34 protein-coding genes and 2 rRNA genes (2 of these 36 only partly in view) are annotated in these 47,991 nt (G+C 59.6%); 23 read left to right on the top strand and 13 right to left on the bottom strand.

What is annotated here, in order from left to right; genetic code table 11:
- The 3 genes from J2Y90_RS23505 to mrdA form a co-directional block, all read left to right on the top strand.
- Positions 1-507, top strand: a 23S ribosomal RNA gene (locus tag J2Y90_RS23505); it begins 2,387 nt to the left of the window's first position.
- 154 nt (positions 508-661) lie between these two features.
- Positions 662-777 (top strand): 5S ribosomal RNA (gene rrf, locus J2Y90_RS23500).
- Positions 778-969: 192 nt separating this feature from the next.
- Positions 970-2,862, top strand: a complete 1,893-nt coding sequence (gene mrdA / locus J2Y90_RS23495) for a penicillin-binding protein 2 (RefSeq protein ID WP_253503875.1) — start codon at positions 970-972, stop codon at positions 2,860-2,862.
- Between the two features lie 46 nt (positions 2,863-2,908).
- Here the strand turns inward: mrdA and J2Y90_RS23490 are convergent, their stop codons facing one another.
- Together J2Y90_RS23490 and J2Y90_RS23485 are read right to left on the bottom strand one after the other, a co-directional pair.
- Positions 2,909-3,313, bottom strand: a complete 405-nt coding sequence (locus tag J2Y90_RS23490; protein ID WP_253503872.1) for a lysozyme inhibitor LprI family protein — start codon at positions 3,311-3,313, stop codon at positions 2,909-2,911.
- Positions 3,314-3,361: 48 nt separating this feature from the next.
- Positions 3,362-4,276, bottom strand: a complete 915-nt coding sequence (locus J2Y90_RS23485; protein ID WP_253503869.1) for an ADP-ribosylglycohydrolase family protein — start codon at positions 4,274-4,276, stop codon at positions 3,362-3,364.
- Positions 4,277-4,452: 176 nt separating this feature from the next.
- Here J2Y90_RS23485 and J2Y90_RS23480 point away from each other — a divergent pair, with 176 nt between their 5' ends.
- A complete protein-coding gene (locus tag J2Y90_RS23480; RefSeq protein ID WP_253503866.1) occupies positions 4,453-4,941 on the top strand; it encodes an SRPBCC family protein in 489 nt (162 codons plus the stop codon).
- A gap of 323 nt (positions 4,942-5,264) precedes the next feature.
- Here the strand turns inward: J2Y90_RS23480 and acnA are convergent, their stop codons facing one another.
- On the bottom strand, positions 5,265-8,006 hold the full coding sequence (acnA, locus tag J2Y90_RS23475; protein WP_253503863.1) for an aconitate hydratase AcnA: 2,742 nt from the start codon (positions 8,004-8,006) through the stop codon (positions 5,265-5,267).
- Positions 8,007-8,228: 222 nt separating this feature from the next.
- Between acnA and rlmM the strand changes: the two genes are divergently transcribed.
- Entirely contained in the window at positions 8,229-9,302 is a 1,074-nt protein-coding gene (gene rlmM, locus J2Y90_RS23470) for a 23S rRNA (cytidine(2498)-2'-O)-methyltransferase RlmM (RefSeq protein ID WP_253503859.1), read from the top strand.
- Positions 9,303-9,477: 175 nt separating this feature from the next.
- Positions 9,478-9,726: a sulfurtransferase TusA gene (gene tusA, locus J2Y90_RS23465; protein ID WP_016775503.1), complete on the top strand. Its 249-nt coding sequence runs from the start codon at positions 9,478-9,480 to the stop codon at positions 9,724-9,726.
- A gap of 47 nt (positions 9,727-9,773) precedes the next feature.
- Here the strand turns inward: tusA and J2Y90_RS23460 are convergent, their stop codons facing one another.
- The gene (locus J2Y90_RS23460; RefSeq protein ID WP_367399446.1) at positions 9,774-11,183 is read right to left on the bottom strand and encodes an MATE family efflux transporter; all 1,410 of its coding nucleotides are present in this window, start codon (positions 11,181-11,183) and stop codon (positions 9,774-9,776) included.
- A 160-nt stretch (positions 11,184-11,343) separates the two neighbouring features.
- On the opposite strand from J2Y90_RS23460, the gene pdxB reads away from it, so the two are divergent.
- Positions 11,344-12,489: a 4-phosphoerythronate dehydrogenase PdxB gene (gene pdxB / locus J2Y90_RS23455; protein ID WP_253503855.1), complete on the top strand. Its 1,146-nt coding sequence runs from the start codon at positions 11,344-11,346 to the stop codon at positions 12,487-12,489.
- 169 nt (positions 12,490-12,658) lie between these two features.
- Here pdxB and J2Y90_RS23450 read toward each other — a convergent pair whose 3' ends face one another.
- On the bottom strand, positions 12,659-12,838 hold the full coding sequence (locus tag J2Y90_RS23450; RefSeq protein ID WP_253503851.1) for a PA1571 family protein: 180 nt from the start codon (positions 12,836-12,838) through the stop codon (positions 12,659-12,661).
- A gap of 258 nt (positions 12,839-13,096) precedes the next feature.
- On the opposite strand from J2Y90_RS23450, the gene J2Y90_RS23445 reads away from it, so the two are divergent.
- Entirely contained in the window at positions 13,097-14,875 is a 1,779-nt protein-coding gene (locus J2Y90_RS23445; RefSeq protein ID WP_253503848.1) for an ABC transporter transmembrane domain-containing protein, read from the top strand.
- Between the two features lie 119 nt (positions 14,876-14,994).
- Here the strand turns inward: J2Y90_RS23445 and J2Y90_RS23440 are convergent, their stop codons facing one another.
- A complete protein-coding gene (locus J2Y90_RS23440; RefSeq protein WP_253503845.1) occupies positions 14,995-16,923 on the bottom strand; it encodes a transglycosylase SLT domain-containing protein in 1,929 nt (642 codons plus the stop codon).
- A 214-nt stretch (positions 16,924-17,137) separates the two neighbouring features.
- Here J2Y90_RS23440 and J2Y90_RS23435 point away from each other — a divergent pair, with 214 nt between their 5' ends.
- Complete coding sequence (locus tag J2Y90_RS23435; RefSeq protein WP_253503842.1) at positions 17,138-19,060, top strand: ATP-binding cassette domain-containing protein; 1,923 nt, start codon at positions 17,138-17,140, stop codon at positions 19,058-19,060.
- Between the two features lie 174 nt (positions 19,061-19,234).
- On the opposite strand, the gene J2Y90_RS23430 is transcribed toward J2Y90_RS23435, so the two are convergent.
- Complete coding sequence (locus tag J2Y90_RS23430) at positions 19,235-19,672, bottom strand: universal stress protein (RefSeq protein WP_122612722.1); 438 nt, start codon at positions 19,670-19,672, stop codon at positions 19,235-19,237.
- A gap of 103 nt (positions 19,673-19,775) precedes the next feature.
- Between J2Y90_RS23430 and J2Y90_RS23425 the strand changes: the two genes are divergently transcribed.
- From J2Y90_RS23425 to J2Y90_RS23395, 7 genes are all read left to right on the top strand, one after another.
- Positions 19,776-20,213 (top strand): hypothetical protein, encoded by a 438-nt coding sequence (locus J2Y90_RS23425; RefSeq protein ID WP_071173062.1) that lies wholly within the window; start codon positions 19,776-19,778, stop codon positions 20,211-20,213.
- Positions 20,214-20,738: 525 nt separating this feature from the next.
- On the top strand, positions 20,739-22,886 hold the full coding sequence (fadB, locus tag J2Y90_RS23420) for a fatty acid oxidation complex subunit alpha FadB (RefSeq protein WP_253503838.1): 2,148 nt from the start codon (positions 20,739-20,741) through the stop codon (positions 22,884-22,886).
- A 29-nt stretch (positions 22,887-22,915) separates the two neighbouring features.
- Positions 22,916-24,091, top strand: a complete 1,176-nt coding sequence (gene fadA / locus J2Y90_RS23415; RefSeq protein WP_016775495.1) for an acetyl-CoA C-acyltransferase FadA — start codon at positions 22,916-22,918, stop codon at positions 24,089-24,091.
- A 93-nt stretch (positions 24,092-24,184) separates the two neighbouring features.
- Positions 24,185-24,421: a DUF1653 domain-containing protein gene (locus tag J2Y90_RS23410; RefSeq protein WP_129999685.1), complete on the top strand. Its 237-nt coding sequence runs from the start codon at positions 24,185-24,187 to the stop codon at positions 24,419-24,421.
- Between the two features lie 114 nt (positions 24,422-24,535).
- Positions 24,536-27,169 (top strand): type I DNA topoisomerase, encoded by a 2,634-nt coding sequence (topA, locus tag J2Y90_RS23405; protein ID WP_253503835.1) that lies wholly within the window; start codon positions 24,536-24,538, stop codon positions 27,167-27,169.
- 144 nt (positions 27,170-27,313) lie between these two features.
- Positions 27,314-27,838 carry a DUF6586 family protein gene (locus tag J2Y90_RS23400; protein WP_253503832.1) on the top strand — a complete coding sequence of 175 codons (525 nt, stop codon included), beginning with the start codon at positions 27,314-27,316 and terminating at the stop codon, positions 27,836-27,838.
- Between the two features lie 106 nt (positions 27,839-27,944).
- Positions 27,945-28,178 carry a hypothetical protein gene (locus J2Y90_RS23395; protein WP_003226592.1) on the top strand — a complete coding sequence of 78 codons (234 nt, stop codon included), beginning with the start codon at positions 27,945-27,947 and terminating at the stop codon, positions 28,176-28,178.
- 97 nt (positions 28,179-28,275) lie between these two features.
- Here the strand turns inward: J2Y90_RS23395 and sulA are convergent, their stop codons facing one another.
- Both sulA and lexA read right to left on the bottom strand, forming a co-directional pair.
- The gene (gene sulA, locus J2Y90_RS23390) at positions 28,276-28,749 is read right to left on the bottom strand and encodes an SOS-induced cell division inhibitor SulA (RefSeq protein ID WP_064365362.1); all 474 of its coding nucleotides are present in this window, start codon (positions 28,747-28,749) and stop codon (positions 28,276-28,278) included.
- Positions 28,750-28,759: 10 nt separating this feature from the next.
- Complete coding sequence (gene lexA, locus J2Y90_RS23385) at positions 28,760-29,368, bottom strand: transcriptional repressor LexA (RefSeq protein WP_016775490.1); 609 nt, start codon at positions 29,366-29,368, stop codon at positions 28,760-28,762.
- Positions 29,369-29,597: 229 nt separating this feature from the next.
- On the opposite strand from lexA, the gene J2Y90_RS23380 reads away from it, so the two are divergent.
- The 4 genes from J2Y90_RS23380 (at position 29,598) to J2Y90_RS23365 (ending at position 35,534) form a co-directional block, all read left to right on the top strand.
- Positions 29,598-30,305: a TetR/AcrR family transcriptional regulator gene (locus tag J2Y90_RS23380; RefSeq protein WP_253503829.1), complete on the top strand. Its 708-nt coding sequence runs from the start codon at positions 29,598-29,600 to the stop codon at positions 30,303-30,305.
- Between the two features lie 170 nt (positions 30,306-30,475).
- Positions 30,476-31,474: a beta-N-acetylhexosaminidase gene (gene nagZ, locus J2Y90_RS23375; RefSeq protein ID WP_253505314.1), complete on the top strand. Its 999-nt coding sequence runs from the start codon at positions 30,476-30,478 to the stop codon at positions 31,472-31,474.
- Positions 31,475-31,487: 13 nt separating this feature from the next.
- Positions 31,488-32,225 (top strand): S-methyl-5'-thioinosine phosphorylase, encoded by a 738-nt coding sequence (locus J2Y90_RS23370; RefSeq protein WP_253503826.1) that lies wholly within the window; start codon positions 31,488-31,490, stop codon positions 32,223-32,225.
- Between the two features lie 9 nt (positions 32,226-32,234).
- A complete protein-coding gene (locus J2Y90_RS23365; RefSeq protein WP_253503823.1) occupies positions 32,235-35,534 on the top strand; it encodes a DEAD/DEAH box helicase in 3,300 nt (1,099 codons plus the stop codon).
- A gap of 123 nt (positions 35,535-35,657) precedes the next feature.
- Here the strand turns inward: J2Y90_RS23365 and J2Y90_RS23360 are convergent, their stop codons facing one another.
- The 3 genes from J2Y90_RS23360 to mfd are packed head-to-tail and all read right to left on the bottom strand — an operon-like array spanning position 35,658 to position 42,401.
- Positions 35,658-38,348, bottom strand: coding sequence for a DEAD/DEAH box helicase (locus tag J2Y90_RS23360; RefSeq protein ID WP_253503820.1), 2,691 nt, complete (start codon positions 38,346-38,348; stop codon positions 35,658-35,660).
- An 11-nt stretch (positions 38,349-38,359) separates the two neighbouring features.
- Positions 38,360-38,941 (bottom strand): CsiV family protein, encoded by a 582-nt coding sequence (locus tag J2Y90_RS23355; protein ID WP_253503818.1) that lies wholly within the window; start codon positions 38,939-38,941, stop codon positions 38,360-38,362.
- Between the two features lie 10 nt (positions 38,942-38,951).
- Positions 38,952-42,401, bottom strand: coding sequence for a transcription-repair coupling factor (mfd, locus tag J2Y90_RS23350; RefSeq protein ID WP_024013632.1), 3,450 nt, complete (start codon positions 42,399-42,401; stop codon positions 38,952-38,954).
- Positions 42,402-42,755: 354 nt separating this feature from the next.
- On the opposite strand from mfd, the gene J2Y90_RS23345 reads away from it, so the two are divergent.
- Positions 42,756-44,219, top strand: a complete 1,464-nt coding sequence (locus J2Y90_RS23345) for a glyceraldehyde-3-phosphate dehydrogenase (RefSeq protein WP_253503815.1) — start codon at positions 42,756-42,758, stop codon at positions 44,217-44,219.
- A gap of 173 nt (positions 44,220-44,392) precedes the next feature.
- On the opposite strand, the gene J2Y90_RS23340 is transcribed toward J2Y90_RS23345, so the two are convergent.
- Entirely contained in the window at positions 44,393-45,691 is a 1,299-nt protein-coding gene (locus J2Y90_RS23340) for an MFS transporter (RefSeq protein WP_253503812.1), read from the bottom strand.
- Positions 45,692-45,766: 75 nt separating this feature from the next.
- On the opposite strand from J2Y90_RS23340, the gene J2Y90_RS23335 reads away from it, so the two are divergent.
- Together J2Y90_RS23335 and sthA are read left to right on the top strand one after the other, a co-directional pair.
- Positions 45,767-46,816 carry an FAD:protein FMN transferase gene (locus J2Y90_RS23335; RefSeq protein WP_253503809.1) on the top strand — a complete coding sequence of 350 codons (1,050 nt, stop codon included), beginning with the start codon at positions 45,767-45,769 and terminating at the stop codon, positions 46,814-46,816.
- A gap of 197 nt (positions 46,817-47,013) precedes the next feature.
- A protein-coding gene (gene sthA / locus J2Y90_RS23330) for a Si-specific NAD(P)(+) transhydrogenase (protein WP_253503806.1) crosses the window boundary here: on the top strand, positions 47,014-47,991 show its 5' portion. The gene runs 417 nt beyond the window's last position; the window shows 978 of its 1,395 coding nt (coding positions 1-978); the start codon lies at positions 47,014-47,016; its stop codon lies off the right edge, out of view.

The following is a 47,991-nucleotide window of genomic DNA, read 5'->3' as shown; positions in this document are numbered from 1 at the left end:
TGGTTCTGTATGGAAGGGCCATCGCTCAACGGATAAAAGGTACTCCGGGGATAACAGGCTGATACCGCCCAAGAGTTCATATCGACGGCGGTGTTTGGCACCTCGATGTCGGCTCATCACATCCTGGGGCTGAAGCCGGTCCCAAGGGTATGGCTGTTCGCCATTTAAAGTGGTACGCGAGCTGGGTTTAGAACGTCGTGAGACAGTTCGGTCCCTATCTGCCGTGGACGTTTGAGATTTGAGAGGGGCTGCTCCTAGTACGAGAGGACCGGAGTGGACGAACCTCTGGTGTTCCGGTTGTCACGCCAGTGGCATTGCCGGGTAGCTATGTTCGGGAAAGATAACCGCTGAAAGCATCTAAGCGGGAAACTTGCCTCAAGATGAGATCTCACTGGAACCTTGAGTTCCCTGAAGGGCCGTCGAAGACTACGACGTTGATAGGTTGGGTGTGTAAGCGCTGTGAGGCGTTGAGCTAACCAATACTAATTGCCCGTGAGGCTTGACCATATAACACCCAAGCAATTTGCTGACCTGAAAAGGCACCAGATTGCGGTGTGTGAAGACGAAACGAACCGAAAGTTCGAAGTTCACAAACACCTAGCTGTCACATACCCAATTTGCTGAAGCGAGGCCATCTGGTCACGAGTCAGTACCCGAATTTCTTGACGACCATAGAGCGTTGGAACCACCTGATCCCATCCCGAACTCAGCAGTGAAACGATGCATCGCCGATGGTAGTGTGGGGTTTCCCCATGTGAGAGTAGGTCATCGTCAAGATTAAATTCCGAAACCCCAATTGCGAAAGCAGTTGGGGTTTTGTTTTGCCTGCGAGAAAGTTTTCAGAGGACGATCGGGGTAAATTCATCCTGAAGTGGACAGCCAGTTTTGGTATGGTGCAGCTCGTTTTTTAACGGACTGATGTCCTGCCCACGGATCGGCACTCATTTATGTCAAAGAGTTGCTGTAGAAATGCCTGAACCAATCCCGATCAAGGACCATGAAAAAGAGACGCGGCTGGTCAACAAACGCTTGATCGCCTGTGCTCTGTTCGTCTTCGCCATCAGCTGTGCTCTGGTTGTGCGCCTGTACATCCTCCAAGTAGTGGAATTCGACTACCACTCGACCATCTCCGAAAACAACCGTGTCCACGTCCTGCCGATACCGCCGACGCGCGGATTGATCTACGACCGCAACGGTGTACTTCTCGCCGACAACCGTCCCAGCTATAACCTGACCATCACCCGTGAGCGTGCAACCGACGTCAATCAGGAGCTGGACGATGTCATCAACTTGCTGCACCTGCCTGCTGAAGATCGCACGGTATTCGACAAGGCGATGAAACAATCCCGGCATCCGTTCACACCGGTCACCCTGTTTTATGAGCTGACGGAAGAGCAGATCGCCGTCCTGGCGGTCAATGAATTCCGTCTGCCGGGCCTTGATGTCGAACCGCAGTTTGTCCGGCACTATCCCCTCGGCGCACATTTCGCCCATTCGATCGGTTATGTCGGTCGGATCAATGAAAAAGAATCGAAAACCCTCGACTCCGTTGAATACCGTGGTACGCAGTCCATCGGTAAAACCGGTATCGAGCGCTTTTATGAAGCGCAGCTGCACGGCCATGTTGGTTACGAAGAGGTCGAAACCAATGCTCAAGGCCGAGTCCTGCGTGTGCTCAAGCACACCGATCCGGTGCCAGGCAAAAACATCGTCCTCAGCCTCGATGTGAAACTGCAGGAAGCCGCCGAAGCCGCGTTGGGCGACCGTCGTGGATCCGTGGTTGCTCTTGATCCGTCCACGGGAGAAGTGCTGGCCATGGTCAGCAACCCTAGCTTCGATCCGAATCTGTTCGTCACTGGCATCAGCTCCAAGGAATATTCGGCGCTGCGCGATTCCATCGACCGTCCGCTGTTCAACCGCGTATTGCGCGGCCTGTACGCCCCGGGTTCGACGATCAAGCCGGAAGTCGCCATCGCCGGTCTGGACGCCGGTGTCGTCACCCCGCAGACCCGCGTATTTGATCCCGGCTATTACCAACTCCCGGACTTCGATCACAAGTATCGCAACTGGAACCACAGCGGTGACGGCTGGGTGGACATGGATGCGGCGATAATGCGCTCCAACGATACCTACTTCTACGACCTGGCTCACAAGCTTGGCATCGATCGTCTGCACGACTATATGGCGATGTTCGGCCTTGGTGAAAAGGTCTCGCTGGACATGTTTGAAGAGTCGCCCGGTCTGATGCCGTCGCAAGCCTGGAAACGCGCGACGCGGCGACAGGCTTGGTATCCCGGTGAAACCGTCATTCTCGGCATCGGCCAGGGCTACATGCAGGTCACGCCGCTGCAATTGGCCCAGGCCACTGCACTGATTGCCAACAAGGGGATATGGAATCGGCCGCATCTGGCCAAGTCGGTCGACGGCGTAGCGCCGGTTGACGAGCACCCGATGCCGAACATCCTGCTCAAGGATCCGCGTGATTGGGAACAGGTCAACCACGGTATGCAGATGGTCATGCACGATGCTCGAGGTATTGCCCGAGCGGCCGCGGCGGGCGCGCAATACCGCATCGCCGGCAAGAGTGGTACGGCGCAAGTGGTGGCGATCAAGCAGGGTGAGCGCTACAACCGCGAGAAAACCCTCGAACGTCACCGCGACAACGCTTTATTCGTTGGATTTGCACCGGCAGAGCATCCAAAGATCGCCATCTCGGTAATGATCGAGAACGGCGAGGCTGGGGGGCGAGTCGCAGGACCAGTCGTCCGGCAGATCATGGACGCCTGGTTGCTCGATCAGGATGGCCACCTCAAGCCGCAATACGCTGCGCCGAGCAAAGCACCGGGTGACCCCCACGTTTGAGGCTTAACGGCTTCAGAACACAGGCTCCCGCGAGCGGAGCCTGTGATTACGTACTAGGTACCGGGCAACTCATGTCGCCTTCCTCACATTTCAGATATTGCTTGAGCGCCTCGACACGCGTCTTGGTCATGTCCGTCAGGCAATCGCTGTAAATCAATGGATAAACACTCCCACCCGCCACCGCGGATGCCGAAAACTTGCACTCGGCATCCCGAAAGCTGATCCACGCCCGTTGCGCGTTGACCAGCAGCTTCTTGCCGTCCGGGTTGTCCTTCAGGCGTCCGGTAATCTGCTGATAGAGCGTATTCAGTTCCTTGTCTGCCGCTTTGAAGGTTTGCCCCGCGCATTGATTCATCGTCGCCTGATCGTTGGCGTTGGAGCAATCAACGGCGGCGTGGGCGAATGGGGAAAATAAAAAAGGCGCAAGGGCCAGGAGCAGGCGCACTGACATTAGGTTCTCGCTGTATCGAGTGGAAAGAGCAAAACAGTGTAGCGATTGTTACGCACGTAACCTGGAGGCCTCAAGCAGGCGATCCGCAGTGGCTGCGATTTCTTCGCCTTCATGCAGCTGCTCCAGCCAGTGCTCAGGAATCGCCCGAGCGCCGTAGTAAGCGCCGGCCAACTGACCCACGATAGCAGCCGTAGTATCCGCATCATCACCGAGATTGGCTGCTTTGAGTACGGCGTCAGCGTAGCTCTGCGTGTGATGAAAGCACCACAAAGCGGCTTCCAGTGATTGGACGCTATAGCCGCTGCCTTTGATTTCAGTTTCCGCTTTATCGAGGTACTCACCCCGTGCGATCGCAACCACCTTGGGCTGGGAAAGCTCTGACAGTGGTGACCGGCGAAGCTGTGTTTTCTCCGCACCCTCCAGCGCTCTCGCGATCAGATCAGCCAGCAATTGGCAGCACTCGATTGCCTCCGGCGCCGCATGGGTTGTGCGCGAACTATCGGCAGCAAAGGTCTGGATCTGTCGAATGTCGGGAAAATAGAACAGCACGACGGGCGCCAATCGCATCAGCGAACCGTTGCCAGCGGTAAGAGGGTCAGTGGAACCCGCAAAAGGGTCCCCGGTTGTCTGGTACTGTTCCAGCGCCTGGCTCACGGTCATGCCGATATCGAAACATGTACCGGTGGAACTCAGGTATCCCCATTTCCACCAATTGAGATAACGCCCCATCTGATCAGCCGCATCGAAGCCGTTTTTGCTCAGCAGGCTCTCGGCCAGGCAGAGTGCCATGGAGGTGTCATCGGTCCATTGCCCCGGTTTGAGCTGGAACGGACCACCGCCGACCATATCACTCAGCGGTCGGAATGATCCTCGCGGTTGAAACTCGACCGTTGTGCCGACCGCATCGCCGCAGGCCAGGCCGAGGAGGGCGCCGCGATAACGATCGGCAAGAGAAGGCTGCATGATTCGTCCTTGTTTCTGCGGATTCGCTGAAAAGATAACAGGTCGGGCAGCGCTGATCACAGAGCGAAAACTACGGCAGGATGTGTCCGCAGGATTGCGTGGTTGCAGCGCTTCGATACAACTTCGCATTGGACACGTGGTCATACAAGCCTAGTGTTCAGAACATGAGGTGACGTATGAAACCAGTACCCAACAGTTTCGAACGCAAAATCACGCTCAAGGCGTCGCGCTCCCATGTCTGGCGTGCACTTGTCGATGCCGAGGCCTTTGGCCAGTGGTTCGGCGTGGCGCTGGAGGGCCGGCGGTTCATCGCCGGCGAATGGACACAGGGCCAGGTCACGTACCCCGGTTATGAACACGTATTGTGGAATGTGCTGATCGAGCGGGTCGAGCCGCAGCAGTTGTTTTCTTTCCGCTGGCATCCGTACGCAGTCAACCCGAAGATCGACTACTCCCAAGAGCCCACCACCCTGGTCAAATTCGAGCTGCAGGATTTTGAAGACGGCACGTTGCTCAAGGTCTCGGAATCCGGCTTCGCGCACATTCCGGATATTCGCCAGAAAGAGGCGTATTACATGGACAGTCGCGGCTGGGAGGAACAATTGAGCAGGCTTGAACAATTCCTCGCCGAAAGCGCCAAGGCCCGTGAAAGCGGTAGTGCCTGACAGGTCTAAGGGTTTTCGGAAGTGTTTGTATGGCGAATGTCTTACACGCGTTGGTAGCTTTTACGACTATTGCTGATTGGATCCACTGGGTAATCTACACACATCAACTGAGACACAGGGAGTGTTTCAGGATCATGGATGATCGACCATTTGCAAGGATCGCTGCCGACAGGGAGTCGATAATGGTCTTGGGAAAAACCCGCTTCGGCGGGTTTTTTTTCGTCTGTACGTAGGAGCTGCCGAAGGCTGCGATCTTTTGATCTTGCTCTTGAAAGCCAAAGTCAAAAAATCGCAGCCAAGGGCAGCTTCACAAATGTTGCTCCTTACGAAGCAATCAACTGCCGCAACACATAATGCAGAATCCCCCCCGATTTGAAGTACTCGACCTCGTTCAACGTATCAATCCGGCACAAGACTTCAATCTTCTCCTGACGCCCATCCTCGCGAGTAATCACCAGAGGCAGATTCATCCGCGGCGTCAACTCGACACCGCTCAGCCCCTGAATCTCGAATGTTTCCTTGCCAGTCAGATTGAGACTCTTGCGATTCTGGTCAAGCTTGAACTGTAACGGCAGCACACCCATGCCGACCAGATTGGAGCGGTGAATACGCTCGAAACTCTCCGCAATCACCGCTTTGACCCCCAGCAGATTGGTACCTTTTGCGGCCCAGTCACGGCTTGACCCGGTGCCATATTCCTGGCCGGCAATCACCACCAGTGGCGTGCCCGAAGCCTGATACTTCATGGCCGCATCATAGATGGCCAGTTTTTCCCCGCTGGGTATGTAGATCGTGTTGCCGCCTTCCTCGCCCCCGAGCATTTCGTTGCGGATACGAATATTGGCGAAGGTCCCGCGCATCATCACTTCGTGATTACCGCGACGTGAGCCATAGGAGTTGAAATCACGCGGCTCGACGCCTTTTTCCTGCAGATAACGCCCGGCCGGGCTGTCGATCTTGATATTGCCGGCGGGGGAGATGTGGTCGGTGGTTACCGAATCACCGAGCAAGGCCAGTACCCGCGCACCTTTGACGTCTTTGACTTCCGGCAAAGGGCCGGAAATATCGTCAAAGAAAGGTGGATGCTGAATGTAGGTCGAATCGTCCTGCCACACGTAAGTCGCCGCTTGCGGCACCTCGATGGCTTGCCATTGCTCATCACCGGCGAACACTTCGGCATATTCCTTGTGGAACATCGCCGTGTTGACCTGATTCACCGCCTCGGCGATTTCCCGGCTGCTTGGCCATATATCGCGCAGATACACCGGATTGCCTTGCTGATCCTCGCCCAGCGGTTCGCTGCTGATATCCGTGCGCACGCTGCCAGCCAATGCATAGGCGACGACCAGCGGCGGCGAGGCCAGCCAGTTGGTTTTAACCAGCGGGTGCACCCGGCCTTCGAAATTGCGATTACCGGACAGTACTGACGCGACGGTCAGATCGGCTTTCTGAATGGCCTTCTCGATCGGGTCCGGCAGCGGCCCGGAGTTGCCGATGCAGGTGGTGCAGCCATAGCCGACCAAAGAAAACCCGAGCTGATCAAGGTACTGAGTCAGCCCGGCAGCCTTGTAATAGTCGGTGACGACTTTCGAACCGGGGGCCAGTGAGCTTTTCACCCACGGCTTGCGCGTCAGGCCTTTCTCGACAGCTTTTTTCGCCAGCAGCCCGGCCGCCATCATCACGCTCGGGTTGGAAGTGTTGGTGCACGAGGTGATCGCGGCGATGACCACGGCACCGTTTTTCAGGCGATAGGTTTTGCCGTCATATTCGTAATCCGCTTCGCCCACCAGATCGGCATTGCCCACGGCGACGCCGCCACCGCCCTCGCTTTCCAGGCGTCCTTCTTCCTTGCTGGTGGGTTTGAATTGCAGGTCGATGAAGTCACTGAAGGCCTGCGCCACATTCGGCAGCGAGACGCGATCCTGCGGGCGTTTCGGCCCGGCGAGACTGGCCTCGACGCTGCCCATGTCCAAGGCCAGGCTGTCGGTGAACACCGGTTCCTGACCCGGCAGACGCCACAGGCCTTGAGCCTTGGTGTACGCCTCGACGAGTTTCACCACTTCTGGCGGCCGGCCGGACAGGCGCAGGTATTCCAGGGTGACATCGTCGACCGGGAAGAAGCCGCAAGTCGCACCGTATTCCGGGGCCATGTTGGCGATGGTCGCGCGGTCGGCCAACGGCAGGTCGGCGAGGCCATCGCCATAGAATTCGACGAATTTGCCAACCACGCCTTTCTTGCGCAGCATCTGCGTGACGGTCAGCACCAGGTCGGTCGCGGTGATGCCTTCCTTGAGCTTGCCGGTGAGTTTGAAGCCGATCACCTCCGGAATCAGCATCGACACCGGTTGCCCGAGCATCGCCGCTTCCGCTTCGATCCCGCCAACGCCCCAGCCGAGCACGCCGAGGCCATTGATCATAGTGGTGTGAGAGTCGGTGCCGACCAGCGTATCGGGGAAGGCGTAGGTGCGGCCATCCTCTTCTTTGGTCCACACGGTGCGGCCGAGATATTCGAGGTTGACCTGGTGGCAGATGCCGGTGCCCGGCGGTACCACACTGAAGTTATCGAACGCACTCTGGCCCCAGCGCAGGAAGGCATAGCGCTCGCCATTGCGTTGCATTTCAATGTCGACGTTCTGTTCGAATGCACTGGCGCTGCCAAACTTGTCGACCATTACCGAGTGGTCGATCACCAGATCCACCGGCGACAACGGATTGATCCGTTGCGGGTCGCCACCGGCCTTGGCCATCGCCGCACGCATCGCAGCGAGGTCGACTACGGCAGGGACGCCGGTAAAATCCTGCATCAACACGCGAGCCGGGCGGTACTGGATTTCCCGATCGGAGCGGCGCTCCTTGAGCCAGGCGGCAATGGCCTTGAGGTCGGCACCGGTCACGGTTTTTTCGTCTTCCCAGCGCAGCAGGTTTTCCAGCAAGACCTTCAACGACATCGGCAACTTGTCGAGGTCGCCCAGGCTTTTGGCGGCTTCCGGCAGGCTGAAATAATGGTAGGTCGTGGCGTCGATTTGTAGGGTTTTCAGTGACTTCAGACTATCGAGGGACGGCATTACGATCACTCCTTTGAGTCCGCACGGCTACGGACTGAGGGGACGGACAGAGCATTAAACCTAGCCCTGTTTTGAGTAGCTGGCTAATAACTGGACTCTATGGGCGGAACCAAGGTTCCGACTTCGGCTATCATGCGCCGGTTTTCGTGACAGGCATTGCGGCAGCGCAAGGCTTGAGCATCGCGCAGCAGCCGAATCATCGACTGCTGCCCAGGAGTAAGAATGAACACCCTATTCATGCATTGCCGGCCCGGCTTCGAAGGCGAAGTCTGTTCGGAGATTTCCGACCTCGCCGCCCGTCTCGATGTCGCCGGTTACGCCAAAGCCAAAACGGCTGCGGCCTGCGCCGAGTTTGTCTGCACCGAAGCCGACGGCGCCGAACGCCTGATGCGCGGTCAGCGTTTCGCCGAACTGATCTTCCCGCGGCAGTGGGCGCGCGGCTTTTTCATCGATCTGCCGGAAAACGACCGGATCAGCGTGATCCTCGCGCACATGGCCGATTTCCCGGTGTTTGGCAGTCTGTGGCTGGAAGTGGTCGATACCAATGACGGCAAGGAACTGTCGAACTTCTGCAAGAAGTTCGAAGGCCCGCTGCGCAAGGCTCTGACAGCCGCTGGCAAACTGGTCGAAGACGCCAGCAAGCCGCGTTTGTTACTGACCTTCAAAAGCGGACGCGAAGTATTTCTCGGCATGGCCGACGCCGGCAATTCGGCCATGTGGCCGATGGGCATTCCACGCCTGAAATTTCCCCGCGAAGCGCCTAGCCGTTCGACCTTGAAGCTGGAAGAGGCGTGGCACCACTTCATTCCGCGTGATCAGTGGGAAGATCGTCTGCACAGCGACATGACTGGCGTCGACCTCGGTGCCGCGCCGGGCGGCTGGACCTGGCAACTGGTCAACCGTGGCATGCTGGTCACCGCCATCGACAACGGCCCGATGGCTGAAAGCCTGATGGAAACCGGCCTGGTCCAGCATCTGATGGCTGACGGGTTCACCTTCAAGCCGAAGCAGCCGGTTGACTGGATGGTCTGCGACATCGTCGAGAAACCGGCGCGCAACGCTGCGATGCTGGAAGAGTGGATTGGCGAGGGACATTGCCGCGAGGCGGTGGTCAACCTGAAGCTGCCGATGAAACAGCGTTATGCCGAAGTGAAGCGCCTGCTGGAGCGGATTGCCGATGGCTTCAAGGCTCGCGGGATCAAGGTTGATATCGGCTGCAAGCAGCTGTATCACGACCGCGAAGAAGTGACCTGCCACTTGCGCCGGCACGATACCAAGAAAGCCAGATCCCGCTGAAATAGCGATAGCCCTGTGTAGGAGCTGCCGAAGGCTGCGATCTTTTGACTTTGTTTTTGAAGATCAGGATCAAAGATCGCAGCCTTCGGCAGCTCCTACAGGGGGCGGTGTAAAGCCACAGATGACCGAATACCCGGCAATGCGCGACAATGCCGGCCAGTTTCTGGAGTGAACCATGAGTGAAATGATCGATACCCCGGTCGATGGCACCCTCGACGCCACCGGCCTCAATTGCCCGGAGCCGGTAATGATGTTGCACCAGCACATCCGCGATCTGGTACCCGGCGGCCTGCTCAAGGTGATCGCCACCGATCCCTCGACCAAACGCGACATCCCCAAGTTCTGTGTGTTCCTCGACCATGAACTGGTTAGCCAGCATGAAGAGGCCGGCACTTATCTGTACTGGATTCGCAAGAAGTCCTGACTCTGGGCAAAAAAAGACCTGCAAATGCAGGTCTTTTTTATGGGTGATCAACCCGCCGAACGACTGATCCGAATCCGCTTGCGCGCACTGCGTGTCAGACGGATCGACAGCATCAGCGCCGCGCAGCTCAAACCGACAATCAGACCCTGCCACAAGCCGCTCGGGCCACGTGGCTCGCCGAGCCAGTCGCTCAGGCCCAGCGCGTAACCGACTGGCAGACCAATACCCCAATAGGCGAACAGGGTCAGGATCATCGTCACCCGAGTGTCCTGATAGCCACGCAGCGCGCCAGCCGCAGTGACCTGAATTGCATCGGAAAACTGGAACAGCGCCGAATAGACAATCAGCATCGCCGCAATGTGAATCACCGTTGGGTCAGCGGTATAAATCGCCGCAATTGGCTCGCGCAGCAACAGCATCAGGCTCGCCGACAGGCAGGCGTAGGCCAGTGCGGTGCCCATGCCGACACCGGCGGCAAAACGCGCCTCACGCGGTTCCTCGCGGCCCAGCGCCTGGCCGACGCGCACGGTGACCGCCATGCCCAGCGAATAGGGGATCATGAACACCAGCGAACTGACGTTGAGCGCGATCTGATGGCCGGCCACCACCGTCGCGCCGAGGCTGCCAATCAGCAGGGCGATCACGGCGAAGATGCTCGATTCGGCAAACACCGCGATGCCGATTGGCAAACCGATCGACAGCAGACGTTTGATCACCGCCCACTGCGGCCAGTCGAAGCGGCCGAACAGTTCGCTCGAGCGATAGGCCGGCGCCCAGCGTTCGTAACCGGCCAGCCCCACCGCCATCACCCACATCACGATCGCCGTGGCCCAGCCGCAGCCGACGCCGCCCATCGCCGGCACGCCGAAGTGGCCATAGATGAAGATGTAATTCAGCGGGATGTTCAATGCCAGACCGCACAGGCCCAGCACCATGGCCGGGCGGGTGCGGCCGATGCCGTCACTGGTGCAACGCAACACGTGATAGAAGGCCACCGCCGGCAAGCCGCTGGCGATGCCGTGCAGGTATTGCATGCAAGGGCCGATCAGCTCTGGGTCGACCTTCATCAGGTGCAACACCGGTTCAGCGGCGACCAGCATCGAGGTGGCGATCAATCCCACCACCAATGCCAGCCACAGCGCCTGACGCACGATCGGGCCGATCTCGCTGTGCTTGCCGGCGCCGAAACGTTGCGCCACTTTCGGCGTGGTGGCGAGCAGGGTGCCGGTCATCAACAGAAACACCGGCACCCAGATCGAGTTGCCCAGTGCCACTGCCGCCAGATCCTTTGGCCCGACCCGCCCGGCCATCACTGCGTCGACGAAGCCCATGGCCGTGGTCGCCAGTTGCGCGATGATGATCGGCAGCGCCAGGGCGAGCAGGTTTTTCAACTCCAGACGAATCCGCGCAGGGCGGGTCAGGGAGACAGCGACAGGTTGGTCAATTACAGGGTTCACAGGCAAAGCGTCCAGAAAATATTGATGCACGGGGCGGGGCATTCTACGCCGCTGACACCCCGGTCAGGAAAAATCCTCTGTTGCGCATTTGTAAGCGCAAAGGCTGCTGGCTGATCGACGCGTCTGCACCTAAACTGCCGATCCGCCCAAGGAGCCCGCCATGCTGATTGTTGCCGACGAAAATATCCCGCTGCTCGACGCTTTTTTTGCCGGTTTCGGCGAGATCCGCCGGGTGCCGGGCCGCTCCATTGACCGTGCGACGGTCGAGCAGGCCGATGTGTTGCTGGTGCGTTCGGTGACCAACGTCAATCGTGCGCTGCTCGAGGGCAGCAAGGTGCGCTTTGTCGGCACCTGCACCATCGGCACCGATCATCTGGATCTGGATTACTTCAACGAGGCCGGCATCTGCTGGTCTAGCGCGCCGGGGTGCAATGCCCGGGGTGTGGTCGATTACGTACTGGGCAGTCTGATGACGCTGGCCGAAATCGAAGGCGTTGATCTGACTCAGCGCACCTACGGCGTCGTCGGCGCTGGTGAAGTCGGTGGTCGCTTGGTCAAGGTCCTGAAGGGCCTGGGCTGGAACGTAAAGGTTTGTGATCCGCCGCGTCAGGCTGCCGAGGGCGGCGATTATGTCAGCGTTGAGCAGATCATCGAACAGTGCGACGTGATCAGTCTGCATACACCTTTGACTCGTAGTGGCGACGACGCGACCTGGCATTTGTTTGATCGACAGCGTCTGCAGCAACTCAAGCAAGGTGCATGGCTTATCAACGCGGCGCGCGGCCCTGTGGTGGACAATGCTGTACTGCGTGAGGTGCTGCTCGAGCGAGAAGACCTGCAGGCAGTGCTCGACGTCTGGGAAAAAGAGCCTGAAGTCGATGTTGCGCTGGCCGATCTTTGTGTATTGGCGACGCCGCATATTGCCGGGTACAGCCTCGACGGCAAGCAACGTGGGACCGCGCAGATCTATCAGGCCTTCTGCGCTTTCATGAGCCAGCCTGCGGTTATCCAGTTGAGTGATCTGTTGCCCGCACCGTGGCTGTCGGAAGTTTCCCTGCACGGCGACAGTGATCCGGCATGGGCGCTGGCGATGTTGTGCCGCGGCGTGTACGACCCGCGCCGCGATGATGCGGATTTCCGCCGTAGTCTCGTTGGAAATGTCGCTGAGCAGCGTGCGGCGTTTGATGTGTTGCGCAAGCAGTATCCGGTGCGACGCGAGATCGAAGGGCTGAAGGTGCGGATTGAAGGGGATGCGCCGGAGTTGCGGCAGATTGTCGAGGCGCTTGGGGCAATCCGTGTCCCATAAGGGCATTGGCTGTAGGAGCTGTCGAGTGAAACGAGGCTGCGATCTTTTGATCTTGCTTTTTGAAGATCAAAAGATCGCAGCCTTCGGCAGCTCCTACACGATTTGCAGCTAAATCAGGCGCATAAAAAACCCGGCCAATCAGGGCCGGGTCAGGAAGACGGTGGCTATATCACTCTTGTTCGGCAGGCTTGACCAATCGCTTCTCCAGTTCGCGGCAAGCGTCCTGGATCATGTTTTCAGTGATCGGTACTTCGCGCCCGTCCTTATCGATAATCGAGCAACCCAGAGACTGGTCGGGTTGGGTGCGGATCACTTCAATCTTGTCTTCGCTGCTGTGTTGCAAGGACATGGCCTGTCTCCTCATCAGGTTGTGAGCCTAAGTTAAAACCGCCACGTGACCAGGCTGTGACAACTCCCTGCGGTCTGTCGGCGGGCGGCATCTCTACTCAAACAGAAATGACCGCTCGTCTCAACCGCAACCTTAGACCAATCGTTTCTAGCATCCGGACATCCCGGGCATATTTAACCTGACTCATTGTGATTTACAGAGTTCCACCCCATCTGAGTCTGTAGGCTGGCCCGATCCATCTGCACAGACGTGAATTCCATGATCTCCATGCTTTCTTCCCGACACCGGCGCGCCCTGCGCCTGACCAGTCATTTTCTCCTGCCGTATCGCTGGCATGCCTTCGGCGCTTTGCTCGCGCTGATCGTCACCGCCGGCATTACCCTGTCGATGGGGCAGGGCATCAAGTTGTTGGTAGACCAGGGTTTCATGACCCGATCGCCGCATCTGCTCAATCAGTCCATCGGCATTTTCATGCTGCTGGTGCTCGGGCTGGCGCTCGGCACTTTCGCTCGTTTCTATCTGGTGTCGTGGATCGGCGAGCGCGTGGTCGCCGATATTCGTCGTCAGGTGTTCAATCACCTGGTGTATCTGCATCCGGGCTTTTATGAGGACAACCGCAGCTCGGAAATCCAGTCGCGCCTGACCGCCGATACCACGCTGCTGCAATCGGTGATCGGCTCGTCCCTCTCGCTGTTCCTGCGCAATCTGCTGATGGTGATCGGCGGTGTGGTGCTGCTGTTCATTACCAATCCGAAGTTGACCAGTATTGTCGTGATTGCACTGCCGCTGGTGATCGCGCCGATCCTCATATTTGGCCGCCGCGTGCGCAATTTGTCGCGCCAGAGCCAGGATCGGATCGCCGATATCGGCAGTTACGTGTCGGAAACCCTCGGTCAGATCAAAACCGTGCAGGCCTACAACCACCAGGTCCAGGACGAGCAGCGTTTCGCCTCGACCGTCGAGCAGGCTTTCGAAACTGCGCGTAAACGCATTTTCCAGCGGGCGTGGTTGATCACGCTGGTGATCGTGCTGGTGTTGGGCGCGGTGGCGGTGATGTTGTGGGTCGGCGGTATGGACGTGATGGCGGGTCGGATCTCTGCCGGGGAGCTGGCGGCATTCGTGTTCTATAGCCTGATCGTCGGCAGTGCGTTCGGTACGTTGGGCGAAGTGATCGGTGAGCTGCAGCGCGCTGCGGGCGCCGCCGAACGGATCGCGGAATTGCTGCGCTCGGAAAACATCATTCAGCCACCGACGAGCGGATTGGTGACGCTGCCCGCGCGGATCAGAGGTGAGCTTGAGCTCAGGGAAGTGCGCTTTTCCTACCCGTCGCGTCCAGAAAGCTACGCCGTCGACGGCTTGGATCTGACGGTGAGGGCGGGCGAAACCCTTGCACTGGTAGGGCCGTCTGGTGCGGGCAAGTCCACGATCTACGACCTGTTGCTGCGCTTCTACGATCCGTGCGAGGGCCAGATTCTGCTCGATGGCGTGCCGCTCACCAGCCTTGATCCGCTGGACCTGCGCCGCTGTTTCGCACTGGTCTCGCAAACCCCTGCGCTGTTCTTCGGCAGTGTGGAGGAAAACATTCGCTATGGCTGCCCTACCGCCACGCTTGCGCAGGTCAAGGAAGCTGCGCGAATCGCCCACGCCCACGACTTCATCGAACAGATGCCGGACGGCTATCAGACTCATCTCGGCGACGGCGGCCTTGGACTGTCAGGCGGTCAGCGCCAGCGCCTGGCTATCGCCCGAGCCTTGCTGGTGGACGCGCCGATCCTGCTGCTGGATGAAGCCACCAGCGCCCTCGATGCACAGAGCGAGCATCTGATCCAGCAGGCCCTGCCGACGCTGATGGAAAACCGCACCACGCTGGTGATCGCCCACCGACTGGCCACGGTGAAGAACGCTGATCGAATTGCAGTGATGGATCATGGAAAGCTGGTCGCGGTGGGGACACACCAGCAATTGATCGCCAGCAATCCGCTGTACGCGCGGCTGGCGGCGTTGCAGTTTAATGATGGCCACGCAGTGGACTCGTAGGAGCTGCCGAAGGCTGCGATCTTTTGATGTAAAAATGCCCGCAGTCAGATGCGGGCATTTTTTAAGCAAGATCAAAAGATCGCAGCCTTCGGCAGCTCCTACGTAACCGGGATTACCGGTTATTGATCATCAAAATACCGCTCATGCCAATCCACCAGCGGTTGTGGCGAGTTGAGCTTCTGACCATAGATCACCGAGTACGACAGCACGTTCTGCACGTACTGACGGGTTTCGTCGAACGGAATGCTTTCCACCCAGACGTCGAAGCTCAGGTGATCGGCGCCGCGCAGCCACTGACGCACGCGTCCGGGGCCGGCGTTGTAAGCGGCCGAGGCGAGCACGCGGTTGCCGTTGAACTGACTGTGCACCTGGCTCAGATAAGCGGCACCGAGCTGGATGTTCTTGTCCGGATCGAGCACTTGCTGTGGCGAGGCCAGCGGAATGCTGAACTTGCGCGCGGTTTCCTTGGCGGTGCCCGGCATCAATTGCATCAGACCGCTGGCGCCGACGCCCGAGCGCGCGTCGTCCATGAAGGCGCTTTCCTGCCGGGTGATGGCGAACACCCAGCTCGAATGCAGTCCACGCACCTTGGCTTCGCGCACGAGGGTATCGCGGTGCGCCATCGGGAAGCGGATGTCCAGATCGTCCCAATACTGCGCCTGACTGATGGTGCGAATCGCCGGGAAGTACCACTTCAGGTCGTAGGCCAGCTTGGCCTGGGCGACCATTTCATCGCGGTTGAAATGGCGGCTGACGTGATACCACTCGCGACGCCCGTCGACGATCTGCCCGCGCGCGTGAAACTCCAGCGCACGACGTACACCGGGGGTGTTTCGCACTTTGTTGATCAGTGCCTGGCTCAGCACCAGCGGCTTGTTGTTCAGCGAGTAAGGCGACTGTGAACGGTCTGCGGCGAGGAAGCCGTAGAAGTCACGTTCCCGCGCCAGATTCTTGTACAGGGTCAGCGCTTGCGGGTTTTGTGGCTGGGCCAGTTCCAGGCTGCGCGCCTGCCAGTAGCGCCAACGGTTAGTGGTGGCCAGGTCTTGCGGCAGACGTTTGGTCAGCTCGTACGCATCATTCCAGCGGGCCAGACGCAGCAGCAGGCGCAGGCGCCATTCCGAGACGGTGTTGTCGCGCAGCTCCGGATCGTATTTGGTCATCACGTCCAGGGCGCGGCTGTCGAAACGGCGCGCGAGGGTCAGACCGATCTCACGGGCGATCGCGACTTTTTCATCACGAGAAAAATGCATGCTGCTGGCATAACCGTCGAGCAAGGCCATGGCCTTGTCCGGGTCCTGCCTGGCGAGGCGGCGCAGGCCGAGGCTAACCACGTCGGACATCGGCTCGTCGGCCGGGGTGAAGCGCGAGGGCTGATTGAGCAGTTCGGGTTTCTGCGCCACGTCGACCAGCAAGCGACCGCGCGGGGCGAGGGTGGTCAGGCCGTTGATCAGACTGTTGGCCAGCGGATAATTGCGTGCTTGCGCGGCGAGCTTGGTGCGCTCCCAGCGTTTCTGCTCGGTCAATTGGCCGTCCGCGGCCCAGATACCGAACAGGGTGTCACAGGCGGCCGGTTGCGATTTGCCGGTCAGCCAGAGTTTTTCCGCGTTGGCATAGCCTTCGGCTTTCTTGTCGTGGCTGATCTGATACTGCGCGTTGAGGCAGTCGAGCTCGGTGAAGTTCAGCTTCGGATCGTAGTACTTGACGAAGGTCGCCCAGTCGCCGCGGTCGGCGAGCCAGCGCAACCAGCGCAGCTTCATCCAGTTGGCTTGCGGCAGGTCGCCGTGTTCGGCGAGGAATTTCTCGATCTCCGCATTGCTCGCCGTCTTCAGGCGCGCAGTCAGTTCGTCGTAGGCCAGGTACGGTTCCAACGGATAATCGGCCAGCGCCTGGCTGTAGCGGAAATACGGGCCGGTATCGCCCTTGGCCAGGGCGCGTTTGGCTTCATCGTAATACTGGCGTTGGGTGGAAAGGTCCACCGCCTGGACGGATTGAGCGGCAGCGGCGGTGAGTAACAAGCAGGACAAAACACTGAGAAGGCGACTGCGCATGAGACATCCGGGCAGAGAAATCATGACAAGTGCTGACCGAAATCCGCACTGAATTGCCTGTAGCTTAGCCTTTTGCCAGCAAGCGGCGAAAGCTTTGCGAGCCTCGCTGCACAAGTTCGCAACAAATGTTGTGCAGAGTGCTTCGACCGACAAATTGCCGGCCTGCTGAAGCCCCAAGTCGGGTAGAATGCGCCCCCGGTTTTTGGAGAAGCTCATGACCCTGCTCAAATTCAGCGATGTGTCCCTTGCGTTCGGCGCTATGCCGTTGTTGGACAAGGTATCCTGGCAGATCGCCCGTGGAGAGCGGGTGTGCATCATCGGCCGCAACGGCACTGGCAAGTCCAGCATGATGAAACTGGTCAAGGGCGATCAGAAGCCCGATGACGGCTCGGTGTGGCGTGCCCCCGGTCTGAAAATCGGCGAATTGCCGCAAGAATTGCCGGTGGCCGACGACCGGACGGTATTCGACGTGGTGGCTGAAGGCCTCGATGGTGTTGGCGCGTTGCTCGCCGAATATCACCATCTGAGCCAGAACATCGTCACCGACGCCGATCTGGACAAGCTGATGCACGTCCAGCACGACCTCGAAGCCCGTGACGGCTGGCGCTTGCAGACGCTGGTCGACAGCACCCTGAGCCGCCTGCAACTGCCGGCCGACAAGACCCTTGCCGAGCTGTCCGGCGGCTGGCGTCGTCGCGTCCTGCTGGCGCAGGCGCTGGTGTCCGAACCGGATCTGCTGCTGCTCGACGAACCAACCAACCACCTGGACATCGGTGCGATTGCCTGGCTCGAAGAAGCGCTGAAAGATTTCCAGGGCGCCGTGCTGTTCATCACGCACGACCGTTCCTTCTTGCAAAACCTGGCCACTCGCATTCTTGAACTGGATCGCGGCGGCCTGATCGACTGGAACGGCGACTACGCCAGTTTCCTCGTGCACAAAGAGGCCGCACTGGCCGCTGAAGAAACCGCCAATGCGCTGTTCGACAAGCGCCTGGCTCAGGAAGAAGTGTGGATCCGCCAGGGCATCAAGGCCCGGCGTACCCGTAACGAAGGCCGCGTGCGTGCGCTGAAGGCCCTGCGCGTCGAGCGCAGTGAGCGTCGCGAGCGTACCGGCAAAGCCAACATCCAGCTGGAAACCGCCGACAAATCCGGCAAGCAGGTGATGGTGCTGGAGAACGTGAGCTTCGCGCACCCGGGCGGGCCGTTCCTGATCAAGGATTTCTCCATGGTCCTGCAGCGCGGCGACCGTATCGGTCTGCTCGGCGCCAACGGTACCGGCAAGACCACACTGCTGAAACTGATGCTCAGCGGTCTGCAACCGACCAGCGGCAAAGTCGAAGAGGGCACGCGCATCGACGTGGCCTATTTCGACCAGTTGCGCCATCAGCTGGATCTGGAAAAAACCGTGATCGACAACGTCGCCGAAGGTCGTGACTTCATCGACATCGACGGGCAGAGCCGCCACGTGCTGAGCTATCTCGGCGACTTCCTGTTTAGTCCGCAGCGTGCGCGCACGCCGGTCAAGGCGTTGTCGGGTGGTGAGCGCGCACGACTGTTGCTGGCGAAGCTGTTCAGCAAACCGGCCAACCTGCTGGTACTCGACGAACCAACCAACGACCTCGATGTGGAAACCCTCGAGCTGCTCGAAGAAGTGCTGCTGACCTTCAACGGCACCGTACTGATGGTCAGCCACGACCGGGCATTCCTCGACAACGTGGTCACCAGCACGCTGGTCTTCGAGGGCGAAGGCAAGGTTCGTGAGTACGTTGGTGGCTATCAGGACTGGATCCGTCAGGGCGGCTCGCCGCGTCTGCTGGGTGTGACTGAAAGCAAGTCGGGCAAGGCTGACCTGAATTCAGCGGTGGTTACCGCTGAACCTGCTGTGGTTGCTGCGCCTGCCGCTGCTGCACCGGCTGCCAAGAAGAAGTTGAGCTACAAGCTGCAGCGCGAGCTGGAAGCCTTGCCGGGCGATATCGACGCCAAGGAACAGCAGATTGCGGCGGTTGAGGCGGAAATGGCTGAGGCCGGTTTCTATCAGCGTCCGCCGGCGGAAACGGCCAAGGTGATAGCTTCGCTGGAGCAACTGCAGGCCGAACTGGATGTGTTGGTTGAGCGTTGGGCCGAGCTGGATGCCTGATTGATCCTGATATGAAAAAGCCCGGCGCTCAGTAATGAGCGCCGGGCTTTTCATATGTAAACGCAGTTCCCTTGTAGGAGTGAGCCTGATCGCGATAGCGGTTTGGCATTCAACGAATTTGTCGACTGTCAGAACGCTCTCGCGAGCAGGCTCACTCCTACATGGAACATTATTTCAGCGTTTGACCAGGTGCACCGCCAGTACATCGCAAGGCGCACCGTGCAGCACGTCGTTGGCAGTCGAGCCAAGCAACAACGCCAGGCCGTGACGGCCGTGGCTGCCGACCACGATCAGATCGCACGCTTGTTCCTTGGCGAAGTGATGGATTTCCTGGCGTGGCTGGCCGTAGGTCAGATGGCAATTGGCGCCTTCGAGCTCGGGATATTTCGATTTCAGTTTTTCCAGACGTTCCTTGGCCTGATCGAACTGCTGTTGTTGCAGTTGTGACAGGTCCATCGGCACGTCGCCGCCGAACGCCATGGCCATCGGTTCAACGATATGCACCAGCGACAACTTGGCACCGTTGCTCACCGACAGCTCGCGGGCGCGGTGGATCACAGGGTCGCACTCTTCGGTCAGATCTACAGCGACCAGTATGTGGTGGTAGGGCATGAGGTGCTCCTCCTGAGGGTTCGATATTGGTAAGTATGGCTGGTTTCAAGCGCATTGGTTCGCTAGTGACACAATGGGCTCATCAAAAATCGGGAGTACAGATATGACGGTCTGGCTGGTGGTGTCAATCCTGCTGGTAGTTTTAAGTCCGCTGGCCTGGTTGCGCCCATCGCGTACGCAGAGCGGGCGCATGGCCCTGCGCATGGAGGCGCGACGCATCGGCCTGGCCATGCAACTGGCGCCGCAGGAGTGGCCGCACTGGCTGTTGCCTGAGCCGCCGAATCCGTGCGCCCAGTACCACCGGCCGCGGCGTGGCAGTCAGCCGGCGTGCTGGACGTACTGGCAGAAAACCCCGGGCGTTTGGGTCAATCAATGGCAAGAAGTCTGCGATGACCGGACGCTGCTGGATTATTTCGAAAAATTGCCGGGCAATGTTTTCAAGATCGAAGCGGACAAGCAGATGATCGCCTTGTACTGGGGCGAGAAGGGCGAGGCGACGGTTTTGCAGGATATCGATGCGACCTTGAAAGCGCTGGCGTGATGCGTGGACTTTTCTCACTGCAACGGTGTGAAACATCCGGCAGACGCGCAATAAAAAGCCCGACATGATTCGTCGGGCGGGACCGCCAGGCAGGCCGGTAATCTTTTTCACGACAGGCGCTTTGTGCGCCCCGGCACATTCTCCGAATGTCCACCTAGCGTAGCCTTCTGAACAGGGGGCGTCGGGAATTAGGGCGACTTTTCTAACTATTGATTCTATGAATGACTGGCCATGCGGGCGCGTGTTGCTACTCATCATGGTGCAAGAATGACTGCAAAGTCGCTTTTCAGCCCGAATTTAGGGCGATTGACAATTGTCTGAAATTCCGTGAATGTGACGTACCCGAATCAAACGGGCGTATGAATTGAGCGTTTGTCTTACAGACTGCTCCTACAGAATCCCGACTATCGCGTTGGCGGGTGTGCCAGGCGGACAGGTATCAGCATCGACGAACAAGCGTCCTTCTGAGCCATATGCCTGCCTCCGACGTGTACTGTTCAGCTTCCATATCGTGGAGATCAGTTGATGATTTACGAAGGTAAAGCCATCACGGTTAACGCTCTTGAAAGTGGCATCGTCGAATTGAAATTCGACCTCAAGGGTGAGTCCGTCAACAAGTTCAACCGTCTAACCCTGAACGAACTGCGTCAGGCCGTAGACACCATCAAGGCAGATGCTTCGATCAAGGGTGTGATCGTCAGCAGCGGCAAGGACGTGTTCATCGTCGGCGCCGACATCACCGAATTTGTCGACAACTTCAAGCTGCCGGATGCCGAGCTGGTTGCTGGCAATCTCGAAGCCAACAAGATCTTCAGCGATTTCGAAGACCTCAACGTCCCAACCGTCGCGGCCATCAACGGTATCGCCCTCGGTGGCGGTCTGGAAATGTGCCTGGCGGCCGACTATCGCGTCATGTCCACCAAGGCCAAGATCGGTCTGCCGGAAGTCAAGCTGGGCATCTACCCAGGCTTCGGCGGTACTGTGCGTCTGCCGCGTCTGATCGGTGTCGACAACGCCATCGAGTGGATTGCCGCCGGCAAGGAAAACCGTCCTGAAGACGCACTGAAAGTCAGCGCCGTCGACGCCGTGGTTGCTCCAGAGAAGCTGCAGGAAGCTGCCCTTGAACTGATCAAACGGGCCATCTCCGGCGAGTTCGATTACAAGGCCAAGCGTCAGCCGAAACTTGAAAAACTCAAGTTGAACGCCATTGAACAAATGATGGCTTTCGAAACCGCCAAAGGTTTCGTGGCTGGCCAGGCCGGCCCGAATTACCCGGCGCCGGTTGAAGCGATCAAGACCATCCAGAAAGCCGCGAACTTCGGTCGCGACAAGGCACTGGAAGTGGAAGCTGCAGGCTTCGTCAAACTGGCCAAGACCTCCGCTGCGCAGAGCCTGATCGGCCTGTTCCTGAACGATCAGGAATTGAAGAAAAAGGCCAAGGCCTACGACGAAATCGCCAAGGACGTGAAGCAGGCTGCCGTACTCGGCGCCGGCATCATGGGTGGCGGTATCGCTTATCAGTCGGCCTCCAAAGGCACGCCGATCCTGATGAAGGACATCAACGAGCACGGTATCGAACAGGGTCTGGCCGAAGCTGCCAAGCTGTTGGTCGGGCGCGTTGACAAGGGTCGCATGACCGCCGCGAAGATGGCGGAAGTGCTCAACGGCATTCGTCCGACCCTGTCCTACGGTGACTTCGGTCACGTCGACCTGGTCGTCGAAGCTGTGGTCGAGAACCCGAAGGTCAAGCAAGCGGTATTGGCTGAAGTCGAAGACAAGGTCAAAGAGGACACCATTCTCGCGTCCAACACCTCGACCATTTCCATCAGCCTGCTGGCCAAGGCCCTCAAGCGCCCGGAAAACTTCGTCGGCATGCACTTCTTCAACCCGGTGCACATGATGCCGCTGGTGGAAGTGATCCGTGGCGAGAAGTCCAGCGAGCTGGCCATTGCCACCACCGTTGCCTACGCCAAGAAAATGGGCAAGAACCCGATCGTCGTCAATGACTGCCCGGGCTTTTTGGTCAACCGCGTGCTGTTCCCGTACTTCGGCGGTTTCGCCAAGCTGGTCAGCGCCGGTGTCGACTTCGTGCGTATCGACAAGGTCATGGAAAAATTCGGCTGGCCGATGGGCCCGGCGTACCTGATGGACGTGGTCGGCATCGACACCGGTCACCACGGTCGTGACGTCATGGCTGAAGGTTTCCCGGACCGCATGAAGGATGACCGTCGTTCGGCTATTGACGTGCTGTACGAAGCCAAACGCCTGGGCCAGAAGAACGGCAAGGGCTTCTACGCCTACGAGGCCGACAAGAAAGGCAAGCAGAAGAAAGTCGCCGATCCGTCGGTGCTGGAAGTGCTCAAGCCGATCGTTTACGAGCAGCGCGAAGTCACTGACGAAGACATCATCAACTGGATGATGATCCCGCTGTGCCTGGAAACCGTGCGCTGCCTGGAAGACGGCATCGTTGAAACCGCCGCCGAAGCCGACATGGGTCTGGTCTACGGTATCGGTTTCCCTCCATTCCGTGGCGGTGCGCTGCGCTACATCGATTCGATCGGTGTTGCCGAGTTCGTTGCCCTGGCTGACCAGTACGCTGATTTGGGCGCGCTGTACCACCCGACCGCGAAGCTGCGCGAAATGGCCAAAAACGGCCAACGCTTCTTCGGTTAAGCGCCCCCAACTAGAGTGAGAGTGAACTTATGAGCTTGAATCCTAGAGACGTCGTGATTGTCGACTTCGGTCGTACTCCGATGGGCCGCTCCAAGGGCGGCATGCACCGCAACACCCGCGCTGAAGACATGTCGGCGCACCTGATCAGCAAACTGCTGGAACGCAACAGCAAGGTCGACCCGGCGGAAGTCGAGGACGTGATCTGGGGCTGCGTCAACCAGACCCTGGAGCAGGGCTGGAACATCGCGCGCATGGCGTCGCTGATGACCCAGATCCCGCACACCTCGGCCGGCCAGACCGTCAGCCGCCTGTGTGGCTCGTCGATGAGCGCGCTGCACACCGCTGCACAAGCGATCATGACCGGCAACGGTGACGTGTTCGTGGTTGGTGGCGTCGAGCACATGGGCCACGTGAGCATGATGCACGGTGTCGATCCGAACCCGCACATGTCGCTGTACGCGGCGAAAGCCTCGGGCATGATGGGCCTGACCGCTGAAATGCTCGGCAAGATGCACGGCATTACCCGTGAGCAGCAGGACGCGTTTGGCGTGCGTTCCCACCAGTTGGCCCACAAGGCAACCGTGGAAGGCAAGTTCAAAGACGAAATCATCCCGATGCAGGGTTACGACGAGAACGGTTTCCTGAAACTGTACGACTATGACGAAACCATTCGTCCGGAAACTACCCTGGAAAGTCTGGCGGCGCTCAAGCCGGCATTCAATCCGAAGGGCGGCACCGTGACCGCGGGCACTTCGTCGCAGATCACCGATGGTGCCTCGTGCATGATCGTGATGTCGGCGCAACGTGCACAGGACCTGGGTATCCAGCCGATGGCGGTGATCCGTTCGATGGCAGTGGCGGGTGTGGACCCGGCAATCATGGGCTATGGTCCAGTGCCGGCGACACAAAAAGCCCTGAAGCGTGCGGGCCTCGGCATCAACGATATCGACTTCTTCGAGCTCAACGAAGCTTTCGCCGCACAGGCTCTGCCGGTGCTGAAAGATCTGAAAGTGCTCGACAAGATGAACGAGAAGGTTAACCTGCACGGCGGCGCGATCGCCTTGGGTCACCCGTTCGGTTGCTCCGGTGCGCGTATTTCCGGCACCCTGCTGAACGTGATGAAGCAGAATAGCGGCACCTTCGGGGTGGCCACTATGTGCATTGGTCTCGGCCAAGGCATCTCCACCGTCTTCGAACGCGTTTAAGCGTCTCGTCGATGGAAGCCGGGGCCCAGTGCCCCGGTTTTTGTTTTTGGGTTTTTTATTTATTTTCGAAAAGATTTCAGTGAGGGCCGAAGCATGCCGATACAACCTGGGCTCTACCAACATTACAAAGGTCCGCAATACCGTGTATTCAGTGTTGCGCGGCATTCCGAAACCGAAGAAGAAGTGGTCTTTTACCAAGCCCTGTATGGCGATTACGGCTTTTGGGTGCGCCCGCTGAGCATGTTCGTCGAGTCGGTCGAGGTTGACGGCGAGCAGGTGCCGCGCTTTGCTTTGGTGCAAGCCGAACCGAGCCTTTTTGCCAAGGTTTGAGGCGACTGCGCAGACAATCCTGCGCTTGACCTCACCTTGTATCAACTATATATAGCGGTGCCGCGTCAGGCGCCAACCGCCTTTCACTTCTAGAATTCAGGAATTTTCTGATCCATGGGCAAATCGCTGGTCATTGTGGAATCCCCGGCTAAGGCCAAGACCATCAACAAGTATCTGGGTAACCAATACGTGGTGAAGTCGAGTATCGGCCATATCCGAGACCTGCCCACCAGCGGTTCGGCTAGCGCCAGCAAAGAGCCAGCCGCCAAGCGTGGCAAGGCCGCTGCGGGCGAAGGTCCAGTGCTCTCGCCGAAAGACAAAGCGCGCAAGCAGCTGGTCTCGCGCATGGGCGTCGATCCCGAGCACGGCTGGAAAGCCCAGTACGAGATCCTTCCAGGCAAAGAGAAAGTGATCGAAGAGCTGCGCCGGCTCGCCAAGGATGCTGACACCATCTATCTCGCAACCGACTTGGATCGCGAGGGGGAAGCCATTGCCTGGCACCTGCGCGAAGCCATCGGTGGTGACGACAGCCGTTACAAGCGCGTGGTGTTCAACGAAATCACCAAAAAGGCGATTCAGGAAGCCTTCTCCGAGCCCGGCGAGCTGGACATCGATCGTGTCAACGCCCAGCAGGCGCGTCGCTTCCTCGATCGCGTCGTCGGCTATATGGTGTCGCCGCTGCTGTGGGCGAAGATCGCCCGTGGTCTGTCTGCTGGTCGTGTGCAATCGGTAGCCGTGAAACTGGTGGTCGAGCGTGAGCGCGAAATTCGTGCCTTCAACCCTGAAGAATACTGGGAAGTGCATGCTGATCTGGGCACTGCCAAAGGCTCGACCGTGCGTTTCGAGGTCGCTCGCGAAAAAGGCGAAGCCTTCAAGCCGCTGAACGAAGCTCAGGCCATGGCCGCGCTGGAGAAGCTCAAGGCGTCCAGCTACAGCATCGTCAAGCGCGAAGACAAGCCGACCAGCAGCAAGCCGTCGGCGCCGTTCATCACGTCGACCTTGCAGCAGGCTGCGAGCAACCGTCTCGGTTTCGGCGTGAAGAAAACCATGATGATGGCCCAGCGTCTGTACGAAGCGGGCTACATCACTTACATGCGTACCGACTCGACCAATCTCTCGGCCGACGCCGTAGCGATGGCACGCACTTACATCGAAGACGAGTTCGGCAGGAAGTACCTGCCGGAAACGCCGAACGTTTACAGCAGCAAGGAAGGCGCGCAAGAGGCTCACGAAGCGATTCGTCCGTCCGACGCCAACACCACGCCGAGCAAGCTGGCGGGTATGGAGCGCGATGCCGAGCGTCTGTACGAGCTGATCTGGCGCCAGTTCCTCGCCTGCCAGATGCTGCCGGCGCAGTACCTGTCGACCACCGTCAGCGTAGGCGCTGGCGACTTCGAGCTGCGCGCCAAGGGCCGTATCCTCAAGTTCGACGGTTACACCCGTGTAATGCCGCAGATCGCCAAGCCTGGCGATGACGATGTACTGCCGGATATGGCGCAAGGCGATGTGATGAAGCTGATCAAGCTCGATCCATCGCAGCATTTCACCAAGCCACCGGCGCGTTATTCCGAAGCCAGTCTGGTCAAGGAAATGGAAAAACGCGGCATCGGTCGTCCTTCGACCTACGCTGCGATCATTTCGACCATTCAGGATCGCGGTTACGTCACGCTGCACAACCGTCGTTTCTATTCGGAAAAGATGGGCGACATCGTCACTGAGCGACTCTCGGAAAGTTTCTCCAATCTCATGGACTACGGCTTCACCGCCGGCATGGAAGAGAACCTCGATGACGTGGCGCAGGGCGAGCGCGACTGGAAAAACGTACTGGACGAGTTCTACGGCGACTTCAAGAAGAAGCTCGAGGTGGCGGAAAACCCGGACAGCGGCATGCGTGCCAACCAGCCAGTCATGACCGACATTCCGTGCACTACCTGCGGTCGTCCGATGCAGATTCGTACTGCCTCGACTGGCGTGTTCCTCGGCTGCTCTGGCTACAGCCTGCCGCCGAAGGAGCGCTGCAAGGCCACGGTCAACCTGGTGCCGGGCGATGAAATCGCCGCGGACGACGAGGGTGAATCGGAATCGCTGGTACTGCGCGGCAAGCATCGCTGCCCAATCTGCAGCACCGCGATGGATGCCTATCTGCTGGACGAAAAGCGCAAGTTGCACATCTGCGGCAACAACCCGGATTGCGCCGGTTATGAAATCGAAGAAGGCAGTTATCGCATCAAGGGCTATGAAGGTCCTAGTCTGGAATGCGACAAATGCGGCAGTGAGATGCAGCTCAAGACCGGTCGTTTCGGCAAGTTCTTCGGCTGCACCAACCCGGAGTGCAAAAACACCCGCAAACTGCTGAAGAGCGGTGACGCAGCGCCACCGAAGATGGATCCGGTGAAGATGCCTGAGCTTAAATGCGAAAAGGTCAACGACACCTACATCCTGCGCGACGGCGCATCCGGTTTGTTCCTGGCCGCCAGTCAGTTCCCGAAAAACCGCGAGACCCGTGCTCCGCTGGTGATCGAGATTCTGCCGCACAAGGACGAGATCGATCCGAAGTACCACTTCCTGTGCGAAGCTCCGCAGAAGGATCCTGACGGTCTGCCGGCGGTCATCCGCTACAGCCGCAAGACCAAGGAGCAATACGTGCAGACCGAAGTCGACGGCAAGCCTACAGGCTGGAAAGCGTATTACGACGGTGGCAAGTGGACAGTTGAAGACAAGCGCAGCGCGAAGGCCAAGGCTGAGTAAGCGTTAGTCTGAACAGCGAAAAGGCCGCATGAAACCTCAAGGATTTCATGCGGCCTTTTTGTTTTGTGCTTGCGGTGGCATTGGCTGATCCACGACACTGTCCGGCCTGTGTGAAGCAATTATTTCGTTGTGGAGGCTGCCGTCATGGCCCACGAACTCTATACCCGCACCAACCAGAAAATCTATTTCGCCGGCCTGTCACTGGAAGCTCTGGCTCGTGCAGAAGAAGGGCGGGCGATGAATTCTCTGGCGCTGATTCAGGCCGGGCGTGAGTCGGCGTTGTTCCACCTCTACGGCGCACTGCTGGGTCTGTGTCATGAGATTGCCGGCTTTTACCGGCTGCCGCAGGCCAATTCGCCGAGGGCGGAGGAGTTGCTGAAGCAGGAAGTCCTGGAATCGATCGCTATCCCGGAGCTCGCAGAAATGGTCGAGCTGGCCGGGAACTCGGAAACCTGGCTGGCCAAACTGCTGGCGGCGCACGCGGCACTGTTTCAACCTCCCAGGGTGCCACGCAAGCCGAAAGGCGACGTGACACAGCCGCTGATTCAGGCCATCAACCTGGATGAAGAAGAGGCGTCAGAAGAGCTGACTCGAGAGGAGCTGGAGAGCTGGCGACAGAGCCTCAAAGGCTTGGCCATCAGATTCCGTGAAGGCTTGAACGAGTGCTGACGGGGTTTGATGCAGTGGCAATCTGAAACATGCTGCTGGTCAAGATCCCGAGCGAAGCTCGAATGATGTCTATATAATCGCTGCCTTTCGTGGAGAACAGACTTATATGCCAACGTCCTTTCTAGAAATTGTCGAGTTACCAGACGGCCGAATTGAACTGCGCAGGGCTGAGGACGAAGGTTCCCTGGTGACGCTGGATTTCTCCGAGGATGCCAAGGCATTCCTGCAAGGCCAGCACGTTGAAATCGCCAAAGCGATGTTGAGCGTCGGCGTGCAGATGGCAGGTCGTATGGTTGAAGGCGAGTTTGATAAGGAAGAGGGGCCGCGGGTTCTTCATTGATCCACGCCTTGACCTTTTCTCGATCGCTTGCGCTTCAGATCGGCTTCTCTATCCATTGAGAAGCCCTGCGCTTCACACAGCGCGCATCACCCATTAATCAACCCAAACGAATGTTCAGACTCTGAGCTTCGCCCGTACGCGCGGCGCTGATCAGTTGTTGCCGCGAATTGGCATTCAGCGGGTTGAGCCAGGTAACTACCGTATGGCTGCGACCCAGGCGCAGCGCTTCGCACGCCAGTTGCTGAGCACTTTGAGTGCCGCGCGGTTGCAGCAGCAGAATGCGTTCGCGGTTCAGACCGGCATCGCGTAGCCAGGTTTGCGTCAGACTGGCGGGCGGTGCGATCAGCGTCAGCCAGCGAGCATCCTGATCCTCGCTGAGCTCACGCAGGATCGGCGCGAGCAGGTTGAGGCAGTTCCCGGCAGCACCACGCAGTGACAGCTCACTGAAGGCATCGGGTTTGGCATTCCAATCACGCTCGACCACGTCTTTCAGAATCGGCGCCATAGGCTGCGCCAGAAACGCTTCGAATAAAGGCAGTTGTGTTTGCTGAGGTGTGTGTGGGAACTGCATGGAGCCTCCTTTAGCGGCGAATGACGCCGACACTCAAGCCTTCGATCACCAGTTCCTGATCTTTCAGGTCGACTTCGATAGGGGCGAACTCGGGGTTTTCGGCGATCAGCCAGACTTTGCTGCCTTCGCGCTTGAAGCGTTTGACTGTCACTTCGTCGCCGATACGGGCGACCACAACCTGGCCGTTACGCGCTTCACGGGTGGTGTGCACTGCCAGCAGGTCACCATCGAAGATGCCGATGTCCTTCATGCTCATGCCATGCACACGCAACAGATAGTCGGCGCGAGGATGGAAGAAGGTCGGGTTGATGTTGCAGGATTCTTCGATGTGCTGCTGGGCGAGGATCGGCGCGCCGGCAGCCACTCGGCCAATGATCGGCAGGGTGGAGTCGTCGGCCTTGGCTTCGAAGCCGGGAATACGGATGCCGCGGGAAGCGCCGGGGGTCATCTCGATCGCGCCTTTGCGGGCCAGGGCCTTGAGATGTTCTTCCGCCGCGTTGGGCGATTTGAAACCCAATTCCTGAGCGATTTCCGCACGGGTGGGCGGATAGCCGTTGTCTTCGAGGCAACGTTTGATGAAGGCCAGAATCTCGGCTTGGCGTGGCGTCAGCTTTAGCATATTGATCGCTCTGTCTTTTTGTACAGTGACTGGGATTATATACAGTGAAGCGGTGTTGGCAATGGGCGTTTTTTCTCCGCCCGCCGAGTGGTCGCAAAGGGGACTTATTAACGCGGGTGCCTTGTGTGGTTAAATAGCTGACCGACCATTCCCAAAACGAACCGGCAGGCTTGACAAGGCACAGGCTGAAACGTATGTTTCAAACAAGTGTTTGTCAGGCGGAGTAGCCATGGCCCAATCGGAAACCGTTGAACGCATTCTTGATGCTGCCGAGCAGTTGTTCGCGGAGAAAGGATTCGCTGAAACCTCATTGCGTTTGATCACCAGCAAGGCTGGCGTCAATCTGGCTGCGGTGAATTATCACTTCGGCTCCAAGAAAGCGCTGATTCAAGCCGTGTTCTCGCGTTTTCTCGGACCGTTCTGCGTCAGCCTCGATAAAGAGCTGGAGCGCCGGCAGGCCAAGCCGGAGAACAAGCCGACCCTCGAAGAGCTGTTGGAAATCCTCGTCGAGCAAGCGCTCGTGGTGCAGCCCCGCAGCGGTAACGATCTGTCGATCTTCATGCGTTTGCTCGGCCTCGCGTTCAGCCAGAGCCAGGGCCACTTGCGGCGTTATCTGGAAGACATGTACGGCAAGGTGTTCCGCCGCTACATGTTGCTGGTCAACGAAGCGGCGCCACGCATTCCGCCGATCGAGCTGTTCTGGCGCGTACACTTCATGCTTGGCGCCGCCGCGTTCAGCATGTCCGGGATCAAGGCCTTGCGCGCGATTGCCGAAACCGATTTCGGCGTCAACACGTCCATTGAGCAAGTGATGCGCCTGATGGTGCCGTTCCTCGCGGCCGGCATGCGCGCTGAAACCGGCGTCACCGATACCGCCATGGCCAGCGCGCAATTGCGTCCGCGCAGCAAGTCCGGGCCGGTCGCCGCCAAGGTTTGACCGCGCACGGGTGGGCGCGGCAGCTGCTATCCGCTAAGCTAGCCGGCCATGCCGACTCTCGTACTGAACCCGATCTGCATGAATTCTGCTGACTGTCCGGGCACTGCCCACGGTAGCGGACAGAGGCAGATCGGGTTTTTCGTTTTCAAGGAATCTCTATGACTGCTGGCCTGCAAGGCTCGTTGATGGTGGACGTCGCCGGTACCTGGCTGACGGCCGAAGATCGCCAATTGTTGCGTCAGCCCGAAGTGGGCGGCCTGATCATTTTTGCCCGTAACATCGAGCATCCACGCCAGGTGCGCGAGCTCAGCGCCGCGATCCGCGCGATTCGCCCGGATCTGTTGCTGGCGGTGGATCAGGAGGGCGGGCGCGTGCAGCGCCTGCGTCAGGGTTTCGTCCGTCTGCCAGCGATGCGCGCCATTGCCGATAACCCGAACGCCGAATACCTCGCCGAGCAATGCGGCTGGATCATGGCCACCGAAGTGCTGGCGGTCGGGCTCGACCTGAGTTTCGCCCCGGTGCTGGATCTGGACTATCAGCGCAGCGCCGTGGTCGGCACCCGTTCTTTCGAAGGCGATCCCGAGCGTGCTGCCTTGCTCGCAGGCGCATTCATTCGCGGCATGAACAGCGCCGGCATGGCCGCCACCGGCAAGCATTTCCCAGGCCACGGTTGGGCCGAAGCCGACTCTCACGTGGCGATCCCGAACGACGAGCGCAGCCTCGACGAGATCCGCGCCAACGATCTCGTGCCGTTTGCCAGACTCAGCCAGCAACTCGCCGCCGTCATGCCGGCCCATGTCATCTATCCGCAAGTCGATCCACAGCCCGCCGGTTTCTCCCGGCGCTGGCTGCAGGACATCCTGCGCGGCGAGCTGCAGTTCGATGGCGTGATCTTCAGCGATGATCTGTCGATGGCCGGCGCCCATGTGGTCGGCGACGCCGCCAGTCGCATCGAAGCCGCACTCACTGCTGGCTGCGACATGGGTCTGGTGTGCAACGACCGCGCCGCTGCCGAACTGGCCCTCAGCGCCGCCCAGCGCATGAAAGTCAAGCCGTCCGCACGCATCGCGAAGATGCGCGGTCAGGCCTTCGCCAGCACCGATTATCGTCAGGACCCGCGTTGGCTCACCGCCCTCGGCGCGCTCAAAGATGCTCAACTGATCGATTAAGGATTTTTTCGTTATGACCGTTTACGCAATCATCGGTGGCACCGGCCTGACTCAGCTCGAAGGCCTGAGCATTCGTCAGTCGCTGGCAGTCGACACTCCTTACGGCGCGCCTTCGGCTGAGGTGCAGATTGGTGAATACGCCGGCAAGGAAGTGCTGTTCCTCGCCCGCCACGGTCACCCGCATCGCTTCCCGCCGCACAAGGTCAACTACCGAGCCAACCTGTGGGCGTTGAAGCAGGCCGGTGCCGAAGCGATCATCGCCGTGAATGCGGTGGGCGGGATTCACCCGGCCATGGGTACCGGGCATTTCTGCGTGCCGCACCAGATTGTCGACTACACCAGCGGGCGCGAGCACACCTATTTCGCCGATGATCTGGAACACGTTACCCACATCGATTTCAGCTTTCCCTACAGCGAGCCGTTGCGTCAGCGACTGATTGCCGCGGTTGCCGCCGAAGGCTGCGAATACAGCGATCAGGGCGTGTACGCCTGCACCCAGGGGCCGCGTCTGGAAACGGTCGCCGAGATCGTGCGACTGGAACGTGACGGCTGCGACATCGTCGGCATGACTGGCATGCCGGAAGCCGCGCTGGCCCGTGAGCTGGATCTGGATTACGCCTGTCTGGCACTGGTGGTGAATCCAGCCGCGGGCAAGACCACCGAAGTCATTACCATGGCCGAGATCGAGCAGGCACTGCACGATGGCATGGGCAAGGTGAAATCAACGTTGGCACGAGTGCTGGCCAGCTAAGGACTGTCCATGAGCATTTTCATCGAGCGGCTTAAAGGGCTGATATGGACCCACGCATTCAGTAGCAAGGCGTTGGCCAAGGCCCGCGCTTATGCCGCCGATGACCGGGTCGAGATCCTCGAGATCGATGACAAGAAGATAGAGGCGTTCTGCGTCGGTTCGGAACTTCAGGCGTATGAGCAAAGCATTTACCTGTCCGAAGATCGGTTGGGATCGGTTAGCTTGCGATGCCTGTGCAGCTGTCCTGTTGCAATCGACTGCAAGCACAGCGCGGCGGTGATCTATCACCTGCTGGGCACGGGAGAGGATGCTTCTGACAACGACGCACAGACCCCGTTGGGGCGAGCGCTCGAGCATTGGCTTTCAACAATTCCCGTGCCGGCCAAGCCTGCTGAAGAAAGTGCGCAAACCGCAGTCACGCGTCTGTTTTACAAGCTCAAACCGACGTCTGCGAACGGTAAGTGGCTGCTCGATATTTTCAAGGTCTACCAGCTCAAGAGCGGCGAGTTACGCGAAGTCAAACCGATGTATTCGCTCTCGGAAATGCTCATGCGCCAGCCGGGTTATCTGTCCGAGCTGGATCTGCGAGTCGCCAGGCTGCTGGTCGCCATGCATTCCCATCACGCCTATTACAGCGGCTATCCGCTGGAAGGCAGCAGTGGGGCCGAACTGCTGGAAATGCTCCTGCGTACTTCGCGCCTGTTCCTCGACTTCGAAGACTTGCAGCCACTGGCACCGGGCGCGAAACGCGTAGGCCAGTTCTCTTGGGCCAAGCAGGCCGACGGCGGCTTCCGCGCGCAGTGGAGCAGTGCCGAGGTCGCGCAGGAAACCGTGCTGGCGCTGGAGCCGCTTTACTACCTTGATCGCGAGCAGCGCCAGGTTGGCCCGCTGTTCACTGAGCTGGAAGAAAAACTCGCCTGCCATTTGACCCTGGCTCCTGACATTCCGGCGCGTCAGGCCATGCAGTTCAGCCATCGCATGAGCGCGGCGACCCCAATTGCGCCACCGCACAAACTCACCGAACGAATCATCGATGACGTGCTGCCGCAGCCGCAGTTGACCCTCGTCAGCGGTCGAGAACGCTCGCGCTGGGAATATGTGCTGGAGCACCGCGCCGCGCTGGTGTTTACCTACAACGGTCATCCGGCGGTGGATCGCAACCCGGAAGTGATGATCCTCAACGGCAGCGAAACCCAGCGCATTCAGCGTCAGCCCGCGCTGGAAAAGAAGCAGCGCCAGAGCCTGCAAAAACATGGCTTCAAGAAAGCCACGCGCAAAAGCGCCATGGATCGTCCCGGCGAGATGTTTACCTTGCCGGATGATTCCGCCTGGCTCGGTTTCATGCACGAAGGTCTTGCTACGCTGCGCGCCGCTGACTGGGAAATCGAGATCAGTCCCGGTTTTCATTTCAATGTGGAGCAGGTTGAGCAGTGGTACGCCGAGGTTGAAGAAGAGGCCGGGCATCAGTGGTTTGATTTGCAGTTGGGCATCGTCGTCAACGGCGAGCGCTACAGCTTGTTGCCGATTCTTCTGCACCTGTTACGCACCCAGCCGCGCTTGCTCGACCCGGTCAATCTGGCGCAACGCAGCGATGACGAAAAACTCCTGATCGAACTCAAGCCCAGCGGTTTTGGCGACCCGGCGGGCGCCAAGGTCGCGTTGCCGCTGAGTCGGGTCAAGCCGCTGATGGCCGCGCTGGGCGAGTTGTACCTGGGCGGACACCAGGGCGATGCGCTGCGCTTGACCGCTCCAGACGCCGCGCGCCTGAGCATGCTCGATGGCGTGCCGCTGGATTGGCAGGGCGGCGAACGTCTGCGGACCTTTGCCAAGCGCCTGCAGAATTCCAGTCACGCCCATGCTGCTGCGCCGGCCGGCCTCAACGCGCAGTTGCGCCCGTATCAGCTCGAAGGCCTGAACTGGATGCAGACGCTGCGCGAGCTGGAGGTCGGCGGCATTCTTGGTGATGACATGGGCCTGGGCAAAACCCTGCAGACCCTGGCGCATCTGCTTACGGAAAAACACGCCGGGCGCCTCGATTGTCCGGCACTGGCGGTGATGCCGACCAGCCTGATTCCCAACTGGCTCGACGAGGCCGAGCGCTTCACGCCGCAGTTGAAAGTGCTGGCGCTGCACGGCACCGGGCGGCAAAAAGACTTCGCCAATCTCGCCGAATACGACCTGGTGCTGACCACTTATGCATTGCTGCCCAGGGATCTGGAAACGTTGCAGCCGCAGGCGTGGAGTGTATTGATTCTCGACGAAGCGCAGAACATCAAGAACCCGCTGAGCAAAGCCGCGCAGGCTGCGCGTGACTTGCAGGCCCGTCAGCGCTTGTGCCTGAGCGGTACGCCATTGGAAAACCATCTCGGCGAGCTGTGGTCGCAGTTCCATTTCCTGATGCCTGGCTGGCTCGGCGACAGCAAATCGTTCAACCGTGATTACCGCACGCCGATCGAAAAGCACGGCAACGTGCAGCGCATGCAGCACCTGACGGCGCGGATCAAGCCGTTTTTGCTGCGGCGCAAGAAGGATCAGGTGGCTACCGAGTTGCCGCCGAAAACCGAGATCATCCATTGGGTCGAACTCAGCGATGGTCAGCGCGACGTCTATGAAACGGTGCGCGTGGCGATGGACAAAAAGGTCCGCGACGAAATCGCCCGCAGTGGCGTGGCGCGCAGCCAGATCATCATCCTTGATGCGCTGCTCAAGCTGCGTCAGGTCTGCTGCGATCTGCGCCTGATCAACATGCCGCTCACCGCCAAGGCGCTGCGCTCGGGCAGCGGCAAGCTGATCAGCCTGATGGAAATGCTCGAAGAATTGCTCGGCGAAGGCCGGCGGATTCTGCTGTTCTCCCAGTTCACCTCGATGTTGGCGCTGATCGAGGAGGAGTTGCAGCAGCGTGGGCTCGGCTATTCTTTGCTGACCGGCGACACCACCGACCGGCGCACGCCGGTCAAGAATTTCCAGGGCGGCAAAGTGCCGTTGTTCCTGATCAGCCTCAAGGCCGGCGGCACCGGTCTGAACCTGACGGCGGCGGACACGGTGATTCACTTCGATCCGTGGTGGAACCCGGCGGTGGAGAATCAGGCGACTGATCGGGCTTATCGTATCGGCCAGAACAATCCGGTGTTCGTCTACAAATTGATTGCCAAAGGCACCGTCGAGGAGAAGATCCAGGCGTTGCAGCAGGAGAAAGCGGCGCTGGCCGGGGCGGTACTGGAGGGTGGCACGACGGGTGGATTCAAACTGGAACAGAGTGATATCGAGGCGCTGTTTGCGCCTTTGCCTGTTTCCAGGGATTGTAGGTAAGGATTGAAACCGGGGTGGGGCCATTCGCGAGCAGGCTCGCTCCCACATTGGATCTCCAGTGCATCTGAATTCAGTGTGGGAGCGAGCCTGCTCGCGATAGCTATCTAACCAGCGACGCCGATTTCAACGCTTGTCGATCTTGTCCGGCAACGGCGCAAACAGCGCTTCAATATCATCGCTCTGCAGCTTCCAGTCCCCGGCCTTGCGCCCATCCAGTACGCCCGCCGCCAGGTCGGACTTTTCCTTCTGCAGGTGCTGAATTTTCTCTTCCACCGTGCCCCGGGCAATCATCTTGTAGACGAACACCGGTTTTTCCTGGCCGATGCGATAGGCCCGATCGGTGGCCTGATTCTCGGTCGCGGGGTTCCACCACGGATCGTAGTGAATCACCGTATCGGCTTCGGTCAGGTTCAAGCCGACGCCGCCGGCCTTCAGGCTGATCAGAAAGATCTGACGCGTGCCGCTCTGGAATTCCTTCACCGGGGTGCGCCGGTCACGGGTCTGGCCGGTGAGCAGGGCATAGGCGATCTTGCGTTTTTTCAGTTCCTCTTCGATCAATGACAGCATCGAAGTGAATTGCGAAAACAGCAGAATCCGCCGACCTTCCTCGAACAATTCCTCGAGCATTTCCATCAGGCTGTCGAGCTTGCCTGAGGTGCTGCCGCGCGCGGGCAGGGTGGCGCCGTTGACCAGGCGCAGATCGCAACAGACCTGCCGCAGCTTGAGCAACGCTTCGAGGATGATGATCTGGCTGCGGGCGACGCCTTTGCGGGTGATCTCGTCGCGGACTTTCTTGTCCATCGCCAGACGCATGGTCTCGTACACGTCGCGCTGCGCTTCGTTGAGTTCGACCCAGTGGATGATCTCGGTTTTCGGCGGCAGCTCGGTGGCGACCTGCTCTTTGGTGCGGCGCAGCAGAAACGGTTTTATCCGACCGTTGAGGTGCTGCAGTCTGACTTCGCTGCCGCGTTTTTCGATCGGCACACGGTAATCGGCGTTGAAGCTTTTCACGTCGCCGAGCCAGCCCGGCAGCAGGAAGTGGAACAGCGACCAGAGTTCGCCCAAGTGGTTTTCCAGCGGCGTGCCGCTGAGGCACAGGCGCTGGCGCGCATTCAGCTCGCGTGCGGCCTGGGCGGCTTTGCTGTTGGGATTCTTGATGTACTGCGCCTCGTCCAGCACCAGTACGTGCAGCGGCTGTTTGGCCAGACGCTCGACGTCCTTGGGCAGCAGGGCGTAGGTGGTCAGGATCAGGTCGAAGTCGGCCAGATTGTCGAAGTGCTTTTTGCGGCTGGCGCCATACAGCGCGAGCACTTTCAGCTGTGGAGTGAAGTGCGCGGCCTCATCGAGCCAGTTTGGAATCAGGCTGGTCGGCATGACCACCATGCACGGACGATCGAGGCGTCCGGCGTTCTTCTCGCTGAGAATATGCGCCAGGGTCTGTAGGGTTTTGCCCAGACCCATGTCATCCGCAAGAATCCCGCCGACTTCCAGTTGCCGCAGCGATTGCATCCAGCTCAGGCCTTCGAGCTGATACGGGCGCAGCGTTGCGTTCAAGCCTTGCGGCGCTTCGGTGCTGAAATCGCGGATGTCGCGCAGGCGCTGAGCGAAGGTGCGGATCTGCTCGCCGCCTTCCCACAACAGCGGCAGGCCTTCCAGCGAATTGAGCCGGGTGGCGTCAGCCTTGCTCAGGCGCAGGGTGGTTTCGCCTGGCTCCTGTAAATAGAACTCGCCGAGCGTCATCAGTACCGGCTTCAAGCGGCCGAGCGGCAGCGCCACCTGCAACGGGCCGTGCTCGCTGGTGCGTTGCGGAATGTTCACCAGAATCAATTCGTCATCGCGACGGCGGGCGAGGCGTTCCGGGTTGAGGATCTCGGTGTGCGAGCGCATCAGGTTCAGCAGGATCGGCAGCAGGCTCAGGCGTTCGCCGTTGACGATAATGCCCAGTTCCAGATCGAACCAGTCGCGCTCTGGCGCCTGTTCGACGGTGGCGTACCAGTCGTCGACGGCGGTCAGGTCGAAGCCGAATTCTTCATCGATCTGCAACTCCCAGCCCTGGCTGCGCAATTTCGGCAGATCGTTGAGGGTGAAGGTCAGCCACGCGCTGTCGTTGACCATCTCGTAGAGTTCGCCGGCGCTTTCCGGCAACGCTTTGCTTTGCCGGGTGGCGATGCGGAAACCGAGGATTCTTAACTGCTCGCGGTAGGACTGTTCGACATCCGGGTGGCGTTTTATCCGCAGTGTCTGGGCTTCCTGACGGATCAGGATATCGCTGTGCTTTTGCCCGCTGACGTATTCGTCCAGATAGCTGAACGACAGCGCCGCGCGGTGTTGAATGTAACGCTGCATCTTGCCGTTGCGCGGTTCAAAGGCGCTGAACTCGACACTGGCCAGCCACAGGCGCGGCACCGGCTGCACGTTGTCCACCAGCACTTGCGGCGGTGCTTTCGGGCTGCGGTTTTCCAGCACGGCCTGGAGTTTCTCCAGCAGTTCGGCGTCTTTCGCGGCGGCGGGGTAGTCGAGGGTTTCCTGGATTTTCAGCAGCACCGCAGCGCAATGTTTGCAGTTGCTGCGCACCGGACAGGTGCAGGTGGCGTCGACCAGCAGCAGAGTGGCTTTGGCCGATTCGCGCAGATGGATGGTTTGCCGGTAGACACTGCCGCCGGAGCCCTCGCAACTGGCGGTGATGGTGGCATCGCCGACCTGGGCGATACGCACCCGATTTTCCAAAGCGTAGCGGCGGCCGCGCTCCAGACTCTGCTCTTTGAATCGGCTGACCCACGACGGGGCCAGCGGTTTGCTCAGGGGCGGCGGCATAAGGACTTCGATCAGTCCGGCACGACTTCAGGCGCTTCCCGCGGCGCTGGCGCGGTGAGGGAAGTGATCTTGATCAGCAGGGCCAGATGACCGTTGTCGAGGTAGTTGAGCTGGCCGTTCTTGGTGTGGCTGTCCTGGCGCAGACGCTCACTGGCGGTGACCAGGCCATTGGCGTCGATCTGATTGACCCAGAAGTCGGCGGTCACGTCGGTGAAGCGGCCGAGTTTCATTTCCAGCGTGCCCTCGATGGGGAACTGGCCGAACTGCTCCTGACCTTCACTGACCGCGACTTTCGCTGGCGCTTCGCCGAGGCTCTGCTGCCAGGCTTTGTGCATCAGCACCGTGTACTCGCCACTGGCCGTGAGTTTGGTTACCACATCATTGAGCGCCGGCGTGCGCTGGCTGTCGTTGCCCAAACGCTGGGCGCCAGCGGCCCAGTCTTCCGGCGCTGCGCGGCTGACGATTGCGGGTACGGTATTCTGGCGCACCAGAATCATTTCAACCTGATACGTGTCATCGGCAAACGCCGCTGGTGCTGCCACTGTCATCAAGAGCGAGGCAAGCAACAAAGTCAGAGAGCGGAACAGGCGCATCGGGCGTCCTTCAAGCGGATTTCGGGATGAGGCGCTCAAACAGCGCCTCGACAGTATTGAAACGTTCTTCCGGGCGCTCCATCGGCACCTGGAATTTGAACATCGTTGCGCCTTCGAACTTGTAGCGTTTGGGCTGCGTCTGGATCAGCTTGATCAGGGTCATCGGGTCAACCGGCGTCTGCGCTTCGAACTCGATGCGTCCGCCTTGCGGCCCGCCATCGACCTTCTTGATGCCGAGCTTTTCCGCCTGCAGTTTCAACGCGGTGATCCGCACCAGGTTCTTGGTCGGCTCCGGCAGCAGGCCGAAGCGGTCGATCATCTCGACCTGCAGATCCTTCAGGCCTTCCTCATCGGTGGCCGAGGCGATGCGTTTATACAGAATCAACCGCGCATGCACATCCGGCAGATAGTCTTCCGGAATCAGCGCCGGCACGCGCAGATTGACTTCCGGGCCGCCGCCAAGCGGTTGATCGAGGTTGGGTTGCTCGCCTTTGCGTATCGACTTCACCGCGCGCTCGAGCATTTCCATGTACAGGGTGAAACCGACCGCCTGAATCTGCCCGCTCTGGCCATCGCCCAGCAGTTCGCCGGCGCCACGGATTTCCAGGTCGTTGGTCGCCAGCACAAAACCGGCGCCGAGGTCCTGGGTATTGGCAATCGCCTCCAGACGTTTTTCCGCATCCGAGGTGATCTGCTGGCGCGGCGGCGTCAGCAGGTAGGCGTAAGCCTGGTGGTGACTGCGGCCGACGCGACCGCGCAACTGGTGCAACTGCGCCAGGCCGAATTTGTCGGCGCGCTCGATGATGATGGTGTTGGCGCTCGGCACGTCGATGCCGGTCTCGATGATGGTCGAGGCGATCAGCACGTTGAATCGCTTGTGGTAGAAGTCGCTCATCACCTGTTCGAGTTCGCGTTCGCGCATCTGTCCGTGACCGATACCGATACGCGCTTCCGGCACCAGTTCGGCGAGGTCGGCGGCGCATTTTTCGATGGTCTTCACATCGTTGTGCAGGTAGTAAACCTGACCGCCACGCAGCAGTTCACGTAGCAGAGCTTCTTTGACCGTGCTCTTGTTCTGCTCCATGACAAACGTGCGCACCGACAGGCGTCGCGCCGGCGGCGTGGCGATGATCGACAGGTCGCGCATGCCCGACACCGCCATGTTCAGCGTGCGCGGAATCGGCGTGGCGGTCAGGGTCAGAATGTCGACTTCGCTGCGCAGGGCCTTGAGCTGTTCTTTCTGGCGTACGCCAAAACGGTGTTCTTCGTCGATGATCACCAGCCCGAGGTTTTTGATCTTCACATCGTCGGACAACAGCTTGTGCGTGCCGATGACGATGTCGATCTTGCCTTCCGCCAGATCGGCGATCGCCGCGTTGACTTCCTTGGCCGACTTGAAGCGGCTCATCACTTCGACCGTCACCGGCCAGTCGGCGAAGCGGTCGCGGAAACTGTTGTAGTGCTGCTGGGCGAGCAGGGTGGTCGGCACCAGAATCGCCACCTGACGCCCGCCGTGCACGGCGATGAACGCCGCGCGCATGGCCACTTCGGTCTTGCCGAAGCCAACGTCGCCGCAGACCAGACGATCCATCGGTTTCGGCGCGAGCATGTCTTCGCGCACGGCCTCGATGGTGGCTTGCTGATCGGGTGTTTCTTCGAACGGGAAGCCGGCACTGAAGGTGGCGTAATCGGCCTTCGGGTCGGCGAAGGCGTAACCTTCACGGGCGGCGCGACGGGCATAAATGTCGAGCAATTCGGCGGCGACGTCACGTACCTGCTCGGCGGCCTTGCGCTTGGCTTTCTGCCAGGTTTCCGAGCCGAGGCGGTGCAGCGGCGCGAGCGAATCGTCGCTGCCGGTGTAGCGCGCGATCAGGTGCAGGTTGGCCACCGGCACGTAGAGCTTGGCGTTCTCGGCGTATTCGAGGGTAAGGAATTCGGCCGCCTGATTGTCGATTTCCAGAATCGTCAGGCCCAGATAGCGGCCGACCCCGTGATCGATGTGCACCACCGGCGCGCCTTCGCGCAGTTCGGTGAGGTTCTTGATTACCGCATCGTTGCTGACGTCGCTGCGCTTCTCGCGGCGACGACGTTGCATGACCCGTTGGCCGAACAGCGGACTTTCCGCCACCAGCGCCAGTGCCGGGTCGTCGAGCAGCAGACCTTCGTCGAGCGGGGCGATAGTGATCGCCAGACGATCCTTGCTGGCGACGAAGTCCGGCCAGCTGTCGACGGTTTTCGGCCGCAGCTTCAGACGTTCCAGCAGTTCCAGCAGGACTTCGCGACGACCCGCCGATTCAGCGGTGAACAGCACGCGACCGGGGAATTCTTCGAGGAAACCGGCCAGCGCCGCCAGCGGTTGCGTAGCTTTAGCCTCGATGGCCAGATCCGGAAGAGCATGCGCCGGGAAGCGTTCACGGCCCACGCCGCTTTCAACGTCCTGCTGACTGGCGACGACCCGCGGCCAGTTCTTCAGGCGTGCGAAGCAGTCTTCCACCGGCAGAAACAGTTCGGCCGGTGGCAATAAAGGACGCGATGGATCGACGCGGCGTTCTTCGTAACGATTGCGCACGTCGTTCCAGAAGTTTTCCGCCGCCTGCTCGATGCCCGGCAGCGAGAACACCTGAGTGTCCTGGGGCAGGTAATCGAACAGGGTCGACGTTTCGTCGAAGAACAGCGGCAGGTAGTACTCGATACCGGCCGGGGTGATGCCGCTGCTCAGGTCCTGAAAGATCGGGCAGCGGCGGAAGTCGACGTCGAAGCGCTCGCGAAAGCGTGCCTTGAAGCGGGTTACGGCGTCTTTTTGCAACGGGAACTCGCGGGCCGGCAGCAGCTTGACCGACTCGACCTTGTCGATCGAACGCTGGGTTTCCGGATCGAAAGTGCGCAGGGTTTCGATTTCGTCATCGAAGAGGTCGATGCGATAGGGCAGCTTGCTGCCCATCGGGAACAGGTCGATCAGCGCGCCACGCACGGTGAACTCGCCGTGCTCATACACGGTGTCGACATAGCGATAGCCGCTGGCTTCGAGCCGCGCGCGCATTTGTTCGACGTCGAGCTTCTGGCCGATGTCCAGCACCAGGCTGCTGCCGAGCAGGAATTTGGTCGGCGCCAAACGGTGCAGGGCGGTGGTGATCGGCACCACCAGCACGCCGTGAGCCAATTCCGGCAGGCGATAGAGGCTGGCGATGCGCTGGGAAATGATGTCCTGGTGCGGCGAGAACAGGTCGTAGGGCAGGGTTTCCCAGTCGGGGAAATGCAGCACGGGCAAATCCGGGGCGAAGAAACTCAGCTCCTGTTCCAGCCGTTCGGCACTTTGGCTGTCGGCGGTCAGCAGCAGGGTAAAGCGCTTGGCAGCGCTGGCAGCCTCGGCAATCGCCAGGCTGAGGGCGGCACCGGGCAGATTGCCCCAGTGCTGTTTACCTGCTTCGGCAGGGAGTAGCGGTAGACGCAGAACAGGCACGGAAGGTTGAGCTCCAGGCGTTGCGACAAAGTCGGTAATTGTAGCGGCCTCCGGTGCCGCCTGTCAGTTGCAGACTGCGTCTATCTTCATGGTTTGGACGAAATGTAGTGGTAACCATAAAAACGAGCACTTTTTTCATGGTTATGTAGTGCCGAAACCGGGTAGTGTTACGGAGGGTTACAGACATCGTCTAACAGTCGTCGAAAAATTGACTGCGCTGAAAGCCCCGGTTTTACTGGGCTGGAGAAGGGCGTAAATTTTTTGAACGGAAATTTGTTACCGATTGCGCGACAAGCGCGCATTGCTGAAAGGGCTTGTCGGCGGCATAATGTAGCCCCTTTTTTCTGCCCCTACATGTGGAAGGTTACCGTGACTCAGAAGCCCGACCAGTGTCTTGGTGAATGGATCGACCGTGAAGCACTCGCAGAAGCGATGATCCCGCTTATCGGTCAGCTCTACCGCAATAACAACGTGGTTAGCTCGATCTATGGCCGCAGCCTGATCAACCAGTCTGTCATCGCGATTCTCAAAGCTCACCGCTTTGCTCGCCACCGTTCTTCCGACGACAGCGAACTCTCCGTCCACGAAACATTCCCACTGCTCAAGGCCATGAGCGAGCTAAAGCTCGGCGCGGCGTCGGTGGACCTGGGCAAGCTGGCGTTCAAATTCCGTAACGAAGGCAACGGCCGTAGCGCCGAGCAGTTCGTGCGTGAAGAGATGGCTGACGTGGTTGGCCAGCAGAACGCTTCGGCCCGCAAAGGCACCGACGTTGTTCTGTACGGCTTCGGTCGTATCGGCCGTCTGCTGGCGCGCATCCTGATCGAGAAAACCGGTGGTGGCGACGGTCTGCGTCTGCGTGCCATCGTCGTGCGCAAAGGCGCCGAGAACGACCTGACCAAACGCGCCAGCCTGCTGCGCCGCGATTCGGTACACGGTTCGTTCAACGGCACCATTACCATCGACGAAGAAAACAACACCATCACCGCCAACGGTAACCTGATCCAGGTGATCTACGCGAAGAACCCGACCGAGGTGGATTACACCCAGTACGGCATCAAAGACGCGCTGCTGGTGGACAACACCGGTGTATGGCGTGACGCTGATGGCCTGGGTCAGCACCTGACCTGCCCGGGTATCGACCGCGTTGTTCTGACCGCGCCTGGCAAGGGCAAGCTGAAGAACATCGTTCACGGCATCAACCACGGTGAAATCACCGCTGACGACAAGATCGTCTCGGCGGCTTCCTGCACCACCAACGCCATCGTGCCGGTGCTGAAAGCTGTGAACGACAAGTTCGGCATCATCAACGGTCACGTCGAAACCGTTCACTCGTACACCAACGACCAGAACCTGATCGACAACTTCCACAAGGGCGATCGCCGTGGTCGCAGCGCCGCGCTGAACATGGTGATCACCGAGACCGGCGCCGCCACCGCTGCTGCCAAGGCGCTGCCTGAGCTGGCCGGCAAGCTGACCGGCAACGCGATCCGTGTGCCAACGCCGAACGTGTCGATGGCCATTCTCAACCTCAACCTTGAGAAAGCCGCCACCCGTGAAGAGATGAACGAGTACCTGCGCTACATGGCGCTGCACTCCGAGCTGCACAAGCAGATCGACTTCGTCAATTCGCAGGAAGTGGTCTCGACCGACTTCGTTGGCTCGCGTCACGCCGGTGTAGTCGACGCTGAAGCGACCATCGTGCAGGACAACCGCGTCGTTCTGTACGTCTGGTACGACAACGAGTTCGGCTACAGCTGCCAGGTGGTTCGCGTGATGGAAGACATGGCTGATGTGAATCCGCCAGCGTTCCCGCGCTAAGCCTCTGGCTTGAATGAAAACGCCCCGACATTTTGTCGGGGCGTTTTTGTTTGTGGGCCTTTTGAATCTTCGGTGTCCTCGCCGGCCTCTTCGCGAGCAGGCTCGCTCCCACACTGGATCAGTGTCGTTCAAAAATCTTCTGTGGGAGCGAGCCTGCTCGCGAAAGCATTCTGTCAGGCGCCGCTGGCCACCGAAGCCTGCGCCGTGCGCAACTCATGCCGATTGCCACGGAACAACACCAATGTCGCAATCAACCCCAACACCGCCGCACCACTGAGCCAGATCCCTGGCGCTGCCTTGTTGTCCAGCACATGAATCAGGTAGGTACACGCCGCCGGAGTAAACCCGCCGAACGTCGCCGTCGCCAGGCTGTAGGCCAGCGAAAACCCGGTCGTGCGCACTTCTACCGGCATGATCTCGGTCAGCGCCACCACCATCGCGCCGTTGTAGGAGCCATAGAGGAACGACAGCCACAATTCGACAATCAGCAAATGGCTGAAGCTCGGATTTGCCACCAGCCACGCCAGCGCCGGATACGCGGTCAGGATCGCCAGAATCGTCGCCGCGAGCAGTAGGGGCTTTCGGCCGATCTTGTCGGACACTGCGCCCATCACCGGCAACCAGAAGAAGTTCGACAAGCCGATGCACACGGTCACCAGCAAGGCGTCGAGGTCCGACAGATGCAGCTCGGCCTTGCCGAACGTCGGCGTGTACGCGGTGATCAGGTAGAACGACACCGTGGTCATCACTACCAGCGCCATGCCGGCAATGACGATGCCGAAGTTCTGGCCAATCGAGCGGACGATTTCGCCGAGGGTAGGGCGGTGGGTGCGCGCCTGGAACTCCGGGGTTTCCTCCAGCGAGCGACGGATGAAAAAAATCACCGGCACGATCATGCAACCAATCAGAAACGGTACGCGCCAGCCCCATTCGCCCATTTGCTCCGGACTCAGCCAGTGATTCAGACCCACCCCGAGCAGGCCGGCAAAAACCACCGCAGCTTGTTGGCTGGCCGACTGCCAACTGACGAAAAAGCCTTTGCGTCCTGGCGTGGAGATTTCTGCCAGATACACCGATACACCGCCCAGTTCCACCCCCGCCGAGAAGCCTTGCAACAGACGGCCGAACAACACCAGCAGCGGCGCGGCGACGCCGAGCGTCGCGTAGCCGGGCACGCAGGCAATCAGCACTGTACCGGCGGCCATCATCGCCAAAGTGATGATCAGCCCTTTGCGCCGTCCGTGACGGTCGATATAGGCGCCGAGAAAAATCGCCCCCAGTGGGCGCATCAGGAAGCCGGCGCCGAAGGTCGCTAGCGACAGCATCAGCGAAGCGAACGCGCTGTCGGTGGGGAAGAAGGTTTTGGCGATGGCCGTGGCATAGAAGCCGTAGACCATGAAGTCGAACATTTCGAGGAAGTTGCCGCTGACAACGCGAAAGATCGCTTTGCCTTTGCCCGTGGTCGAGGACATGGGAGGTACTCACTGTTCAATTTTGTATAAAGGCGTTGCTGCCATGGGGAAGCGAGCGGGCGCTTGTAGTTCATAATGGCCGCCGTGGTTTTGGGGGGAGATGAAGAATTGTTAACTGGACGCTGGTTGGGGCTTGTGGTCTTGGCGGGGGCAATCGGCGGCTGCGGCAACGGCGATTCCCTGGAACAGGTCGGCGGCTCGACCATGGGCAGCACCTGGTCGGTCAAGTACGTGAGCCACGCCGGGGTTGCCGATCCTGCACAGCTGCGCGGCGAAGTGGAGGCCATCCTCGGTGAAGTCGATCAACAGATGTCGACTTACCGAAGTGACTCCGCCATCGAGCGGTTCAACGCCTTGCCTGCCGATAGCTGCCAATCGATGCCGGCGGCGGTGCTTGAGTTGATCCGTGTCGGTGAACAACTCTCGACGCAAAGCGAAGGTTCCTACGACCTGACCGTGGAACCCTTGATGAACCTCTGGGGATTCGGTCCGCAAGGGCGCGAAGAAACGGTCCCCGATGAGATTGCTCTGACCGAGGTCATGCAGCGGGTCGGCCATCAGCACCTGCGCATCGATGGCGAGCGGTTGTGCAAGGACGCCGCCGTCGAAGTCGACTTCAACAGCATTGCCGCCGGTTACGCCGTGGACACCATCGCCGCCAGATTGCAGGGCATGGGCATCGACAATTACCTGGTCGAAGTCACGGGCGAACTCAAAGCCAAGGGCAGCAAGCCGGATGGCTCAGCGTGGCGCATCGCGCTCGAAGAGCCCCGGGATGACCAGCAAGTGGCCGAGCGGATTATCGCTGTCGATGGCTACGGCGTGTCCACCTCCGGCGACTATCGCAACTATTTTCTGCAGGACGGGCGGCGTTATTCCCACACCTTCGATGCACGCAGCGGGCGACCGGTCCTACATGATCTGGCGTCAGTCACAGTGATTCATCCTTCAGCGTTGATGGCCGATGGACTATCGACGCTGTTGCTGATTCTCGGGCCGGAAAGGGCGCGGGACTATGCCCAAAAGCATGACATTGCTGCATTCTTTGTCCTGCGTGCCGATACAGGTTTCGTCACCCGCAGCAGTCAGGCGTTTGAACAGTTTGTCGGCGAAAAAACTGACTGAAGACAAGACGAAAGCTGGCGTTGTAGTGCAGGCAAAAGTAGCCTACGACGCGACCAAGGGTTAATGTGCGCGGCGTTGACGCTTCTATAGACTGTGTCCGGGTTCTGTACTGGCCCCCAATTGTTCCTTCGCGCCGCCGTTCGGCGTGATTTAGCCGCCGGTGCTGCTGGCATCGCGGCCTGTTCTGAGGAGTACGCATGGCTGTCTACAACTACGACGTGGTGGTACTGGGTTCCGGCCCGGCGGGAGAAGGCGCGGCAATGAACGCCGCCAAAGCGGGGCGCAAGGTCGCGATGGTCGACAGCCGTCGCCAGGTCGGCGGCAACTGCACCCACCTCGGCACCATCCCGTCCAAGGCACTGCGTCACTCGGTGCGGCAGATCATGCAGTTCAACACCAACCCGATGTTCCGCGCGATCGGCGAGCCACGGTGGTTCTCCTTTCCGGACGTGTTGAAAAGCGCCGAAAAAGTCATTTCCAAACAAGTCGCATCGCGCACCGGCTACTACGCTCGTAACCGCGTTGACGTGTTCTTCGGCACCGGCAGCTTCGCCGACGAGCAAACCATCGAGGTGGTCTGCGGCAACGGCGTGGTCGAAAAACTGGTGGCCAAGCACATCATCATCGCTACCGGGTCGCGCCCGTATCGCCCGGCGGACATCGATTTCCACCATCCGCGTATCTACGATAGCGACACCATCCTCAGCCTCGGCCACACCCCGCGCAAACTGATCGTTTACGGCGCTGGTGTGATCGGTTGCGAGTACGCGTCGATCTTCAGTGGTCTGGGTGTGCTGGTCGAACTGGTCGACAACCGGGGCCAGTTGCTCAGCTTCCTCGACTCGGAAATTTCCCAGGCGCTGAGCTACCACTTCAGCAACAACAACATCACCGTGCGCCACAACGAAGAGTACGAGCGCGTCGAAGGCGTGGACAACGGCGTGATCCTGCACCTCAAGTCCGGCAAGAAGATCAAGGCCGACGCGTTGCTCTGGTGCAACGGGCGTACCGGCAACACCGATACGCTGGGTCTGGAAAACATCGGGGTCAAGGTCAACAGCCGTGGCCAGATCGAAGTTGACCAGAACTACCGCACCTGCGTGGAGAACATCTACGGCGCCGGTGACGTGATCGGCTGGCCCAGCCTGGCCAGCGCCGCCCACGACCAGGGCCGT

The organism is Pseudomonas koreensis, from assembly GCF_024169245.1.
GTDB classification, from domain to species: Bacteria; Pseudomonadota; Gammaproteobacteria; order Pseudomonadales; family Pseudomonadaceae; genus Aquipseudomonas; species Aquipseudomonas koreensis_F.
Note: the sequence above shows the minus strand (reverse complement) of the source record. Positions and strands in the feature narration are given on the sequence as shown.

Coding starts and splice junctions, on each gene's coding strand:
- mrdA (WP_253503875.1), top strand. CDS start 970: ATGCCTGAACCAATCCCGATCAAGGACCATGAAAAAGAGACGCGGCTG.
- J2Y90_RS23490 (WP_253503872.1), bottom strand. CDS start 3,313: ATGTCAGTGCGCCTGCTCCTGGCCCTTGCGCCTTTTTTATTTTCCCCA.
- J2Y90_RS23485 (WP_253503869.1), bottom strand. CDS start 4,276: ATGCAGCCTTCTCTTGCCGATCGTTATCGCGGCGCCCTCCTCGGCCTG.
- J2Y90_RS23480 (WP_253503866.1), top strand. CDS start 4,453: ATGAAACCAGTACCCAACAGTTTCGAACGCAAAATCACGCTCAAGGCG.
- acnA (WP_253503863.1), bottom strand. CDS start 8,006: ATGCCGTCCCTCGATAGTCTGAAGTCACTGAAAACCCTACAAATCGAC.
- rlmM (WP_253503859.1), top strand. CDS start 8,229: ATGAACACCCTATTCATGCATTGCCGGCCCGGCTTCGAAGGCGAAGTC.
- tusA (WP_016775503.1), top strand. CDS start 9,478: ATGAGTGAAATGATCGATACCCCGGTCGATGGCACCCTCGACGCCACC.
- pdxB (WP_253503855.1), top strand. CDS start 11,344: ATGCTGATTGTTGCCGACGAAAATATCCCGCTGCTCGACGCTTTTTTT.
- J2Y90_RS23450 (WP_253503851.1), bottom strand. CDS start 12,838: ATGTCCTTGCAACACAGCAGCGAAGACAAGATTGAAGTGATCCGCACC.
- J2Y90_RS23445 (WP_253503848.1), top strand. CDS start 13,097: ATGATCTCCATGCTTTCTTCCCGACACCGGCGCGCCCTGCGCCTGACC.
- J2Y90_RS23440 (WP_253503845.1), bottom strand. CDS start 16,923: ATGCGCAGTCGCCTTCTCAGTGTTTTGTCCTGCTTGTTACTCACCGCC.
- J2Y90_RS23435 (WP_253503842.1), top strand. CDS start 17,138: ATGACCCTGCTCAAATTCAGCGATGTGTCCCTTGCGTTCGGCGCTATG.
- J2Y90_RS23430 (WP_122612722.1), bottom strand. CDS start 19,672: ATGCCCTACCACCACATACTGGTCGCTGTAGATCTGACCGAAGAGTGC.
- J2Y90_RS23425 (WP_071173062.1), top strand. CDS start 19,776: ATGACGGTCTGGCTGGTGGTGTCAATCCTGCTGGTAGTTTTAAGTCCG.
- fadB (WP_253503838.1), top strand. CDS start 20,739: ATGATTTACGAAGGTAAAGCCATCACGGTTAACGCTCTTGAAAGTGGC.
- fadA (WP_016775495.1), top strand. CDS start 22,916: ATGAGCTTGAATCCTAGAGACGTCGTGATTGTCGACTTCGGTCGTACT.
- J2Y90_RS23410 (WP_129999685.1), top strand. CDS start 24,185: ATGCCGATACAACCTGGGCTCTACCAACATTACAAAGGTCCGCAATAC.
- topA (WP_253503835.1), top strand. CDS start 24,536: ATGGGCAAATCGCTGGTCATTGTGGAATCCCCGGCTAAGGCCAAGACC.
- J2Y90_RS23400 (WP_253503832.1), top strand. CDS start 27,314: ATGGCCCACGAACTCTATACCCGCACCAACCAGAAAATCTATTTCGCC.
- J2Y90_RS23395 (WP_003226592.1), top strand. CDS start 27,945: ATGCCAACGTCCTTTCTAGAAATTGTCGAGTTACCAGACGGCCGAATT.
- sulA (WP_064365362.1), bottom strand. CDS start 28,749: ATGCAGTTCCCACACACACCTCAGCAAACACAACTGCCTTTATTCGAA.
- lexA (WP_016775490.1), bottom strand. CDS start 29,368: ATGCTAAAGCTGACGCCACGCCAAGCCGAGATTCTGGCCTTCATCAAA.
- J2Y90_RS23380 (WP_253503829.1), top strand. CDS start 29,598: ATGGCCCAATCGGAAACCGTTGAACGCATTCTTGATGCTGCCGAGCAG.
- J2Y90_RS23370 (WP_253503826.1), top strand. CDS start 31,488: ATGACCGTTTACGCAATCATCGGTGGCACCGGCCTGACTCAGCTCGAA.
- J2Y90_RS23365 (WP_253503823.1), top strand. CDS start 32,235: ATGAGCATTTTCATCGAGCGGCTTAAAGGGCTGATATGGACCCACGCA.
- J2Y90_RS23360 (WP_253503820.1), bottom strand. CDS start 38,348: ATGCCGCCGCCCCTGAGCAAACCGCTGGCCCCGTCGTGGGTCAGCCGA.
- J2Y90_RS23355 (WP_253503818.1), bottom strand. CDS start 38,941: ATGCGCCTGTTCCGCTCTCTGACTTTGTTGCTTGCCTCGCTCTTGATG.
- J2Y90_RS23345 (WP_253503815.1), top strand. CDS start 42,756: ATGTGGAAGGTTACCGTGACTCAGAAGCCCGACCAGTGTCTTGGTGAA.
- J2Y90_RS23340 (WP_253503812.1), bottom strand. CDS start 45,691: ATGTCCTCGACCACGGGCAAAGGCAAAGCGATCTTTCGCGTTGTCAGC.
- J2Y90_RS23335 (WP_253503809.1), top strand. CDS start 45,767: ATGGCCGCCGTGGTTTTGGGGGGAGATGAAGAATTGTTAACTGGACGC.